Source organism: Chromohalobacter sp. (assembly GCF_039830575.1).
GTDB lineage: Bacteria > Pseudomonadota > Gammaproteobacteria > Pseudomonadales > Halomonadaceae > Chromohalobacter > Chromohalobacter israelensis.
Map to the genome: position 1 here is coordinate 53,772 of NZ_JBDOOX010000013.1, position 55,196 is coordinate 108,967.

54 protein-coding genes and 1 tRNA gene (1 of these 55 only partly in view) are annotated in these 55,196 nt (G+C 64.9%); 31 read left to right on the forward strand and 24 right to left on the reverse strand.

The features are described from left to right. The 5 genes from ABGX75_RS12745 to ABGX75_RS12765 form a co-directional block, all read right to left on the reverse strand. On the reverse strand, positions 1-244 hold the 5' end (the start) of the coding sequence (locus ABGX75_RS12745) for a lysylphosphatidylglycerol synthase transmembrane domain-containing protein (RefSeq protein WP_011506523.1). Its footprint begins 749 nt before the window's first position; the window shows 244 of its 993 coding nt (coding positions 1-244); its start codon is at positions 242-244; its stop codon lies off the left edge, out of view. Next, entirely contained in the window at positions 241-1,017 is a 777-nt protein-coding gene (locus ABGX75_RS12750; RefSeq protein ID WP_347410525.1) for a polysaccharide deacetylase family protein, read from the reverse strand. Before ABGX75_RS12750 ends, ABGX75_RS12745 begins: the two co-directional genes overlap by 4 nt. Next, complete coding sequence (locus tag ABGX75_RS12755) at positions 1,010-2,128, reverse strand: glycosyltransferase family 1 protein (RefSeq protein ID WP_011506525.1); 1,119 nt, start codon at positions 2,126-2,128, stop codon at positions 1,010-1,012. Before ABGX75_RS12755 ends, ABGX75_RS12750 begins: the two co-directional genes overlap by 8 nt. 153 nt (positions 2,129-2,281) lie before the next feature. After that, positions 2,282-4,222 (reverse strand): exoribonuclease II, encoded by a 1,941-nt coding sequence (locus ABGX75_RS12760; protein WP_011506526.1) that lies wholly within the window; start codon positions 4,220-4,222, stop codon positions 2,282-2,284. 105 nt (positions 4,223-4,327) lie between these two features. Continuing rightward, entirely contained in the window at positions 4,328-4,957 is a 630-nt protein-coding gene (locus ABGX75_RS12765; RefSeq protein WP_011506527.1) for an SDR family oxidoreductase, read from the reverse strand. 337 nt (positions 4,958-5,294) lie between these two features. On the opposite strand from ABGX75_RS12765, the gene ABGX75_RS12770 reads away from it, so the two are divergent. Both ABGX75_RS12770 and ABGX75_RS12775 read left to right on the forward strand, forming a co-directional pair. Then, entirely contained in the window at positions 5,295-5,789 is a 495-nt protein-coding gene (locus ABGX75_RS12770) for a chalcone isomerase family protein (RefSeq protein ID WP_347410524.1), read from the forward strand. Positions 5,790-5,913: 124 nt separating this feature from the next. Next, positions 5,914-6,714: an HAD family hydrolase gene (locus tag ABGX75_RS12775; RefSeq protein WP_347410523.1), complete on the forward strand. Its 801-nt coding sequence runs from the start codon at positions 5,914-5,916 to the stop codon at positions 6,712-6,714. 16 nt (positions 6,715-6,730) lie between these two features. On the opposite strand, the gene ABGX75_RS12780 is transcribed toward ABGX75_RS12775, so the two are convergent. The 3 genes from ABGX75_RS12780 to ABGX75_RS12790 all read right to left on the reverse strand — a co-directional run bounded on the left by ABGX75_RS12780 (position 6,731) and on the right by ABGX75_RS12790 (position 9,708). Then, complete coding sequence (locus ABGX75_RS12780) at positions 6,731-7,171, reverse strand: universal stress protein (protein ID WP_035410471.1); 441 nt, start codon at positions 7,169-7,171, stop codon at positions 6,731-6,733. 111 nt (positions 7,172-7,282) lie between these two features. Beyond that, positions 7,283-8,320, reverse strand: a complete 1,038-nt coding sequence (locus tag ABGX75_RS12785; protein ID WP_179152175.1) for a TIGR01620 family protein — start codon at positions 8,318-8,320, stop codon at positions 7,283-7,285. Beyond that, positions 8,317-9,708, reverse strand: a complete 1,392-nt coding sequence (locus tag ABGX75_RS12790; RefSeq protein ID WP_035410465.1) for a YcjX family protein — start codon at positions 9,706-9,708, stop codon at positions 8,317-8,319. The genes ABGX75_RS12785 and ABGX75_RS12790 overlap by 4 nt, the downstream gene beginning before the upstream one ends. Before the next feature lie 220 nt (positions 9,709-9,928). Here ABGX75_RS12790 and ABGX75_RS12795 point away from each other — a divergent pair, with 220 nt between their 5' ends. The 7 genes from ABGX75_RS12795 (at position 9,929) to ABGX75_RS12825 (ending at position 16,661) form a co-directional block, all read left to right on the forward strand. After that, positions 9,929-10,396 (forward strand): SUF system Fe-S cluster assembly regulator, encoded by a 468-nt coding sequence (locus ABGX75_RS12795; protein WP_011506533.1) that lies wholly within the window; start codon positions 9,929-9,931, stop codon positions 10,394-10,396. A 70-nt stretch (positions 10,397-10,466) separates the two neighbouring features. Continuing rightward, on the forward strand, positions 10,467-11,909 hold the full coding sequence (gene sufB / locus ABGX75_RS12800) for a Fe-S cluster assembly protein SufB (protein ID WP_011506534.1): 1,443 nt from the start codon (positions 10,467-10,469) through the stop codon (positions 11,907-11,909). Between the two features lie 77 nt (positions 11,910-11,986). Further along, a complete protein-coding gene (gene sufC / locus ABGX75_RS12805) occupies positions 11,987-12,739 on the forward strand; it encodes a Fe-S cluster assembly ATPase SufC (protein WP_011506535.1) in 753 nt (250 codons plus the stop codon). Then, positions 12,736-14,073 carry a Fe-S cluster assembly protein SufD gene (gene sufD / locus ABGX75_RS12810; RefSeq protein ID WP_110061314.1) on the forward strand — a complete coding sequence of 446 codons (1,338 nt, stop codon included), beginning with the start codon at positions 12,736-12,738 and terminating at the stop codon, positions 14,071-14,073. Before sufC ends, sufD begins: the two co-directional genes overlap by 4 nt. Before the next feature lie 4 nt (positions 14,074-14,077). Continuing rightward, positions 14,078-15,319: a cysteine desulfurase gene (locus ABGX75_RS12815; protein ID WP_011506537.1), complete on the forward strand. Its 1,242-nt coding sequence runs from the start codon at positions 14,078-14,080 to the stop codon at positions 15,317-15,319. Positions 15,320-15,329: 10 nt separating this feature from the next. Beyond that, on the forward strand, positions 15,330-15,893 hold the full coding sequence (sufT, locus tag ABGX75_RS12820) for a putative Fe-S cluster assembly protein SufT (protein WP_011506538.1): 564 nt from the start codon (positions 15,330-15,332) through the stop codon (positions 15,891-15,893). A 54-nt stretch (positions 15,894-15,947) separates the two neighbouring features. Next, positions 15,948-16,661: an ElyC/SanA/YdcF family protein gene (locus ABGX75_RS12825; protein WP_347410522.1), complete on the forward strand. Its 714-nt coding sequence runs from the start codon at positions 15,948-15,950 to the stop codon at positions 16,659-16,661. 9 nt (positions 16,662-16,670) lie between these two features. Here ABGX75_RS12825 and ABGX75_RS12830 read toward each other — a convergent pair whose 3' ends face one another. The 4 genes from ABGX75_RS12830 to ABGX75_RS12845 all read right to left on the reverse strand — a co-directional run bounded on the left by ABGX75_RS12830 (position 16,671) and on the right by ABGX75_RS12845 (position 19,649). After that, positions 16,671-17,105, reverse strand: coding sequence for a hypothetical protein (locus ABGX75_RS12830; protein WP_011506540.1), 435 nt, complete (start codon positions 17,103-17,105; stop codon positions 16,671-16,673). Positions 17,106-17,231: 126 nt separating this feature from the next. Further along, a complete protein-coding gene (rimK, locus tag ABGX75_RS12835) occupies positions 17,232-18,140 on the reverse strand; it encodes a 30S ribosomal protein S6--L-glutamate ligase (protein ID WP_011506541.1) in 909 nt (302 codons plus the stop codon). A gap of 33 nt (positions 18,141-18,173) precedes the next feature. After that, the gene (locus tag ABGX75_RS12840; protein ID WP_011506542.1) at positions 18,174-18,611 is read right to left on the reverse strand and encodes a RimK/LysX family protein; all 438 of its coding nucleotides are present in this window, start codon (positions 18,609-18,611) and stop codon (positions 18,174-18,176) included. Positions 18,612-18,614: 3 nt separating this feature from the next. Continuing rightward, positions 18,615-19,649, reverse strand: a complete 1,035-nt coding sequence (locus ABGX75_RS12845; protein ID WP_347410567.1) for a DUF3549 family protein — start codon at positions 19,647-19,649, stop codon at positions 18,615-18,617. A 281-nt stretch (positions 19,650-19,930) separates the two neighbouring features. Here ABGX75_RS12845 and ABGX75_RS12850 point away from each other — a divergent pair, with 281 nt between their 5' ends. Next, complete coding sequence (locus ABGX75_RS12850; RefSeq protein ID WP_011506544.1) at positions 19,931-20,257, forward strand: YqcC family protein; 327 nt, start codon at positions 19,931-19,933, stop codon at positions 20,255-20,257. Positions 20,258-20,343: 86 nt separating this feature from the next. Here ABGX75_RS12850 and ABGX75_RS12855 read toward each other — a convergent pair whose 3' ends face one another. Beyond that, positions 20,344-20,931 carry an OmpW family outer membrane protein gene (locus ABGX75_RS12855; RefSeq protein ID WP_347410521.1) on the reverse strand — a complete coding sequence of 196 codons (588 nt, stop codon included), beginning with the start codon at positions 20,929-20,931 and terminating at the stop codon, positions 20,344-20,346. 248 nt (positions 20,932-21,179) lie between these two features. Here ABGX75_RS12855 and ABGX75_RS12860 point away from each other — a divergent pair, with 248 nt between their 5' ends. From ABGX75_RS12860 to ABGX75_RS12870, 3 genes are read left to right on the forward strand one after another with little or no spacing between them, the layout of a single operon-like run. After that, positions 21,180-21,464, forward strand: a complete 285-nt coding sequence (locus ABGX75_RS12860; RefSeq protein ID WP_043558071.1) for a hypothetical protein — start codon at positions 21,180-21,182, stop codon at positions 21,462-21,464. Positions 21,465-21,482: 18 nt separating this feature from the next. Next, positions 21,483-22,511: a glycosyltransferase family 2 protein gene (locus ABGX75_RS12865; protein ID WP_347410520.1), complete on the forward strand. Its 1,029-nt coding sequence runs from the start codon at positions 21,483-21,485 to the stop codon at positions 22,509-22,511. Next, positions 22,508-22,894, forward strand: a complete 387-nt coding sequence (locus ABGX75_RS12870; RefSeq protein WP_110061311.1) for a GtrA family protein — start codon at positions 22,508-22,510, stop codon at positions 22,892-22,894. Before ABGX75_RS12865 ends, ABGX75_RS12870 begins: the two co-directional genes overlap by 4 nt. A 59-nt stretch (positions 22,895-22,953) precedes the next feature. On the opposite strand, the gene putP is transcribed toward ABGX75_RS12870, so the two are convergent. From putP to ABGX75_RS12915, 9 genes are all read right to left on the reverse strand, one after another. Then, on the reverse strand, positions 22,954-24,444 hold the full coding sequence (gene putP / locus ABGX75_RS12875; protein WP_110061310.1) for a sodium/proline symporter PutP: 1,491 nt from the start codon (positions 24,442-24,444) through the stop codon (positions 22,954-22,956). A 192-nt stretch (positions 24,445-24,636) separates the two neighbouring features. Further along, on the reverse strand, positions 24,637-27,828 hold the full coding sequence (putA, locus tag ABGX75_RS12880; protein WP_011506550.1) for a bifunctional proline dehydrogenase/L-glutamate gamma-semialdehyde dehydrogenase PutA: 3,192 nt from the start codon (positions 27,826-27,828) through the stop codon (positions 24,637-24,639). A 193-nt stretch (positions 27,829-28,021) separates the two neighbouring features. Next, on the reverse strand, positions 28,022-28,813 hold the full coding sequence (locus ABGX75_RS12885; RefSeq protein ID WP_110061308.1) for an AraC family transcriptional regulator: 792 nt from the start codon (positions 28,811-28,813) through the stop codon (positions 28,022-28,024). An 84-nt stretch (positions 28,814-28,897) separates the two neighbouring features. Continuing rightward, positions 28,898-29,257, reverse strand: a complete 360-nt coding sequence (locus ABGX75_RS12890; protein ID WP_011506552.1) for a hypothetical protein — start codon at positions 29,255-29,257, stop codon at positions 28,898-28,900. A gap of 108 nt (positions 29,258-29,365) precedes the next feature. Then, positions 29,366-30,370 (reverse strand): tripartite tricarboxylate transporter substrate-binding protein, encoded by a 1,005-nt coding sequence (locus ABGX75_RS12895; protein ID WP_110061307.1) that lies wholly within the window; start codon positions 30,368-30,370, stop codon positions 29,366-29,368. A 235-nt stretch (positions 30,371-30,605) separates the two neighbouring features. Next, positions 30,606-30,681: transfer RNA gene (locus ABGX75_RS12900), tRNA-Gly, on the reverse strand. 225 nt (positions 30,682-30,906) lie between these two features. Continuing rightward, positions 30,907-31,317, reverse strand: a complete 411-nt coding sequence (locus ABGX75_RS12905; protein ID WP_011506554.1) for a CBS domain-containing protein — start codon at positions 31,315-31,317, stop codon at positions 30,907-30,909. Between the two features lie 87 nt (positions 31,318-31,404). After that, complete coding sequence (locus tag ABGX75_RS12910) at positions 31,405-32,874, reverse strand: dihydrolipoyl dehydrogenase (RefSeq protein ID WP_347410519.1); 1,470 nt, start codon at positions 32,872-32,874, stop codon at positions 31,405-31,407. Positions 32,875-32,966: 92 nt separating this feature from the next. Beyond that, on the reverse strand, positions 32,967-33,716 hold the full coding sequence (locus ABGX75_RS12915; protein ID WP_347410518.1) for a redoxin family protein: 750 nt from the start codon (positions 33,714-33,716) through the stop codon (positions 32,967-32,969). Between the two features lie 265 nt (positions 33,717-33,981). Here ABGX75_RS12915 and ABGX75_RS12920 point away from each other — a divergent pair, with 265 nt between their 5' ends. The 13 genes from ABGX75_RS12920 (at position 33,982) to ABGX75_RS12980 (ending at position 46,727) form a co-directional block, all read left to right on the forward strand. Then, entirely contained in the window at positions 33,982-34,260 is a 279-nt protein-coding gene (locus ABGX75_RS12920; protein ID WP_035410438.1) for a hypothetical protein, read from the forward strand. A 114-nt stretch (positions 34,261-34,374) separates the two neighbouring features. Further along, positions 34,375-34,533 (forward strand): YqaE/Pmp3 family membrane protein, encoded by a 159-nt coding sequence (locus tag ABGX75_RS12925; protein WP_011506558.1) that lies wholly within the window; start codon positions 34,375-34,377, stop codon positions 34,531-34,533. Between the two features lie 171 nt (positions 34,534-34,704). Next, positions 34,705-36,606, forward strand: a complete 1,902-nt coding sequence (locus ABGX75_RS12930; protein WP_287124098.1) for a hypothetical protein — start codon at positions 34,705-34,707, stop codon at positions 36,604-36,606. Between the two features lie 126 nt (positions 36,607-36,732). After that, the gene (truA, locus tag ABGX75_RS12935) at positions 36,733-37,605 is read left to right on the forward strand and encodes a tRNA pseudouridine(38-40) synthase TruA (RefSeq protein ID WP_347410517.1); all 873 of its coding nucleotides are present in this window, start codon (positions 36,733-36,735) and stop codon (positions 37,603-37,605) included. Continuing rightward, a complete protein-coding gene (locus ABGX75_RS12940) occupies positions 37,602-38,237 on the forward strand; it encodes a phosphoribosylanthranilate isomerase (protein WP_287124096.1) in 636 nt (211 codons plus the stop codon). Before truA ends, ABGX75_RS12940 begins: the two co-directional genes overlap by 4 nt. 38 nt (positions 38,238-38,275) lie before the next feature. Further along, positions 38,276-39,463, forward strand: a complete 1,188-nt coding sequence (trpB, locus tag ABGX75_RS12945; protein ID WP_050934568.1) for a tryptophan synthase subunit beta — start codon at positions 38,276-38,278, stop codon at positions 39,461-39,463. A 20-nt stretch (positions 39,464-39,483) separates the two neighbouring features. After that, positions 39,484-40,299: a tryptophan synthase subunit alpha gene (gene trpA / locus ABGX75_RS12950; RefSeq protein ID WP_347410516.1), complete on the forward strand. Its 816-nt coding sequence runs from the start codon at positions 39,484-39,486 to the stop codon at positions 40,297-40,299. A 93-nt stretch (positions 40,300-40,392) separates the two neighbouring features. Then, entirely contained in the window at positions 40,393-41,325 is a 933-nt protein-coding gene (gene accD, locus ABGX75_RS12955) for an acetyl-CoA carboxylase, carboxyltransferase subunit beta (RefSeq protein ID WP_011506564.1), read from the forward strand. Beyond that, positions 41,326-42,639, forward strand: a complete 1,314-nt coding sequence (gene folC, locus ABGX75_RS12960) for a bifunctional tetrahydrofolate synthase/dihydrofolate synthase (protein ID WP_287124094.1) — start codon at positions 41,326-41,328, stop codon at positions 42,637-42,639. Next, entirely contained in the window at positions 42,636-43,301 is a 666-nt protein-coding gene (locus ABGX75_RS12965) for an SPOR domain-containing protein (protein WP_011506566.1), read from the forward strand. Before folC ends, ABGX75_RS12965 begins: the two co-directional genes overlap by 4 nt. Beyond that, on the forward strand, positions 43,301-43,897 hold the full coding sequence (locus ABGX75_RS12970) for a CvpA family protein (RefSeq protein ID WP_035410416.1): 597 nt from the start codon (positions 43,301-43,303) through the stop codon (positions 43,895-43,897). Before ABGX75_RS12965 ends, ABGX75_RS12970 begins: the two co-directional genes overlap by 1 nt. Before the next feature lie 89 nt (positions 43,898-43,986). Continuing rightward, a complete protein-coding gene (purF, locus tag ABGX75_RS12975) occupies positions 43,987-45,507 on the forward strand; it encodes an amidophosphoribosyltransferase (RefSeq protein ID WP_011506568.1) in 1,521 nt (506 codons plus the stop codon). 11 nt (positions 45,508-45,518) lie between these two features. Continuing rightward, positions 45,519-46,727, forward strand: a complete 1,209-nt coding sequence (locus tag ABGX75_RS12980) for an O-succinylhomoserine sulfhydrylase (RefSeq protein ID WP_110061298.1) — start codon at positions 45,519-45,521, stop codon at positions 46,725-46,727. A gap of 71 nt (positions 46,728-46,798) precedes the next feature. On the opposite strand, the gene rsgA is transcribed toward ABGX75_RS12980, so the two are convergent. Next, complete coding sequence (gene rsgA, locus ABGX75_RS12985) at positions 46,799-47,821, reverse strand: small ribosomal subunit biogenesis GTPase RsgA (protein WP_035410412.1); 1,023 nt, start codon at positions 47,819-47,821, stop codon at positions 46,799-46,801. 90 nt (positions 47,822-47,911) lie between these two features. On the opposite strand from rsgA, the gene orn reads away from it, so the two are divergent. Further along, positions 47,912-48,475, forward strand: a complete 564-nt coding sequence (orn, locus tag ABGX75_RS12990) for an oligoribonuclease (RefSeq protein ID WP_011506571.1) — start codon at positions 47,912-47,914, stop codon at positions 48,473-48,475. Here orn and queG read toward each other — a convergent pair. After that, entirely contained in the window at positions 48,472-49,596 is a 1,125-nt protein-coding gene (queG, locus tag ABGX75_RS12995; RefSeq protein WP_035411527.1) for a tRNA epoxyqueuosine(34) reductase QueG, read from the reverse strand. The two genes, orn and queG, sit on opposite strands and share 4 nt — an antisense overlap. Positions 49,597-49,692: 96 nt before the next feature. On the opposite strand from queG, the gene ABGX75_RS13000 reads away from it, so the two are divergent. The 4 genes from ABGX75_RS13000 to mutL are packed head-to-tail and all read left to right on the forward strand — an operon-like array spanning position 49,693 to position 55,163. Further along, on the forward strand, positions 49,693-51,183 hold the full coding sequence (locus tag ABGX75_RS13000) for a bifunctional ADP-dependent NAD(P)H-hydrate dehydratase/NAD(P)H-hydrate epimerase (RefSeq protein WP_011506573.1): 1,491 nt from the start codon (positions 49,693-49,695) through the stop codon (positions 51,181-51,183). Between the two features lie 31 nt (positions 51,184-51,214). Beyond that, positions 51,215-51,694: a tRNA (adenosine(37)-N6)-threonylcarbamoyltransferase complex ATPase subunit type 1 TsaE gene (gene tsaE, locus ABGX75_RS13005; protein ID WP_011506574.1), complete on the forward strand. Its 480-nt coding sequence runs from the start codon at positions 51,215-51,217 to the stop codon at positions 51,692-51,694. A 29-nt stretch (positions 51,695-51,723) separates the two neighbouring features. Beyond that, entirely contained in the window at positions 51,724-53,184 is a 1,461-nt protein-coding gene (locus ABGX75_RS13010) for an N-acetylmuramoyl-L-alanine amidase (protein WP_347410566.1), read from the forward strand. A 44-nt stretch (positions 53,185-53,228) separates the two neighbouring features. Next, on the forward strand, positions 53,229-55,163 hold the full coding sequence (mutL, locus tag ABGX75_RS13015; RefSeq protein WP_011506576.1) for a DNA mismatch repair endonuclease MutL: 1,935 nt from the start codon (positions 53,229-53,231) through the stop codon (positions 55,161-55,163). Positions 55,164-55,196: the final 33 nt, after the last annotated feature.

Here is a 55,196-nt window from a genome sequence, read left to right on the forward strand (position 1 = left end):
ACTCCGTGGACATCACGATGCCCACCGCGCGTGTCTGACCGAGGCGCCCGGCACGTCCCGCGAGCAGCAGGCGAAGCCGCAGGGCGTTGATGTTCCAGCAGATACCGATCAATGCCAGCATCAAGAGCAGTTGCTGCAGCGGAAAACTTGCCAGTTCGGCAAAGAGGTCGCGGCCGCCGAAGAGCACGGGAATGGTGATGGCCGCCAGTAAACCGAGCGCCAGGAGTAGAACGAGTCGCTTCATGCCGCCTGCGACTCTCGGCGATGTTGTCGGGCGATCCAGTCGTTTTTGGTGATGGGACGACGCCCCGCCACCAGCAGGCGCTCCAGCGTGGTGAGCCAGTATTCCCGCACGCTGGCATGGCGCATGTCCACGGGGTGCAGACCCAGACGCAGCAGTGGCGCCTGGCGGCTACGCCAGCGTTGGGTTTCATTGACCAGGCGTGACATGCCGCGCCGCCATGCGCTGCGGGCGCTCCACACCAGCCCCGGTGCCTCGAGAGGCGTGAAGTCCGGCAAGGTGTAGAGATGCTGAGGATCGCTGGTGTAGACAAAGTCGCGCTTGGCCAGGGCGTGCCGAGTCCCTTCGCTCATCAGCCATGCCGGTGCCACGAACCCGGTGAGTGGCCACGCCTGGGAGCGAAACAGCGCGATGCCCTTGTCCAGGCGGTCGGCGGCCTGATGCTCGTCCAGCGCGTAGAATTCGCCTTCCCAGGTGTAGAAGCGGCGCATGAACCAGTCGCGTGGTGTACGCGGCGGGGGCGCATCATCGCTGTGGTAGCAGCCATGCAGGGCCAGCTCATCGCCTGCGGCAAGACGGCCGTGCATGCGGTCGAGGAAGGTTTCGTCGAGCCGGCAATCGCTGCGGTGGTGAAAATCCGGGACCACCAGCCAGGTGATCGGGATCGGTCCGTGCGTGCGTGCCAGGTCATCGACACGCGCGACGAACTCGGCGTAGTCGGGCCAGGTTTCCGGCGCGACATCGTGCAGAACGAGGGCGAGATGTCGATCAGCCATGCTGTAGGCTCTCCGTGTTGACGCGCTGCCCGGTCAATTCACGATAATGATGCATCAAGCTGGACACCACGATATCCCAGTCATGGTGTCGCTCGACGTGCTGGCGGGCCCGGCGTCCCTGCTCCTCGGGAGCGTCGGCGCAGAGTTCGCGCACCGCGCGCGCCATGTCCTGTGCCGAGTGGGGCTCGCAGAGTCGCCCGCAGCCGAGGGGGACATTCTCGGCCAAGGCACCGGCGCGTGCCGCGACGACCGGAATGCCGCTCGCCATGGCCTCCAGGGCGACCAGGCCGAAGGTCTCCTGAGTGCCGGCATGCAGAAGAATGTCGCTGCTGGCCAGCCAGTCGGCGACATCGGCGGTGGCCGTGTAACGGCCGATGACGCTGACATTGTCGGGGACGCGCTGCGGCATTTGCGGGCCGATCAACACCAGATGATATCCCTTGCCCAGGTGTCGTGCGGTGTCCAGCAGCACCGACAGGTTTTTCTCCCGCGAACCGCGCCCCACGAAGATCAATAGACGCGTGTCGTCATCGAGGCCGAGACGCTGGCGAAAGGCGAATTGCCGGCGCTGTGGCGAAAACGTCGTCAGGTCGACGCCGAGCGGTTGTACGGCGACATTGTCGAGGCCGAGCGTCTGGAGTCGGTCAGCGATGACCCGGCTCGGCGCGAGCACGCGATCGCAATGGCCGTACAGGTTCCGCACGTAGCGGTCGAGGGCGGCGCGCGTCCAGTTGCCGAGACGATTGCCGATGAGGCGCGGCAGATCGGAGTGATAGAAGCCGACCACCGGGACGTCCAGGGCGCGCCCTGCATCGAGCGCCGCCCAGGCGGTGACGTAGGGGTCGCCGGCTTCGATGAGATCCGGTGCCAGCCGGTGAAGTTCGCGTTGCCAGCCACGACGCTTCAAGGGGAAGCGATAGCCCTGACTAAAGGGCAGTGGGGGGGCGGGAACTTCGTGGATGGAGCCGTGGCTACGATGGTAGGCCCCGGGGACGAGCAGGCTGCTCGTGACCCCCGGCAGCTTCGCCAGGCGATTGCGCTTGGCTTCCAGATAGGTGCGTACCCCGCCGCTGGCAGGGGCATAGAACATCGTGATATCGGCGATGTGCAAGGTGCAACTCCCTGAAACCTTCCCGGTTGGTTTACGGAGTGACCGCTGGGGCCCGGGGGCCTGTCGTATGAATGTCACCGCGTTGTCATGAGCTTACGCTGGCACACGCCATGCCCCGCGTCCACTACTCGTGACGCAGGGCATGGCGAAGCGTCAGGCGGCGGGGCGTGCCACCAGCGAGCGTGTCGACTCGACCGCTTCGGCCAGGGCCACCTTGATGGTGTCGCCGAGCTTGTAGCGTGGCTCGCCCTCGATCTGGATGCGACCTTCCTTGTCGTCGATGGCAACCTTGTCGCGATCGCTGTGCATGAACGGCGCCGGCACGAAGGCCGTGGCACCGTTGGCCGTCAGGCGCACTCGCATGCCGCCGCGGTTGATGGCGATGATATCCGCCTCGAAGACCTCGCCGGCTTCGGCGGCGGGGCCGAGGTAGCGCACGTAGAGCCAATCCTTGACGTCGCGCTCCGCCATGCGATTGAGTCGCCGCCGCTCGGTGAGCTGCTCGGTCAGTGCCTGGCTCGCCTCGGCGGGGGCCGCTTCTCCCTTGAGTACACGCTTGATCAGGCGGTGGTTGACCATGTCGCCGTACTTGCGGATCGGTGAGGTCCAGGTGGCGTACGCCGACAGTCCCAGGCCGAAATGCGGGCCCGGCTGCGCGGACATGTTGGTATACCCCTGGAAACGGCGCAGGCGCGCGTCGAGCCAGGCGTCCTCGCGGGCCTCGAGCGCGCGACGCAGTTCGCGATACCGCGAGAGCTCCAGCAGTTGCTCGCGCTCCACGCTAATGTCCTGATTGGCCAGGAACTCGATGGCCTGATCGGCTTTCTCGGGCTCGAAGGCCTGGTGCACATTGAAGATGCCGTGTCCCACGTGAGCCGCGAGCAAGTCGGCGCAGCACGCATTGGCGGCAATCATCGATTCCTCGATCATGCGCTGCGCGACGCGCCGCTCCTCGATGCGAACCGCCAGCACGTTGCCGGCATCGTCGACATCGAAGACGTAGTCGGGGCGATCCTTGAAGACCAGCGTGTGCTGTTCACGCCAAGCGTTGCGGGCCTTGGTCATCTCGGCCAGCGCCTGGAGCTGGGTGGCGATGGTGTCGTCGGCGGGCGCCCAGTCGCCTTGGCCTTCCAGCCAATCGGAGACCTGGTCGTACACCAGGCGTGCCTGCGAGCGAACCTGCGCGGCGAAAAAGCGGTATTCGCCGAGGCTGCCATCGCGATGGACGTCCAGCGTGCAGACGAGGGTCGGCCGCTCTTCACCTTCCTTCAGGGAGCAGAGGTCATCGGCGAGCAGCTCCGGCAACATGGTGACGTTCTGGCCCGGCAGATACACCGTGAAGGCACGGGTCTGCGCCTCGCGATCGACCGCGTCGCCTTCGCGCACGTAAGCCGTGGGGTCGGCGATCGCCACGCTGAGACGCCAGCCGTCCTCGAGTGTCTCGATGTACAGGGCGTCGTCCATGTCGCGCGTCTTTTCACCATCGATGGTGAAAAAGGGCGTCGCGGTGAGGTCTTCGCGTTCGAGCCCTTCATCGTGCAGCGGCCATTGTTCGCCGAATTGCGGTGAGGCTTGCTCCAGCGCATGACGCGCCAGGGTCACGCGCCAGGGGACCGCGGGGTTGTCGGCCTTGACCACCAGCTCGTCGACTTGCGCGAAGAACCCGCGATCGTCGGGCTTGAGAGGATGGCGCACCAGACGAGCCACCACCCAGTCGCCGTCGCCCAGGGTACTTTCATCGAGCGAGTTCTTGAGGCGTGCGCGCAGCTGGTTGTTGATGGACGGATGGTCCGGCACCACGCTGAGACGTCCGTCGCGCTTGACCAGGCGCGCCACGAACCGGTCGAGCCCCGCTTCGATGAGCGTGTCGGGCTCGACGGAGGTCTTGTCCCCCTCCTGCTTGAGCAGGGCATCGACGCGATCGCCATGCAAGACCTGCTTCATGGCGGGGGGCGGAACGAAGTAGGAACTGCCGTCGTCGGCTTCGAGAAAGCCAAAGCCCCGGTCGGTTGCCTTGATGACGCCCTGCACGCGGGGCGTCGTTTCACGAATCTGTTGCTTGAGCTGGGCAAGCGCGGAGTTGTTCTGCAGCATCGAGACACGTTCGGTTGGGGGGAGTAGATCGACACTATACGGGTTCGCGTATTCCCCGCCAACCGGCGCTTGGCGGGGAACTCGACCGAGGGGGCGGGCGTTGGATCAGCGCAGTGCCTCGGCGATGTCGGTATCACCGTCGAGTAGCGAGAACTCGCGTTGGCGCAGGTCGTGGCGGCGCACCACTTCGAGCAGCGCGTGGGCGACATTGGCGCGCGAGATACGGTTGTCGTCGGCGCCGGCCACGTCGGTCGTGACCCGCCGTGTCGCGGCCTCGTCGGTGAGCCGGCCGGGCTTGAGAATCACATGGGGCACACGTGATGCGCGCAGGTGCGCGTCGGCGGCATGCTTGGCGGCCATGTAGGGGCGCAGCTTGGCCGGGGCCTCGAGGACCCGGTCGGCCCGCATGGCGCTGACCATGATGAAACGCCCGATGCCCAGCGTCGCGGCCAGGTCGATCGCACTCAACGCACCATGCAGATCGATCATGAGTGTCTTGTCGGGGCCGGTATGCGGGCCGGAGCCCGCCGCGAACACCACCTGATCGCAGCCGTAGAACGCCTTTCGAAAGTTGCCTTCCAGATCGGCGAGCACCGTCTCGATGCCACGCGCCTGAAACCATGCCTGCTGGGCCGTGTCACGGATCATGGCGCGAATCGGCACACCGGCCTGGTGGGCGAGTTCGCAGAACTGGCGGCCGATCTGACCGTTGGCGCCGATGACGAGCGTCTTCATGGGACTCTCCTGGGGGTGTCTTTGGCGAATGCTTACTGACGGCTTTGAGAAGACGTCATGCGTCATGGGTAAGGTATGAGGTCCCCGGAGGCGATCCTCAAGGTGTCCCCTGATGATGCCTGCCTGATTCGAGTTTCTCTGGTGCTATGCGTCGAGTCGACATGCGGTATGCTACGAATGCCCATGGTGGCCCCTCGGAATAAAGGTGAGGGAGTCGCTCGGCTTGTCGCCATGCTAATCGAGATGGGAGGCACCATGACGATACGTGCTGCGTTAACCGGCTTCGCCCGAGGGCTGTCACTGGCGCTCACCACCACGTGCAGCGTGGGCACTGCGCTTGCCGAGCCGTTTTCGCAGCAAAGCATCGTGGGGGGGGGACGCACTCGTCCTGCAGGGAACGGGAACGGCCAGTTACCTGCTGTGGGATGTCTATGACGCCGCCCTGTATGCACCGGCCGGTGCCAGCCGTGCGGCCATCGTCAATGCCGAAGTGCCGCTGAGTCTGGTGCTCGAGTACCAGCGTGACGTGTCCCGCGAGGATATTCGCAAGGCGACCTGGTCCGTCTTGCGCAAGCAGCATGCGACGACGATGCGTGAGCCGCTGCGCGCCGGGATAGAGGCGCTACAGGATGCCATGGTCGATGTCACCGAAGGCGATCGCTATCGGCTCGAATGGGACCCGCAGACGCCGCGATTGTCTCTAGCCCTGAATGGCAATATTCGCTTCGTATCGGACGATATGCGACTCGCGCGCACCTATCTCGGTATCTGGTTGGCCGAGCCGCCCCTCTCGACGTCACTGCGTGAGGCATTGCTGTCGCGTACGGATTGAGGCGATGTTGAGATGGTTCCGGCGAATGCCTGCCGTGCACGCGGCCAGTATTCGACGGAACGATTCCCGGTGCCGATCCCACATGCGGTACTCTAGTCGCGTCGAGGACCAACCGGGAAGCCGCATGCAACCTCATCTGATCGTCACGGATCTGGACAACACGCTGCTCAATGCCGAGCACGATCTCGATGAATTGACCATCGAGACCTTTCAGGCACTCGCCGCACGTGGACATCACCTGGCGTTGGCGTCTGGACGTCATTTTCACGACATCACGGCGTTCCGCCGACGGTTGGGCGTGTCCGCGTACATCATGAGCACCAACGGGGCGCACCTCTACGGGCCCGACGACAGCCTTATCGCCGAGCAGTGGGTGCCGGCCGAGCTGGTTCGGGCATTGGTCGAGCTGCCGCGCGGTGCCGACATCCGGCTAAATTTGTACACCGGGGACGAGTGGCTGATCGATGCGTCGGCACCCGAGCTGAAGGCCTTGCACGCCCACACCGGATTCCACTATCGGGTGGCCGATCTCGAGGCACATGACGGTCGTGGCGTGGGCAAGGTGCTGTGCATCGGTGACCCCGAGGCCCTGGCAGCGCTCGAACAGAGCATCACCGAAACGCTGGGCACGCGGTTGCACATGACCTATTCGATGGCTCATTCGCTGGAGATCATGGCCGAGGGCGTCAACAAGGGGGCCACGCTGGAACGGTTGCTGGCCCTTCTCGATCTCCCCGCCGCGCGGTGCCTGGCGTTCGGCGACAACCTCAACGATGCCGAGATGCTGGCGCTGGCCGGCCACGGGTTCGTCATGGAGAACGCGCATCCCGACCTGCCACGTCGGGTACCTGACGCCATCCGCATCGGTCACCATCATCCGAATGGCGTGGCCTGGCAGTTGCGCGATTTCTTTTCGCTGGCATGAGGTCTCGCCCGCGGTATCAATGCACGCTGATGACGCGGCAGGGCGCGGTATGCGAAACCTTGTGCGATACGCTGCCGACGACCAGACCGGCGATGTCGCTCAAGCCACGGCTGCCCATGACGATGGCATCGACGTTCAGCGCCCTGGCCTGCTCGATGATCACCCTTGCCGGGTCGCCCTGATGCAATGAACCTTCGACGTCGGTGATGCCACGCTCGCCGGCGGCCTGCTTGGCGGCGTCGAGCAATTGCCGGCCGGCGCGGTCGAGCTCGTCGGAACTGGCCTGCATCGGAACGGCTCCGACGCCCCACACCAGAAGCGTGTCGTGGGCCAGCGATTCGGGGATGTGAAGGATGTGCAGACGTGCCTGATCGGCATGGGCCAGCTTGCAGGCGACATCCAGTGCCACGCTGGCCGCCTGCGAACCGTCGACGGGAACCATGAGGGTCTTGAACATGACGACCTCCGAAACTGACATGAGGGCAATGCTCGCGACGTCTGCCTGAACGCACGCGAGCCTGTCTTCTTCCAGCCTAGTCCCTCGGGGCACTTCGTAGCGTGATCTGGATCAATTTCGTGTGGATGACGCGGCGTCGTCCTGCGTCTCGAGCCGACGCAAGCGTTGCCACAGCTCCCGGCGCAGGTCGGCCAGGCGCGGTGCCTCGCCCTCGGTGAAGGGAATCGGGCGCGTCATGCGCAGGGTCCGCAGCCCGAGGCGGGCGGTGAGCAGTCCCGCGCCGAGCCCCTGGCCGGCGCGGGTGGAAAGCTTGCCGGCCACGTTCATCGACAACAGGTCCATGCTCGCATCCGAGGCGATTTCACTGGCGCCGGCGAACGCCATGTTATAGAGCACCGCGCGGAACAGGCGCAGCCGGCTGGCATACCCCAGTTCCAGGCCATAGAGCGCGGCGAGACGGTCGATCAAGCCGATGTTGCGCCAGGCCATGAGTGCCATGTCGAGAAAGGTGACCGGGCTGACGGCGACCATGACCGCCGTTTCACTGGCCATGCGGGCGACCAGGCGCCGGGCCTGACGGTCCCGGGGCGCCAGCAGATGGTGGGCCAGCAGGGTGCGTGTTTCCTGGGCGTCGTGATGCGGCTGTTGCGCGGCCTGGAAGGCGCGCCAGTGAGGATCGTCGTCATCGAGTCGCATCTGGCGCCGCAAGCGCTCGGCCAGGGCATGAGCCTCGTGCGGCGAGGTGTCTTCCGTGGCGGCGAGCTGGTCGCGGAGTCGGGTATGGCGCTTGAGACGGCGCAGCCGCCAGAGTTCCCGCAACAATGCTGCACCGACCAGGCCCAGCCCCAGCAATCCCAGCACGCTCCAGGCGCCTGCGAGCCAGTCGCCGCCGAGGGTGGCGGTATACAAGTGACGTGCGACTTCCATGCCACCCAACGCCACGCTGCCGCCGAGCAATGTCACCAGTCCCCAGCGCCGCTTGCGCGGCTTGCCCAGACTGGCCTCGAGGGGCACGTCCGGTGCGCTGTCCTGAGCGGCGAGCGGGTGCGAGACACTGTCCAGCCGAAAACGCTCGCCGGGGTCGGGTGCAAAGGAAGACGGGGGCTCGTCGTCGACGCGAAAACGTTGGCCGGGCCGTGGCTCGCTCATGTCAGCTTGTCTCCAATCAACCAGTCGAGGGCGGCATCCATGCGGACATGCGGCAGGGCCGCCGTGTCGCGCTGCGGCGGGCGAAACGCGGTGAACGCGAAGCCCTGCCGGGCCCAGAAGTCGTGCGCGGGCAGCCGCGGCGGCACGTCGCCGGGGAACAGCAGCACGTCCTCGCCTTCCAGTGTGGTGCCACGCAGGGCGGCGCGCCGGCGTCCTTCGTGTTCGACATCGCGCGGTTCGGTGGCGCTCACCGATGCCAGCGAGAGGGCCTTCACCGGCACGTCCGCGTAGCGCAGATCCTTGAGCGGCTCGGCGAGCAAGGCCTCGAGCAGGGCAACGACATTGGGGTGCTGCTCGGGCGTCACGTGATCGGCCTTGGTCGCAGCGATGGCGAGCCGGTCGATGCGCGGCGAGAAGAGGCGATTGAGCAGGCTGCGCTTGCCGTAATCGAAGCTGCGCATCAGCGTGCCGAGCGCACGGGAGAGATCCTCGAAGCGTTCCGGTCCCGCGTTCAGTGCCCCGAGGACATCGACCAGCACGATCTGACGGTCGAAGCGGCGGAAATGGTCGCGATAGAAGGGTTTGACCACATGGCGGCGGTAATGATCGAAACGCCGCGCCAACGTCTTGTAGACGCTGCTGCCGGGCAAGGCCTCGAGCTCGGCGCGCTGGGCCTCGCCGATGTCGGGCAGCGGAAAGAACTGTAGTACCGGCGCGTCCTCCAGGTCCCCCGGCAGCAGGAAACGCCCGGGTTGCAGGTCGGCGAACCCTGCCTCGCGCGAGGCACGCAACGCGGTGGCGTAATGTGCGGCCACCTCGGCGAGATGGTTTTCATCGGCCGTGTCGTCGGGAGAGAGGGCACCGGCGGCCTGCAGCCAGGCCGCGGAGAGGCGCTGACGCTCTGCGCCGAGCGTGGCTTGCTGGGCCTCGCACCAACTGAGGAAATCGTGTTCGAGCAGCGGCAAGTCGAGCAGCCATTCGCCGGGGTAGTCGATCAAGTCGAGGGTCAGGGTCGCCGTGTCGCCCAGCAGGCCACGAGCGCGCCGGGTGCGATGCTTGATGGTCAGGCGCAGTTCGCTGATTCCGCGTGTCGGGGCGGGCCATTGCGGTGGCGTGCCGTCGAGCGCGGCCATGGCGGCATCGTAGGGAAAGCGCGGCACGCCGAGATCCGGCTGGGCGACGCGCTGGGCGCCGAGCAAGCGGCCTTCGCGGGCGGCGCGCAGCAGATCGAGCCGTGCCTCCAGCCCCGCATGTCGCAGTTGATGCACCAGCGAGGTGAGAAACGCAGTCTTCCCGGCGCGGGACAGGCCAGTGACGGCAAGCCGCAGCTGGCGGTCGCGGCCGCGTTCGATGAGGTTGTGCAGTTCTTGGGTCAGATGACGTCGCATGCGGGTGTCCGACGGAAGTTCTGTGTCGAATGTGCGGGCGAATGGGCGCCAAGGCAAGCACGATAGTCTATGCGAATAGGAATAATTGTCATTATTGATGCGATCGGTCGTCATCGTGACGCTATCATCGCGTGGAAAGGCCGGAAGTCGTCGGTTCCCTTCACATCGAATTCATATAGGACTAAAATGGTACCCAATCGATGAATGGTGGAGTGAAGGCATGTTGAAGCTTTCCAAGCTGACCGACTATGCCGCCGTGGTGATGGCGCAGATCGCGCGTCATCCGGAGCAGGCACACGCCGCCACCGAGCTGGCCGATGCCGTGCAATTGCCCCATCCGACCGTCAGCAAGACGCTGAAAATGCTGGTGAAGGCAGGGCTTCTGGAATCGCGTCGCGGCTCGCTCGGCGGTTATCGGTTGGCGCGGCCGGCGGCGGCCATCACCGCTTCCGATATCATCGGCGCCATTGAAGGGCCGGTGGCGATGACGGAATGCAGTCATGCCGATGGCGACTGCGATCTGCTGGCCACCTGCGGCGTCGCCGACAACTGGCAACGTGTCTCGCTGGCGATTCGTACGCTGCTCGACAGCGTGACCCTGGCGCACCTGGCCCAGGAAACGCCGTTGAAGCTGCCCGTGCAGCTGCCCATACAGAGCGTGACCCTGGCGAGTCGCGCCGAAGTTTGATCACACGAACGAAAGTGGCGCGGTGGCCCGGCCACGCGCTGAGAGCATACCGCCCGGGAGGGGAAACACCATGGCAAGTCAGGAAATGGAACAGCTTGTCCGTCGCGAATATACCCAAGGGTTCGTGACCGACATCGAAAGCGATACCGTACCGCCGGGGCTGGACGAGGATACCATCGCCTTCATTTCCAACAAGAAGGGCGAACCCGAGTGGATGCTGGAATGGCGCCTGGATGCCTACCACCAGTGGCTCAAGATGAAGGAGCCCTCCTGGGCGCATCTCGATTATCCGCCCATCGACTATCAGGCGATTTCCTACTACAGCGCGCCGAAAAAGCCCGAGGATCGGCCGCAGAGTCTCGATGAAGTCGACCCCAAGCTGCTGGAAACCTACGAAAAGCTGGGGATTCCGCTGCACGAGCGTGCCGCGCTGGCGGGGGTCGCCGTGGATGCGGTATTCGACTCGGTCTCGGTGACCACGACGTTCAAGGAAAAGCTCGCCGAGGCGGGCGTGATCTTCTGCTCGATCTCGGAGGCGATCCGCGACTACCCGGAGCTGGTCCGCCAGTACCTGGGAAGCGTGGTGCCCAAGGGGGACAACTACTTCGCGGCGCTGAATTCGGCCGTATTCACCGACGGCTCCTTCGTCTACGTTCCCGAAGGCGTCGAGTGCCCGATGGAGCTTTCCACCTATTTCCGCATCAACGCGGCGAATACCGGTCAGTTCGAGCGCACCCTGATCGTCTGCGACAAGCAGGCCCAGGTCTCGTATCTGGAGGGGTGCACCGCACCTCAGCGTGACGAGAACCAGCTCCACGCGGCGGTGGTCGAACTGGTGGCGTTGGAAGACGCCTACATCAAGTATTCCACGGTGCAGAACTGGTATCCCGGCGACGAGGACGGCAAGGGCGGCATCTACAACTTCGTCACCAAGCGCGGCGATTGCCGGGGCGACCGTTCCAAGATCAGCTGGACGCAGGTCGAGACCGGTTCGGCGATCACCTGGAAGTATCCGTCCTGCGTGTTGCGCGGCAAGGACAGTGTCGGCGAGTTCTATTCCGTGGCGGTGACCAATGGCCGTCAGCAGGCCGACACCGGCACCAAGATGATTCACGTCGGCGAGGGGACGCGCTCGACCATCGTGTCCAAGGGCATCGCCGCCGGGAACAGCGACCAAGCCTATCGCGGCCTGGTCAAGGTGGGGCCGCGCGCCAAGGGCGCGCGCAACTTCACCCAGTGCGACTCGCTGTTGATCGGCGATCGCTGTGGCGCCCACACCTTTCCGTATCAGGAAATCGGCAACAGCTCGGCGACCGTGGAACACGAGGCGACCACCTCGAAGATCGGTGAGGACCAGCTGTTCTACTGCCAGGCGCGGGGCATCTCCGAAGAGGATGCCGTCAACATGATCGTCAATGGCTTCTGCAAGGACGTCTTCCAGGAGCTGCCGATGGAATTCGCGGTGGAAGCCGAAGCGCTGTTGAACGTCACTCTCGAAGGCGCCGTCGGGTAAGCATTCCGACGCATCGTCAAGGTCTCAACCCATGTATCGGAGTCGCCGGGCGACTCGAACGCAAGCAAGGTATCAAGATGCTCGAAGTCAAAGATCTGCACGTCACGGTGGAAGGTTCGGAAATCCTCAAGGGGTTGAGTTTGACCATCAATCCCGGTGAGGTGCATGCCCTCATGGGGCCCAACGGGGCGGGCAAGTCGACGCTGTCGGCGGTGATCGCGGGCAAGGACGGCTACGAAGTCACCAGTGGTCAGATCCTGTTCGAAGGCCAGGACCTGCTGGAAATGGAAATCGAGGAGCGTGCCCTGGCCGGTATTCTGCTGGGTTTCCAGTATCCGGTGGAAATCCCCGGGGTGAAAAACATCTACCTGCTCAAGGCCGCGCTCAATGCGCAGCGTGAAGCGCGCGGCGAGAAAGAGCTGCCGGCCCCGGAATTCATGAAACTGGTGCGCGAGAAGCTGAGCTTCATGAAGATGGATGGCAGCTTCCTGCAGCGTGCGGTCAACGAAGGGTTTTCGGGCGGCGAGAAAAAGCGCAACGAGATCCTGCAGATGCTGGTACTGCAACCCAAGCTGGCGATGCTCGACGAGATCGACTCGGGGCTCGACATCGATGCCATGAAGATCGTCGCCGAAGGGGTCAACTCGCTGCGCAGCCAGGATCGCGCCATTCTCATGGTGACCCACTACCAGCGGCTGCTCGAACATATCGTGCCGGATCATGTGCACGTCCTGGTGGACGGGCGCATCGTCAAGTCCGGCGACAAGAACCTCGCCCACGAGCTCGAAACGCGGGGTTATGAATGGGTGCTGGAGGAGTCTGTCGCATGAGTGCAGCACACGCCTTTCTACAACGGCTCGGCGAGCGATTCAGCGACGAGCCGACCTGGGTGACGGCACGTCGTCAGGCCGGTGCAGCGCGCTTCGAGGCTCTGGGATTTCCCACCAAGCGTGATGAAGCCTGGAAATACACCGACGTGCGTCGCATTGCCGAAGGCGAGTTCGCGCTGACCGATGACGCCGAACTGAGCGCGTCGCGCTTCGAAGCGTTGTCCATGCCGCTGGATGCCTATCGTCTGGTATTCGTCGATGGCGTCTTCTCGACCGCGCTTTCCGATGTCGAGGCACTGCCCGAAGGGATCAGCATCGAGCCGTTGACCACGGCGATGCGTACCAACCACGAGGCCATCGGGGGGGCCATCGGTCGCCTGGCCGGTGTCGATTTCTCGCCGTTCACCGCACTCAACGTGGCGCTTTCCGAAGAAGGCGCGGTCGTGCGCATCGGCCAGGGCGTGGTCGTCGACAAGCCGATCTACGTGGTCTTCGCTTCACGGGCCAACGAGGCGCCGCGCATGAGCCATCCGCGCGTGCTGGTCATGGCTGGCGCGCGCAGTCAGGCGACGGTGATCGAGCATTACGCCGGCGAAACGGGGGCGGCCAACTTCACCAACGTGGTCAGCGAGGTCATGCTCGAGCGTGGCGCGATCGTCGATCATTACAAGCTGCAGGAGGCCTCGAGCGAGGACCTGCACGTGGCGAGCATCCATGTGGAGCAGGCGCGCGATTCGCGCTTCACCTCCTTCAACCTCAACCTGGGAGGCGCGCTGGTACGCACCGACCTGGTGACGGATCTCAACGCGCAGGGTGCCGAGGCCAACTACAATGGCCTGTTCTTCGTGCAAGGGCGCCAGCACGTCGACAATCACACCCTGGTCAATCACAACGCGCCGCAAACGTTCTCCAACGAGAATTACAAGGGCATTCTCAACGACCGTGCCCGCGGAGTGTTCAACGGCAAGGTGATCGTCAAGCGCGACAGCCAGCAGATCGAGGCGTATCAGAACAACGCCAACCTGCTGTTGTCCGATCGTGCCGAGATCGATACCAAGCCGGAGCTGGAAATCTACGCCGATGACGTCAAGTGCTCGCACGGCACGACGACGGGCCAGCTCGACGAGGAGGCCGTCTTCGCGTTGCGCACGCGCGGCATCGACGAGCAGATGGCGCGTGGCCTGCTGACGCTGGCCTTCGCCGGCGAGGTCATGGACCAGGTGCGCTTGCCCGCCATCGCCGAGCGCGTCGAGCGCGCCGTGGCCGGGAAGCTGCCCGAGCGTTTCAATCTTGCGGACCTGGTTGAGGTGTCCGACGCCCTGCAGGAGGCCTGACATCATGAACGCCCTTTCCGAGCCGATGCTGGACGTGGCCCGTGTCCGCCGTGACTTTCCGATTCTCGAGCGGGAAGTGCATGGCAAGCCGCTGATCTATCTGGATAATGCTGCGACCACCCAGACGCCGTCAGCGGTCATCGAGACGCTGGATGATTATTACCGGCGTTACAACGCCAATATTCATCGCGGGCTGCATACCCTGGCCGACGAGGCCACGGCAGCCTATGAAGGTACGCGCGACAAGGTTCGCGCGTGGCTGGGGGCGGCATCGAGTCGCGAAATCATCTTCACCCGGGGCACCACCGAGGCCATCAACCTGGTCGCCAATAGCTGGGGGCGGGCCAACCTGCGTCCGGGGGACGAGATCCTGGTCTCCTTGATGGAGCACCACTCCAATATCGTGCCCTGGCAGATGCTGGCCGAGGCACTGGATGTGACGCTCAAGGTGATCCCTGTCGATGAGCGCGGCGTGCTTGACCAGGCGGCCTATCGTGAATTGCTGGGCGAACGTACGCGGCTGGTGTGCGTCAATCACGTCTCCAATGCCCTGGGGACCGTCAATCCAGTGGCCGAGATGGCGCGTGAGGCCCATGCCCACGATGCTCTGATTCTCGTCGACGGTGCCCAGGCGGTACCGCATCAGCGTGTCGACGTGCACGCGCTGGGTGTCGATTTCTACGCGTTCTCGGGGCACAAGATGTACGGGCCCACCGGGGTGGGCGTGCTCTACGGCCGCGAAGCGCTGCTCGAAGCGATGCCGCCCTGGCAGGGGGGCGGCGAGATGATCAGCCGTGTGTCCTTCGATCAGGGCACGGTATACAGCGACATACCGCACAAGTTCGAGGCGGGCACGCCGGCCATCGCCGAAGTGATCGCCCTCGGCGCGGCACTGGACTGGGTCGCCGCCACCGGCATCGACATGATGGCGGCCTGGGAAGGGCAGCTTCTCGAGCGCGCCACGGCCAAGTTGCGCGATGTCGAGGGGCTGCGTCTGATCGGGACGGCGCCCGACAAGGTCAGCGTGCTGTCGTTCGTGGTCGATGGCGTGCACGCCCAGGATATCGGCTTGCTGATCGATCAACTGGGCGTGGCCATACGTACCGGGCATCACTGCGCGCAACCCGTCCTGGCCAGCATGGGGCTCGAGGCAACCTGTCGTGCGTCCCTGGCGGCGTACAATACGCCCGAAGAGGTCGACGCGTTCGTCGAGGCCCTGGAGAAAGTCATCGCCATGGTGCGCTAACGGAGACGGCATGGATCAACTGGATAGCCTCTACAAAGGGCAGGAAATGCCCTTGCAGCGTGACGTCAACGCGATCTCGATCCCCTTCGGCAAGAGCGTGACCTTGACCGAAGACAGCATCGTCTCGGTGATGCAGGCCAAGGGCGGTACGGTCAGTGTGGGGTTCGAGGGTCGCATGTTCCTGATCGAGGGCTACGACCTCGACGCTCTCGGGCTCGAGTCGGTGCCGCGCGCGACCTTGCCCGAGCACGTCGACGATGAACAGCTCGAGGCCTTCATCTGGGAGCAGCTGCGGACGTGCTTCGATCCGGAGATTCCGGTCAACATCGTCGACCTGGGGCTGGTTTACGGGTGTCGTATCGAGCACTTGCTCAACGGCGAGACCATGGTGACCATTCGCATGACATTGACCGCGCCCGGATGCGGGATGGGCGAGGTGATCGCCGAGGATGCCAGGCGCAAGATCATGGGCGCGGCGCAAGTCTCCAAGACGCACATCGAGATCGTTTTCGACCCGCCCTGGAGTCGTGAGATGATGACCGAGGAGGCGAAGCTGGAACTGGGCATGTTCTAGCGTTCGCGAGGCGTTGCCCTGACGGGCCCGTGAGCCCTTTCGTTGGAGACAAGCATGCCGCGAGAAAAGAGCCGCCGTGGACTGAAACGGTGGGGGCGGCGACTGTTCAAGTGGTGTCTTGTCGGCGTGGTGTCCGTGCTTGCGGTGGTCGTGGCGCTCAACCTCTGGGTGTTCGCCAAGACCGCCGGGCGCATTCAGCATGACACGCTGCTTTGCGCCACCGAACCGGTCGGCCTGGTCTTCGGTACCGCCGAAGGCCTGCGCGGCGGAGGCCACAACCCCTATTTCACCGCACGCATGGAAGCGGCGGCGCAATTGCTGCGGCTCGGCCACGTGCGCCATCTCCTGCTTTCCGGCGACAATCGCACCCGTTACTACAATGAGCCGATCGCCATGTGGCGGGCTCTGCGGGCACGCAACGTCGCCAGCGACGACATGACCCTGGATTATGCCGGTTTCAGTACCTTCGACAGTGTGGTGCGTGCGCGTCGCGTCTTCGGTGTCGAGCACGTGTTGCTGGTTTCTCAGGCCTGGCACCTGCCGCGGGCGCTGTTCATCGCCGATGCGGCGGGGCTGAAGGCGCAGGGATGTGCGGTTCCCGGGGGGAAAGTCAGCGGCGAGTGGCAGCTCTGGCTGCGCGAGTGGCTGGCGCGAGCGGCCGCCGTCGGCGATCTCTACCTGTGGGGGCGCGATCCCTATTTTCTGGGGCCCCCGGAGACACTGCCGATTTTCGAGCCGCTCAAGGGCAAGGCGGCCGGGGAGGAGTAAGGTCGCCTGTCAGCGCTTGTGCTGGGCGTTGAGCTCGCGGATCAAGGCGCGGCAGTTCTTCCAGCAGCGTTCCAGCGCCGGCTCCAGCGGGTCCGGTAGCGGATGGGTGAACGCCGTGCCCAGGGCCTGCATCAAGACGCGCTCCTGCTCGAGAAGCTCGCCGATCAGCACTTGACTGTCGTTGCCCACGAAGCTCTTGATACGGCTCCACAGCCAGAGGTAATCGTCACGCTCCACGTCGGCGTCGCGCGGCAGCAGATCGAGATGCGTCTTGGCGAGTTCCTGCAACTCGCGCAGGGCCTTGCCGCGTTCTTCGTAGTGAGGCTTCAAGCTGTCACGCAACGCGGGGCGCAGGCGCTCGAAGTTATCCTGGAAATAATCGAGACTATCGGCCAGCGCTTCCAGCACGCTGTCCATCGCCACCTGGCGATTATCAAGAAACATGGGCGGTCACCTCCTCCGGTGACGCAAATTGTGCGGGTGGAAACAGCGTTTTGCTACCCCGGGGGTAAGAAAAATTCCCCCGGGGTGAAGGCACATCGACAGAGGCATCACCTTCGGGCGCTCGTCCTAGCCTTTGGGCTTGGGGGGCGCCTTGCGGGGCGTGCTGGCGTTCTTCTCGATATACTCGATGATCTGGCCGGCGATGTCCTTGCCCGTGGCGGTCTCGATGCCTTGCAAGCCCGGCGAGGAGTTGACCTCCATGATCACGGGGCCGTGATTGGAGCGTAGTAGATCTACCCCTGCGATGCGCAGCCCCATCGCCTTGGCCGCGCGGATCGCCGTGGAGCGCTCCTCCGGCGTGATGCGGATGACGCTGGCGGTGCCTCCACGATGCAGGTTGGAGCGGAATTCGCCTTCGGCCGCCTGGCGTTTCATCGCGGCGACGACCTTGTCGCCGATGACCAGGCAACGCACATCGGCGCCCTTGGCTTCCTTGATGTACTCCTGAACCATGATATTGGCTTTCATGCCCATGAACGCCTGAATGACCGACTCGGCTGCCTGGTTGGTTTCGGCGAGCACCACCCCGATCCCCTGGGTGCCTTCCAGCAGCTTGATGACCAGTGGCGCGCCCTTGACCATGGTGATCAGGTCGGGAATGTCATCCGGCGAATGAGCGAAGCCGGTCACCGGCAGCCCCAGCCCCTTGCGTGACAGCAGCTGCAGGGAGCGGAGCTTGTCGCGCGAGCGGGTGATCGACACCGAATCGTTGAGGACATAGGTGCTCATCATCTCGAACTGGCGAAGTACCGCACAGCCATAGAAGGTCACGGAAGCACCGATGCGAGGCACGATGGCGTCGAAGGGCTCGATCTCCTCGCCTTTGTAGTGAATCGACGGCCGGTGGGAGGCAATGTTCATGTAGCAGCGCAGGGTATCGACCACGCGCGCGGTATGCCCACGCGCTTCGGCGGCCTCGACCAGGCGCCGTGTGGAATACAGCCTGCGATTGCGGGAAAGAATGCCAATATGCATGGTCGTCTCCACGTGGTGGCGAGGTCGGTGACATCAAGGCTCGCCGTGCAGGAAGGCCGCGCCGGGCGCGACCAGGAGGCGGCGCAGTGCGCGCCGTCCGAGCAGCATGGGGTGGCGCATGCTGCGACGGTCGGTCAGGGTCAGCTCGATGGGATAGTCGAGCCCGCCGAGCTGCATGTGCGTACGAATGACATAGCGCCACTGCTCGATGCCGTTCGAGCTCCTGACCTTGCGGCGATCGTACAGTGGCAACTCGAGCGCGTGCGAGGGCGCTTCCGGTCCGCCGCCGCGCGTGATGAAACGCACCCAGAGATGGCCTTGCCGCTCGAAGGTTTCGATGTCCTCGGCGTGCAGTGCCGACGTGCGGGCACCGGTATCGATTTTAGCGCATAGCGTCAGCCCCAGCTCGGGCAGCGTGACCATCTCGCGCCGGCCGATCACGGCCTTGGCTTGATAGGGCAATGCTTTCATGCATCAGTGTTCCAGTTCGGCCAGACGCCGTCCGATGGCGGAGTCGGCACTGGCTTGGCGAAGCGTCATCAGCACCGGCAGGCGCAGGCGTGGCACCAGGGCCAGGTCGCGCACCAGGGCGGTGAAGTTGGCGTTGGGGTTGTCGGCCAGCCGCGTGAGAAAGCGTGGCAAGCGCTGGGCATCCTCGAGATGCGACCAGCCGCGTGCCGCCATGGCGGCGAGCACATCCGGGCCACAGGCGGCATCATCCTCGAGCAACGCATCGTACCAGTCGCCGACACGCGGGTCGCGTCCAGCACCCAGGGCACGAATGATGGCGCACAGCGTCTCCAGGTCGCCTTCGCGAGCGGCACGTTCGGCGCGTTCACGAAGCGGGACCAGACTTGCGTCGACCACGTCGCAATGTTCCATACAGTAGCAGAGCGGCCGCAAGACCTCGACAGGCAAGTGCGCGATTCGCGTGGCCAGCTTGGCTTCGGCCTCGCGTTGCAGGTGGACCACGACATCCGCGATGCCCTGCAAGCCCAGCATTTGCCAGTTGACGTTGGCATCGGCGTCGATGAGATAGGCCTGTGCCAGGCCGTAATGCTGGCTCGTGGGCTGCGCGAAGGCGTGTGCGGCCTGGGCATGCAGCATGGCTTGCTGGTGGAGGTCGGGCGTGAAGACCAGCGGGTTGTCGCGCATCAGGTTATCGATTTGTGGCGCATCGTCGCGCCCCACGGTTTCCACCGTACGCCCCAGTGTTTCGAGCAGACGCTCGATGAAGGCATCGCGCGGTCCCGGCACCAGCAGCCCCTGTTCATCGAGCGGCAGCGCCAGGAACCAGATCAGTGGCTCGCTGGACGCGTCGTTCCCCAGGCGAAAGGCACAGGCCAGGCGTGCCTGCCCGTTCCAGGGCAGAGGCCAGGGTGCGTCGCCGGCCTCGAATTCGGCAAGCCGTGTGGTATCGAACGGCGCGACACGACGCCCCATGTCGAAAAGGCGTACCTCCGCGCCGGTGCGTTGGAAGAATTCACTGAGTGTGGTGATCGACTGCATGCTGCCTCCGGAATCGAGGGCGGCACTGTAGCGTTCGAGACGCACGCTGACCAGCCCCCGAGGCATCGTGTTGATCAAAAAATGACCATTCATGCGTGAGCGGCGTCAATCTTGGCCAAGCGAAGGTTGTCCCACGTTTATCCACAATCTCGTCCCAGTGAACTGTGGGCAAGCGTGGGGAAAAGGAAGGCCCAACAGGAGCCGGCTAGAAAGGCAAGGTGGTCAACCCCCCGTGCGAAGCGCGACAATGGTGACTGGGATGTTTTACTTCAGGAGATGAGATGACGTCGCATGAAGCCTTGATGGAGGCACTGGAGCGCCTGGTCGCGACCTTGCGCAGCGTCGACATGTGGCGCGTGGAGGAGCCGCCTGCGGCGGCGTTCGACAGCCAGCAGCCGTTCTGCGTGGATACCATGGAACTGCCGCAGTGGTTGCGCTATGTCTTCGTGGCGCGGCTTGAAACGCTGGCCGAGACCGAGGCGCCCTTGCCGGCTACCTGCAGCGTCGCACCGGCGATCGATACCTGGCTGAAGGAGGCCTCGCCCAGTGTGCGGCGGGTGGTCACCGAGGCGGTGGCCGAGGTGGATCGCATCGTGACCGAGGCGTGACGCAGGCTTTCCCTGATGTCTGCCTCTCATACGACAACGCCGGGCCCTGAGGGCCCGGCGTTGTCGCGTTCACGTAGGGTCTTGCCTTAGAAGCGGAAGGTCAGGCCGCCACCCACGGTGACCGGGTCCAGATTCACTTCACCGGCGGAAGCGCCGTTGATGTCGGTATCGGAATCGACATCGGTGTAGCTGGCGAAGCCGTTGAAAGCCAGGTTCTCGGTCACGAACAGATCGACACCCAGCTCGCCGACGGCGCCCCAGGAGTCATCCATGGAGACGCTCTGGCCGTTGCTGGCGTGCTCGCTGGAGAACTCGGTGTAGTTCACGCCAGCGCCGGCGTAAGGCTGTACACGCGAGTTGGTGCCGCCCAGCGGATAATACTGCAGCGTCAGGTTGGTCGGGCGCTGCTCGAAGTCGCCGCTGGTGCCGTTGCTGGAGAAGTCGTGCTCGAAATTCTCGCTCGAGGTCAGCGCGACGCCCAGCTTGTCGTGGAAGAGGTAGCCGACGCTGCCCATGAAGCCGTTGTCATCTTCGACGTTGCTGGCGTCGACGTCGGTCTTGGCGATATCGCCACGCACGATGAAGTCGCCTGCGCTATAGGCGAGAGCGGCCTGCGTACCGAAGGCGCAGGAACCGGCAAGGGCGAGGGCGGAAATCAGCTTGATCTTGGTCATGATGGACTCCTTGAGTTGCTTCGCCGTAATAGAACGGCGTTTCCCAATCGACGTCTGCAGTATAGGAAACAGTGTTTTTTTAGTCCAGAAAAATTTTCAAACACTGTTTTTCTCTGCCTGGGGTGAACTATTCGCCATGATGTGCGTGGCATACGCTTCATCGAACCCGGGGCGTGGAACGGCGTCGAACTCGCCAGATGGCGTAAAAGCCTCTTAACTTGCAAGGTGGGCGATGGGGAGAATGAGTGATGGAGCACGTATGGCGTATCGTCGATAGTCGGCTGGCTCCCTGGGGGTCCTTGCTGGCTGCGGCATTGCTGGCGTTCTGGCTGCTGGCGTATCCCGACACGGTCAGGTCACTGGCCTGGCCGGCGCGAGTGGCAACGGTCGTGCTGGGAAGCTGGAGCCTGGGGGGAGGCTTCGCGCATGGCGTGGGGCTCACCGGGGCGCACAAAGGACCTTCATGGTTGCGGCCGCCCTGGTGCTGGGGAGGCATGGCGGTGTTGGTGGCATGGCTGTTTTGGGTGAGCTAGCACAAGCGGAGGAGTGACATGGAGGGTCCCACGGTAGTGTCTGAACATGAAGGTCATGAGGCGTCCCCGCATCGCGCAGCGGGCGATTGGCTGCTATCCATCGTGGTGCCGGTCATGAACGAGGAGGGCGCCATCGGCGCGTTTCTTGCGGCCGTCGACAAGGCGCTCGATGGGCACGTCGCACGCTGGGAGGTCGTGTTCGTCGACGATGGCTCACGCGATGCGACGCTGGCGACCCTGCGCGACGCCAGCCGAGCGGATGCGCGCGTGCGCTATCTGTCGCTGACGCGCAATTTCGGCAAGGAAGCCGCCCTGACGGCGGGACTGGCGCACGCGCACGGCGACGCCATCGTGCCCATGGACGTCGACCTGCAGGATCCCCCGCACGTGATCCTCGAATTCGTGCGCCTGTGGCGTGAAGAAGGATTCGACATGGTGTACGGCGTTCGTGGCACGCGGGAGGAGGATACGCATACCAAGCGTGCCACCGCCGGATTGTTCTATCGCTTCTTCAACCGCCTGTCGGATACACCGATTCCGCACAATGCCGGGGACTTTCGGCTCATGGACCGGCGAGTGGTGGATGCGCTCAATCGCCTGCCCGAGCGCAGTCGGTTCATGAAGGGATTGTTTTCCTGGCCCGGGTATCGCACCACCGGCGTGCGCTACGCGCGTCCTTCCCGCGAGACGGGCAGCAGCAAGTTCAACTACTGGAAACTTTGGAACTTCGCCCTCGATGGCGTCGTGAGCTTTTCCACCTGGCCACTGCGCATCTGGTCATACTGCGGCGCGGTGATCGCCCTGATTGCCTTCCTGTACATCGTGCTGCTGGTAGGACGCGTGGTGCTGTTCGGCAGCGATGTGCCCGGCTATGCCTCGCTGATGACCGCGATTCTGTTTTTCGGCGGCATGCAACTGCTATCGATCGGCATCCTGGGCGAGTACGTGGGGCGGTTGTTCATCGAGACCAAGCAGCGTCCGTTGTACCTGGTGGCCGAAGACAGCGAGACGCTGCATGCCCCCTGCAGTGAAGGTCCTGCTTCATGAGCCGATTGGCAGGCGAGGCCGGTACCGCGGCCCGTTTCGGGCTGGTGGGCATCGCCGCCACCGGCGTGCACCTGCTGGTGGCCGGCGTGCTGCTCGGGACATGGCCGAGCATGTCCGAATTCCTGGCCAACGTCGTGGCGTTCCTGGCGGCGTTCCAGGTCTCGCTGATGGGACATCGACGCGTCACGTTTCGCCGTCGTGGCCGGGCGAAACGTTTCTTCCTGGTGGCATTGGCGGGGTTCGGTCTCAACAATGGCGTACTGGGCACCTTGCTGGCCACGACGCCGGTGCAGGGGTTCCTCGCCGTGGCCATCGCGACCTTGACGGTGCCAGTGTTGACCTACCTGGCGTCTCGCTTCTGGGCCTTCCGCGAGACGCATTGAAAAAGGGCTCCCGAGGGAGCCCTTGATCGATCGCGCGGCGCATGGAATGCGCATCAGGTTCAGCGGGAGATGTGCTTGTATTCTCCGGCGTCGCTGGTCAGGCTGCTCACCACCAGGATCGCGATGAAGGCAGCGATGAAGCCGGGGATGATCTCGTAAACGCCGGGACCGCCCATGAACGATGCGTTCCAGCCCAGAGAAATCCAGATCATGACCGTAGCGGCACCCACGACCATGCCCGCGATGGCGCCGGCACCGTTCGTGCGCGACCACATCAGCGACAGGATGATCAGCGGACCGAATGCCGCGCCGAAGCCTGCCCAGGCGTTGCTCACCAGTCCCAGGACCTGAGAGCCCGGATCGGACGCAATCACGGCCGCCACCAGGCCGACCAGCACGACACTGACCCGGCCGATGCCGACGGTCTCTTTCTCCGTGGCTTCCTTGCGCAGGAACAGGCGGTAGAAGTCTTCGGTCAGCGACGAGGAGGCCACCAGCAACTGGCTGGACACGGTACTCATGATCGCGGCCAGCAGTGCGGCGTAGAGGAAGCCGGTGATCAGCGGGTGGAACAGCAGGTCCGCCAGGATGATGAAGATCGTTTCCGGATCCTCGACGTCCATGCCATTGCGGATGGCGTAGGCGCGGCCGAAGATCCCGAGCGAGATCGCGCCGATCAGGGAAATGAGCATCCAGCTCATGCCGATGTTGCGGGCGACGGGCACGTCCTTCAGCGACCGGATGGCCATGAAGCGCACGATGATGTGCGGCTGACCGAAATAGCCCAGGCCCCAGGTCACGGCGGACAACCAGCCGATGAAGGTCAGGCCGTCCGTCCATGACAAGAGCGTGGGGTCGACCTCGTTCAGCGTCTGCGAGGCCTGGGAGAAGCCGCCGCCGCCTTCGCCGAAGATCACGACTGCCGGCATGATCACCAGCGCCAGCATCATGATGCAGCCTTGCACGAAGTCCGTCATGCTCACGGCCAGGAAGCCGCCGACGACCGTGTAGACCAGCACCACGCCCAGGGTGATGATGATGCCTACCGCGTAATCGCTGAGGCCGCCGATGTTGATGACCCCGGAAAACGCGCTTTCGAACAGCTTGCCGCCTGCCACCAGGCCGGACGCCGTGTAGACCGCGAAGAAGACGACGATGACGATGGCGGAAACCGTCCTCAACGACATGGCCTGGGTCGGGAACCGGTTGGCCAGGAAGGAGGGGATGGTGATCGCGTTGCCATAGTGAACCGTCTGTTCACGCAGCCGTGGCGCGACCAGGAGCCAGTTGAAGAAAGCCCCCACCAGCAGGCCGATGCCGATCCATGCCGAGCCCAGGCCGGAGACGAACATTGCCCCGGGCAGCCCCAGCAGCAGCCAGCCACTCATGTCCGAAGCGCCGGCCGACAGCGCCGCCACTTTGGGGCTGAGGGTGCGGCCGCCCAGTATGTAGTCTTCGGATGTGGACGTGGACTTGCGCATGGCATAAAGGCCGATGCCGATCATGAGCGCAAAGTAGGCGAAAAGGCTTATCCAGACACCAATAGCCATAAAAACGTCTCCTTTTCTTAGTTATCTTAGTTATTAGACCGGGCGTGGCACCGGCGGTTGTTGGTACGCATACGAGCCAGAACGTCGGTGGCGGGCATCACGAACGGGCCGGGCATGGCGATGAAGTCGATGGTGGCGTTGTTGTGAACATCAGCAGGTTCCCTACGTTTGTTGTTTGATGACGAGTGGCCGTCACTCGTCTCCCAGCGCGAGCAGAGACGCGTTGCCGCCAAGGGCGGCGGTGTTGATGGTACGGGTCTTCTCCGTGGCAAAGCGTTGTAGATAGTGCGGTCCGCCCGCCTTCGGCCCCGTTCCCGAGAGTCCTTGGCCACCGAACGGTTGAACGCCCACGACAGCGCCGATGATATTACGATTGACGTAGACATTGCCCACACGAATTTTTCGCGCTATTTCAGCGGCAAAGGATTCGTTGCGGCTATGCACGCCGAACGTCAGGCCATAGCCCTTGGCGTTGATGGTATCGATGACCTGATCGATATCCGCGCTGCGATACCGGGCAATATGCAATATCGGCCCGAATTGCTCGCGCTCCAGTGCCTCGATGCCTTCGACCTCGAATGCAGTGGGTGCGATGAAGTGACCGTGAGCGATGACATCGGGATCGGGCGTTGCCTCGGCGACCAGGCGGCCTTCCTCCTTGAGGCGTGCGATATAGTCGCTGAGCTGGCGGTGGGCGTCCTCGTCGATTACCGGGCCGACATCCGTGCCCAGCTCGCGTGGGTCGCCGATGTGCAGTTCCGCCATGGCACCCTTGAGGATCTCGATGACCCTGTCGGCGATATCCTCCTGAAGGTACAAGACGCGCAAGGCACTGCAGCGCTGGCCGGCGCTCTGGAACGCCGAGCCCACCACATCGACGACGACCTGTTCGGGAAGCGCGGTGGAGTCGACGATCATGGCGTTCATGCCGCCGGTCTCGGCGATCAGGGTCGGCAACGCGGCGCCTTCGCGATCGGCGAGAGCGCGATTGATGATCTGCGCGGTATCGGTGCCGCCGGTAAAGACCACGCCGGTGATTCGAGCGTCGCCGGTCAGCACGCTGCCCACGGTGGGGCCGTCGCCAGGCAGCAATTGCACCACATCGCGAGGCATGCCGGCTTCATGGAGCAGCTCCACGACGCGATGGGCGATCAACGAGGTCTGCTCGGCGGGCTTGGCCAGCACCGGGTTGCCGGCCACGGCGGCAGCGACCATCTGGCCGCAGAAAATCGCGACCGGGAAATTCCACGGGCTGATGGCGGCGAACACCCCCTTGCCGGAGAGAATCAGCTCGTTGGATTCACCGGTGGGGCCGGGCAGGGGGATCGGTGCGTCGAACATCTCTCGGGCGCGCATGGCGTAATAGCGGCAGAAGTCCACGGCTTCGCGGATTTCGTCGACGCCATCGGTCAGCAGCTTGCCGCCCTCGCGCGAGCACAGTGTCATCAACTCGGCGAGGTGCGTTTCCAGAAGGTCGGCGAAGCGCTCGAGGATCGCCGCGCGCTCCTCGACCGGCGTGTCGGTCCAGCGGGGGAACGCTGCCCAGGCGGCATCCACGGCGCGGCGCGCCTGCTCGCTGGTGGTCCACTGCACGTCACCCACGCGCTGACGCGTGTCGTAGGGGCTGAGCACGTCGTGGCACTGCGCGGCGTCGTCTTCCACCGTGAAGGCGAGCAATGGCTTGGCGTGGTATTCGGTCTCCATGAAGGATGCCATGGCATCGATCAGGGGCTGATACTGACTGTTGATGTTCAAGTTGACACCCTTGGAATTCTTGCGTTTTTCCCCGTAGATGTCGCGCGGCAACGGAATCCGGGAGTTGGCATAGGTTTCGTATTGCGACAGGGTCTCCAGCGGATGGACGCAGAGACTTTCCACCGGCACGCGGGGATCGACCAGCTGGTGGACGAAGGACGAGTTGGCACCGTTTTCCAGCAGGCGCCGGACGAGGTAGGGCAGCAGGTCCTTGTGTGCGCCGACCGGCGCGTAGATACGGCAGTAGGTGCCCTGGGGGGCGCGCTTGAGGGCGACTTCATAGAGCGCCTCGCCCATGCCGTGCAGACGCTGGAACTCGAAATGCCGACCCGCATCGTTGGCGAGCTCCAGGATGGTGCTGATGGTATGGGCGTTGTGCGTGGCGAACTGCGGGAAGATGCGCCCGCGGGTCTCCTCCGAGAGAAGAAAGTGCACGCATGCGAGATAGGCGACATCGGTCCCCGCCTTGCGCGTGAACACCGGATAGCCGTCGAGCCCTTGCTGCTGGGCCTCCTTGATCTCGGTATCCCAGTAGGCGCCCTTGACCAGGCGCAGCGGGATCTCGTCGCCGCATTGATCGGCCAGACGATTGAGGTAATGCAGCACCGGCAGAGCGCGTTTCGAATACGCTTGCACGACCAGGCCGAAGTGGCCCCAGCCGCGACATACATCGCTTTCGAAGACGGCGCGGAATACCTCGAGTGACAACTCGAGGCGATCGGCCTCCTCGGCATCGATGGTAATGGCGACCTCATTCTCGCGGGCCAGGGTGACGAGCTGGCGGACGCTGTCGACGAGCTCGTCGAGCACCTGGCTGCGGCGGCCGAACTCGTAGCGCGGGTGCAGCGCCGAGAGCTTGATCGAGACCGAGGGCGACGGTGTCTTGGCGTCCAGCTTGCGGCTGGTGGCGCCGACCCGCGCGATGGCATTGGCGTAATCGTCGTAATAACGCCCGGCGTCGGGGCGCGTGCGTGCGGCTTCGCCGAGCATGTCGTAGGAGTAGGTGTACCCCTTGTCGAACAGCGGCTGCGAGCGCTTCAGGGCCTCGTCGATGGTACGTCCGAGCACGAACTGCTTGCCCATGATCTTCATCGCCTGGTACATGGCGCGACGAATCACCGGTTCGCCCATGCGGTTGACCATCTTGTTGATGAAGTTGGCGGGCTTGCCCTCGCGCGGATGATCGAGCTGAAGGACGCGGCCGGTCATCAGCAGCCCCCAGGTGGACGCATTGACGAACCAGGACTCGCTCTGTCCGACGTGCGCCTTCCAGTCGGCGGGGCCAAGCTTGTCTTCGATCAAGGCGTCCGCGGTGGCCTTGTCGGGGATGCGCAGCATCGCCTCGGCCAGACACATCAGCATCAAGCCTTCATGGGTATCGAGGCTGTATTCCTGAAGCAGCTCGTCGATGGAGTCGACTGCCGTATCCATGTCGCGGACGTCGCGTACCAGTTCGGCGGTCTGCGCGGCGATGCGTTTGAAATCCTCGTCGTCGCTGCGCAGCACCGCGGCCAGTTCGGCGACATAGGCGTTCTCGTCGACACTGTAATGATCGCTGACACGTGCAAAGAGCGTGTCGAGCTCATCGTTCCAGGTGGCGTTTTCCAGCATGGTATTGGCATTCAGCATGTCATGACCCCGTGATGATCGGCGACGCGATAATGAAGGAGGGCGTGCGGAGTCGGCGCCGGTATGACGGCGTCCTTGGTTGTGTCGGTCATCCTCGACTTTAGAGTGGGTCAGTGCGTCGAGTCTTGCCAATTTCTCGGGTCGACGTGTCAAAAAACCCGCTAGGCGACGCTGAGGGGTTGAATCTTAGACGTTAGTCGATGTTGTGATGAGTAGCCGCCAATGGCGTCGCCCCATTGTGCCGCAATCGAGACGGTGGCTGGCCGTAGTGGCGGCGGAAGGCGTGCGAGAGGGCGCTTTGGCTGGCGAAGCCGGTACGCGCTGCGACGTCGCTTAGCGGGATGGCGGCGCCACGCAGGAGCGCGCTGGCGTGTTCGAGTCGCCGACGCAACAAGTATTGATAGGGCGTCAGCCCCGTGTGCCGGCGGAATCGCTCGCTGAAATGGGCTTCGCTCAGGCACGCCAGGCGGGCCAGGTCGCCGACCGTGATGCGTTCGGCGAGGTGGTTTTCGATATAACGGTCGATGGCATCGAGAGCCAGGGGGCGACCCGACGCGAGAGGGTGAAAGTCCGGAGCCAGGCGAGCGTGAAGACAGCTCAGGAACGTCGTGGCGAGGAGTTCGCCATCGGCGTGACGCGGTTGCGACATTTCCTGCACCACGAAATTGAGGTAGTTGCGCAAGGGATCGTCGAGCGTGAAGTAGCGCGGTGCATCGAACAGTCGGGCCAGTTCGCGGTGGGCGCCCGTCAACGAGGGGGCATCGTCGGGGAGGTCGAGAATCAACTGGCGATTGTCGCCGATGCCCTCGTAGTAGTGCACATGACTGGTAGGCACGATGCATCCGGAAAGCGGCGCAATGGTGCCGCCCAGGCCCTCGATCTCGAACTCGGCATGCCCGGCGAGGCCGATGACGATCTGGTGGAAGGCATGATCGTGATGCTTGACCGCATTGTCGAGCGGTGTCAGACGGATGCTGCTGGTCATGGCGGCCCTCCTGAAGTTCGCAGTGGGCGTGACGTGTGCCCAGTGGGCATGGCGCAACGGCACCCTGAGCCTATCATGGGCAGGTCAGGCCTCGCGCAATGCCATGCGCGCCCGCAGATGATCGCGCAACGCCTCGAGTTCATCGCGTCCGACGCGTGACAGCAGCGACCCGCCTTGTGCCACCTGCCAGGGACGGCCGTGCTCTTCCATCAAGTGCTGGGCGCGACGGCGTATGCTCTCGAGGTACTCGTCGTGGCGGATCGGGTAATCGACGACCGTATGCCACTCGGCCACGCTCACACGCTTGTCCAGTGTCTTGTCGAACACGTCGAGCAAGTGAACGGGCTCGGTGCGGTAACGTGGCGTGCGGCTGAGCATCAGCATCGCCACGGTGCCGACCAGAATCGTCAGGCAGACGACGAAAACCAGCAAGAAAAGAAGCATGATGCGATGAGAGGCCGAAACGTTTGCGAAGCCACGAGTCTAGCATGTCCCCCACGGGTTGGCCGAGACGTGTGCCGATGGCCGTGGAATGCGGCCATCGGCGACAGGTCATGACGCGACCAGGCCCAGCGTTTCCGAGAGTTCGCGAATGTCGTTGACCTGCTTTTCGACGAAGCGCTCCATGTCGTCTCCGGATTTGTGGAATGGCAGCAGGCCGTTGGCCTTCATGATCTGCTTCCACTGTGCGGAGTCGTACAGGGTATCGAGCGTCTCTTTCCAGTCCGCATAAGCGGCATCGGAGACGCCGCCGGGCACGTAGAAGCCCCGCCAATTGGGTGCCACGACGTCGATGCCCTGCTCGCGCGCGGTGGGAACATCGCTCAGTTCACCCGGCAGGCGCTCTTCCGAGAAAACGGCCAGCAGGCGCAGGTCGCCACTTTCGACGAAGCTCATGGCTTCGGAGACGTCGCCGGTAAAGGCGTCGAGGTGGCCTCCCAGCAACTGGGTGATGGCGACGGAGCCGGAGTCGAAGGCCAGATACTTGATATCGCGCAGGTCGTCGATACCGGCTTCCCGGGCGGCCATCAATACCTTCAGGTGATCGAAGCCGCCGACGACATCACCGCCCGAGAAACTGACGCTCTGCGGGTCCTTCTCGAGTGCATCGAGCAACTCGGCCAAGTCGTCGTAGGGGGAGTCTTCGGGCACCGCGACGATGCCATAGTCGGCGCCCATGGCATTGACCCAGCGGACCTGGTCGCGATCGCCACCCGCATAGCGGCGTTGGGCCAGACGCGTGGTGGTGGCAGTGGAGGCTGCGACGATCAGGTCGTCGTCGTCATTGCGCTTGGCGCGCACATGACTGAAGGCCACACCGCCGCTGGCGCCGGGAATGTTGACGGTTTGCATGCCGGCGGGAATCAGGTCGAGTTCCTGCAAGGCGCGCGCCGTGGCCCGGCAGGTGAAATCCCATCCTCCGCCGGGTTTGGCGGGTGCGATGCAGTCGGTCTTGCCCTCGGGGGCCGCGTGAACATCGAAGGCGCTCAGGGCCAAGGGCAAGCTGCAAAGCATGGCGCCCAGCCATGCCCGGGTGTCGCGTGGAAAAGTCGTCATGGTGTTTTCATCTTTAGCGTGAGTGTCCAGCAGCGTGATTCTGCCCAAAAGTCTCCATGCGCGCGACTCGACCATTGGCGAGGCGTGGAGGGCGGACGAACAGGACATGCGATGCCTGACAGTACGGCGAGAAAACAACATGGGGGATCGGGCTAAGAGGGACGATCGGATGGCGATCTACCGGACTGGCGCACAGCTCGCGGTGCTTTGGGCTGCTCGAATATTTCATGGGGGATGGAGCGGGCAACGAGGCTCGAACTCGCGACCCTCAGCTTGGGAAGCTGATGCTCTACCAACTGAGCTATGCCCGCTCGACGGGAAGGGATGTTAATCAAGCGTGACGTGGCTTGGCAAGCCCGATGAGCGCTCCGGCGAGCAAAAAAATTCACGCTGGTGGAACTTTTGCCGTCAGCGGGGTCAGAGTAAGGCAAGAGACGTTATTTCCCGGCAGTCGCTAGGGTATTCGTTTTGAGCTTACTGTTCTCGATTGACCGCCGCGCCCTGCGCGGCGGTTTTTTTATGGCGGGCGGAGGGGCTCAGCAGCGGCTGCGCATCTGCAGCAATGCCGCCAGTATTTCGCGTCGCGTCACCAGGCCCACGACATGCCCCTCGTCGACGACGGGGTAGACCTTGGGGCGTTCGCCACGCATGGATTCGGCCAGGTCGACGATGCTCTTGTCCGGCGTGACGGTCAGCACGACCTCACGCATCAGTTCGCCCACCAGCGACGGCTCGCCGCAATGGTAAGCGCTGTCGAGCAGTTGCCCCAGCACATCCTGTTCCGAGATGAAGCCGATCAAGCGGTCGTTGGCATCGACCACCGGCGCCCCGGGGAGCCGGTGGCGTGCCAGGCCGTCGGCCAGCGTGGAGATCGAGGTGTCGGCGGTGACGCGGTAACCATCGCGTAGCATGATATCGCCGACAACGGCGGGGGATGAGCGCGTCATGGCAGGTCTCCTAAGCATCGGCGGGCATGACGCCGTGGCGGCGTCATGCCGTTGGCGTTGCACCGCGCGGAGCACGGTGCGAGAACGTCAGTCGCCCGGTCCGCACTCCATGCAGCGCTCGACCACCGCCGGCCCCAGCTGGAGCTTGGCGTTGAGATCGCGCAATGCGGTGCGCAAGCCTTCCTCGACGACCGGGTGATAAAACGGCATCTCCAGCATCTCGCTGACGGTCAGGCGTTGCTGGTGCGCCCAGGCCAGCAGGTGTCCGAGGTGCTCGGCGCGCGGTCCGAAGATCTCGGCACCCAGGAACAAGCCGGATCCCTGCTCGGCATAGACGTGCATCAGCCCCTTGTTCATGCGCATGACCCGTGAACGGCCCTGGTTTTCGAAGGATACTTCACCGACCGCGAAGCAGTCACAGTCGCCATAGCGCGTCTCAAGTTGAGGATAGCTCATTCCCACGGTGGCGATTTGCGGATCGCTGAAGACCACGCCCAGCGGCGTACGCCGATGCCCGGCGCGCACATCGGGATAGCGTCCCGCATTGTCGCCGGCGATGCGCCCCTCGTCCGAGGCTTCGTGGAGCAGCGGTAGCTCATGATTGGCATCGCCGGCGATGAATACATGACTCGGAACGCCGTCGTCACCCCGGCATTGCAGTGTATGGCGGTTGTAGACCGGGACGCCGCGTGCATCGAGCTTGAGGTGCGCGGCCTCGATATCGAGCTTGTCGACGTTGGGGCGCCGACCGGTGGCCGCGAGCAGATAGTCGAAGCGTTCGGTCAGGCGCTCGCCGGTGGTACGTTCGATGAAGGTAATGACCACGCTGTCACCGTCACGCTCGATGGACTCGACGGTGGCATCGGGATCGACGTACAGCTCAGCGTTGAATGCACGTTCGGCATAGTCGCGAATCTCGGCGTCCTGCAACGGGCCGAGGGCGCCACCGACACCGAAGATACGCAGGCGCACACCGAGCCGGTGCAAGGCCTGGCCCAGTTCCAGGCCGATGACACCGGGGCCGAACAGAGCCACCGATTCCGGCAGGGTCTCCCATTCGAAGACGTCGTCGTTGATGACCAGGCGGTCGCCCGCGGCCTCGAAGAAGCTGGGGTAGGTCGGGGTGGAGCCGCTGGCGATGACCACCTTCTTCGCCTCGACACGGGTTTCTTCATCGACGATCAGGGTATGGGCATCGGCGAAGCGCGCGTAGCCGCGCAGCTTGTCCGCCTCGGGAATGCCTTCCACCGACTCGATGACGAAGCCGACGAAACGGTCGCGCTCGCGGCGTACGCGGTCCATCACCGCACGGCCATCGACGCTTACTTCGCCGCTGACGTTGATCCCGAAGGGCGCCGTGTCACGAGCGTGGTGCGCGGCCTCGGCGGCGGCGATCAGCAGCTTGGAGGGCATGCAGCCCACCCGAGCGCAGGTCGTGCCATAGGGGCCGCCCTCGATCATGACCACCGAGTCGGTGTGTGCCTTGGCGGCTCGGTAGGCGCCGAGTCCTGCCGTGCCGGCACCGATGATGGCGACATCCACCTTGCGTACTTCCATGCGTATTTCCTTTTATCCTCGTGAGTTTCAAGACGATGATGAAGACCACGGCGATCGTCTTGCCGTGGCATGGACGACAGGCCGCATGAGCGTCAGGTCGTTGCGCGCTCGGCGAAAAAACGCGTGACGTCATCGGCACCGCCGATGTATTCGCCGTCGATCCAGACCTGCGGCACACTGGCACGTCCGGTCATGGCGCGCAGTGAGCGGCTGGTGACGTCGCGCTGACCCACGCCGATTTCCTCGTAGCCGATGCCGTGACGCTGCAACTGTTCCTTGGCGCGCGTGCAATAAGGGCAGCCGGGCTTGGTGAAGAGCGTGGCGAAGCTGGGGCGTCCGGCCTCGGGGTTGAGATAGTCGAGCATGGTGTCGGCATCGGAGACCTCGAAGGGGTCGCCGGGAAGATCGGGCTCGACGAACAGCTTCTCGATCACGCCGTTACGCACCAGCATGGCGTAGCGCCGGGAGCGTTGGCCGAATCCCTGGCCGGACTTGTCCACCAGCATGCCCATTCCGGCGGTGAACTCGCCGTTGCCGTCACCGATCAGCGTGAGATTCTCGGCTTCCTGATGCTGGCCCCAGGCTTCCATCACGAAGGGATCGTTGACCGACAGGCAGACGATGTCGTCGATGCCGCTGGTATAGAAACGGTCGGCAAGTTCGTTGTAGCGCGGCAGATGATTCGACGAGCACGTGGGGGTATAGGCGCCGGGCAGAGCGAACAAGACCACGTTGCGGCCCTTGAACAGCGCTTCGCTGGTCACGTCGATGAGGTGGCCGCCACGACGTACCTTGAAGGTGACATCGGGTACGGATTGGCCTTCACGGGAATCGAGCGTCATGCCCCCTCCTGCTGGAAATGCAAATGTCGGTGCCGACCTCGTCGCTGCGAGACGACTGGGCGCGGCTCAGGAAAAACGCCACTCAGTATGCCGAGAGGGCAAAACATGATGAATTTGATTAAACCGAAAGCTTTGATAGAGAAAAACGATAAATGAGTGGGGCATTGAAAAGGGCAGGCCTCTTGAAAGCAGCGCGTACGCCTTCACCTAAAGGAGTGATACGCTATAGTGAGTCAGCGGTGGTGAATCCATCCCGGGAGGTGGCATGAACGCACGCGATTACCTGGCCAAGCAGGGCATCGGTCTCGACAAGGAGGAGGACAAGCCTCATACGCTCGAGGAGCTCGCCTGGGCGCGCGCCCGCGGCGCCGGAAGCCAGCGGCCCCGCAGTGGTACGCCGCATGACTGGGAGGACTGGGAGCGCCATCATGAAACACTGGCGGCCGGAGCCGAGTCGGTGCGCCAGAAAGTCGATCCCGAGGCGCATTCACAGGCACCTGGCGTCGAGCATTTCGATCCCAAGACGCAAGGCGCGTCGTCATGACGTTTTCATGGCCGGGGGGAGTGCCCGTCTGCCCGGCACGAACGCCACGTTGCGAAACCGGCGGGGAAAACGCCCCGCATTTACTCTGAAAGGACGCATTCAAGGAGAGGATGTATGGATATTATCCGCATTATTCTGGCCATTCTGTTGCCGCCGCTGGGGGTTTTCCTGCAGGTCGGGTTCGGACTGCATTTCTGGCTCAATATCTTGCTGACGTTGCTGGGGTACATTCCCGGGATCATTCACGCCGTCTGGGTCATTGCCACGCGCTGACCGCCACGGGCCGGTCGTGAAGCGGTACCAGGCCAATACCATGAGGCATGAGACGAGCCCGCCCCTGGCGGGCTCGTCTCGTTACAAGGAGGCTGGCATGAGGCGCCATGCTGCGAGGTATGATAAAACTCAGTCCATGATTGTCATCGTCCGCCGCTTTTGAGAGGGCTCATGCTGCGCAAGCTTGTCCTGGCATCTTGTCTCGTCTTGGCCGGTATCGGTGCTGCGGTCCCTTCTGCCTGGGGCGTCGGTGTGGAAGCTCCCCGTGTCACGTCCTTGCTTCACCAGCCGTTGCGCGCCGTACTGCCGTTGTCGGGAGCGGACGGCATCGCGCCTCGTCGCTTCGAGGTGCACCTCGCCGACGCGGCGGCCTTCGAGGCGGCGGGCGTCGACACTTCAGCCCTGGCTCTGCCATTGCGCGTGACGGTGCCCGAAGGGGGAGCGTCGCCGCGCATTCTGATCACCAGCGAAACGCCGGTGACGCAGTCGTACCTCGAGTTGCTGTTGTCGATTTCCTGGCCCGGGGGCCAGCTGCAAGCCCCCGTGACCCTGCTGCTCGATCCGCCCGGTTATGCGCTGACGAGCCATGCGGGGGGCGAGCGAGCATCATCTTCTCAGCGCCAGACCTCGCGTCCGAAGGCCGACGCCCAGGCCGTGAGTGCCTCGTCGCCAGAGCCGGCACCGACAGCAGCGGCCGCGCCAGCCGCGAAGCCGGCGAGCGAGGCGTCGCGTGCCGCCGAGCTGGAAGCGGCGTTGCATGCTCTGCGGGTTCGCTTGGCACGCGTCGAGCACGAGCGCGATGCGCTGGCCGAACGCCGCGCGGCCCGCGAGTCACCGAGGCCCACGACCGTGGCCGATTTGTCTGGCGTGGCGGCATTGTTGGCACAAGCACCCGCTGCGGCACCCTCTTCCGCGCCTGCCGCCGCCACGCCCACGGCGGCATCCGAGGCCGCTTCCTCGGGCGGCGCGGCGGTCGAGCAGGCGCCTCCCGAGGCGACGCCGGGGGAAGACTCCGGGTTTTCCTGGTTGCTGCCGCTGCAACTCGCCTTGCTGGCGGCCCTGGTAACCTTGCTGGGTATCTGGGGATGGCAGCGGTGGCGGCATGGACGCGAGGCCACCTACCAGGACGTCGCGAATCAACTGGGCGCAACGGAGACGGGGGCCAAGGCGCGACCGGGGCTCGGGAAGGACGATGGCCCGGAAACCGCGACCATCGATGAAGCCGATATCTACATGGCCTATGGGCGTTACGATCAGGCAAGAGAGTGGCTGCAGGCGCGCCTGGCGGAACAGGAGAGCACCGAGCTGCGGCTCAAGCTGTTGACGGCGCTGGGAGAGCTGGGCGAGATGACGGCGATGGCTCGGGAAGCCGAGCGTTTCGCACCGTCGGCCGATGCCGAGACGCGGCGCGAGGCCGACGCCTTGCTTGCGCATTATCGGCAACTGGCCAGCACTCGGGCCGATGCCGCGCCGCAGGCGTCGGCGGGAGCCTCGGAAGTGGACCGGCTATTCGAGGGAGCTGCCCCGACGCCCCGAGAGCCGGAGGACGGAGCGTCCGCGACGGCGGCAGAAGCACCCGCCGAGCGCGACGTCTCGCCGTCCGCATCGGCAACGCCCGAGGCTTTCGAGGCACGCCCGCTATCGAGGCGTGTCGAGCATGGCGAGGACGAGGCGCCCGCGAGGTCCCCGATGGACGAAGCGGCAACACCGGCTCCGCGTCCCGATGCCGAGGCGCAGCCTCTCGAGTTCGAGCCGCCCGAGATTCCCGAGGCTCCTTCGCGACTGGACTACCAGTTGCCCGACGTGGAGACGGGGGACGAGGACGACGCCCCGGAACGATTGTCGACCCTGGCGCACGACACGTCCGGCTGGGAAGTCGAGGAAGTGGCATTCGAGCCGCGGGATCTGGATAATGAACGCCCCGCCGAGGCATTGGCGGAAGCGCGTCATCTGTTGGCCGAGGAGGGCGGGGGCGAGCGTGCCAAGGCGCTGCTGGCCGTCGCCGCGCGCGCCGAGGACGAGCAGGTGTCGCATGAGGCCAAGGCGCTGATGCGTAGTCACGATGCCGTGTGAGCGCATCGTTTTGCTGCCGGGCGTCGGGTCGTTCCGTGATCGATATTCGAGGGTTTCGCGTGGCTGATTTCGATGGCATTTTTTGAGTTTCAGGATGATCGCCAGCCGCTACAGGGACGCCTTGCCATGGGCGTCGAGTATGACGGCAGTGCGTATTGTGGCTGGCAGCGGCTCAAGCACGCTGCTTCGGTGCAGGGGACGCTGGAAACCGCGCTGTCGCGGATCGCCAATGCGCCGGTTCAGGTCCTGTGCAGCGGGCGGACCGACAGTGGCGTGCATGCGACGCGCCAGGTGGTGCATTTCGACGCCCCGGTGACGCGCACCCAGAAGGCCTGGCTCTTCGGTGCCAATGCCAATCTGCCGCGCGATGTCGCGGTACGCTGGGTCGTGCCGGTCGCCGACGATTTCCATGCACGCCTCTCCGCACTGGCCCGGCGCTATCGCTACGTGATCCTCAATCAGCCATCGCGGCCGGTGCTGGAGCGCGCCAATGCGACCTGGTGCCGTGAGCCTCTGGATGCCGAGCGCATGCATGCCGCCGCCCAGGCGCTGGTCGGCGAGCATGACTTTTCCAGTTTTCGTGCCGCGGGATGTCAGTCGAAGAGCCGGTGGCGGCATGTGCACTTCATCGAGGTGCGTCGCTATGGCCAGCTGGTGATGATCGACATTCAGGCCAATGCCTTCTTGCATCACATGATTCGCAATATCGCCGGCGCCCTGGTGGCGGTCGGGCGAGGCGAACACTCGACCGGTTACCTCGGCGAGTTGCTGGCGCTTCGCGACCGGACGCAAGGCAATGTCACGGCGCCGGGATGTGGACTGCATTTCGTCGATGCGCTGTACGACGAGCGCTTCGTGTTGCCGAAGGAGCCGCTGGGGCCCAATCTGCTGGCGTTTCTCGGCGAGTGGACCGGGGAGCGCAGCCTGCCCGATAGCGAGTGGGCGCGGGCGCGGCGTCAGCGCCGTGTCCATCCGCCGCGCCGGGAGGTGTCATCATGACGTCGCCGATGCAGCGTACGCGCGTCAAGATCTGCGGCCTGACCCGGGAGGAGGACATCGACGCCGCGGTGGCGGCGGGCGCCGATGCGCTGGGGTTCGTCCTGTGGCCGGGCAGCTCGCGGGCCATCGACGAAGCCCGGCTGGCGCGCCTGGCCGCCCGCGTGCCGGCGTTCGTGACCCGGGTGGGGCTGTTCGTCGACCAGGCAGATGACGAGATTCGGCGCTGCGCACGCCACCTGGATCTCGTGCAGCTCCACGGCAACGAGTCCCCCGACGACTGCGCGCGTCTCGATATTCCCTGGATCAAGGCATTGCGCATGCGCGACGGCATCGACCTGCATGCCGAGGCGACCCGTTACGATGCGGCGCGCGGTCTGCTGCTGGATGCCTATCGTCCCGGCGTTCCCGGAGGCACCGGGGAGACCTTCGACTGGTCGCGAATCCCCGCAAACCTGGCAAAACCTGTTATTCTCGCGGGAGGCTTGACGGCGGACAACGTCGCCGAAGCCATTCACCGGGTCCGGCCCTATGCCGTCGACGTCTCGGGAGGCGTCGAGGCGGCAAAGGGGCTCAAGGATCCTGCGCGCATCCGGGCATTTCTGTCCCAAGTGTCCCATACCCAAGCCCCATAGAGGTGTCATTCGTGACCAAGTTCAGCGACCTGACCCGAATGCCGGACGCCCAAGGCCATTTCGGCCCGCACGGTGGCCGGTTCGTTTCGGAGACTCTGAGCTTCGCCCTGGAGGAGTTGGAGAAGGCCTACATGAGCCTTCGCGACGATGCCGACTTCCAGGCCGAATTCGACCGTGACCTGGCTCATTACGTGGGCCGCCCGTCTCCGCTGTATCACGCACAGCGATGGTCCCAGCAGCTCGGCGGTGCGCAGATCTGGCTCAAGCGCGAGGATCTCAACCACACCGGGGCCCACAAGGTGAATAACACCATCGGCCAGGCGCTGCTCGCCAAGAAGAGCGGCAAGCCTCGGGTCATCGCCGAAACCGGTGCCGGCCAGCATGGCGTGGCCACGGCCACCGTCGCCGCGCGGCTGGGGCTCAAGTGCGAGATCTACATGGGGGCCGAGGACGTCGAGCGCCAGAAGCTCAACGTCTATCGCATGCGCCTGCTGGGGGCCGAAGTGCATCCGGTCGAGTCCGGGTCGCGAACCCTCAAGGACGCCATGAACGAGGCGCTGCGCGACTGGGTGACCAATGTCGACGATACCTTCTACATCATCGGTACCGTGGCCGGCCCGCATCCTTATCCGGCCATGGTGCGCGACTTCACGTCGGTGATCGGTCGCGAAGCCCGCGAGCAGAGCTTTGCTCAGATCGGTCGCCTGCCGGATGCCCTGGTGGCCTGTGTCGGCGGCGGTTCCAATGCCATCGGCCTGTTCTATCCCTTCCTCGAGGACGAGGACGTGGCCATGTACGGTGTCGAAGCTGGCGGCGACGGTGTCGAGACCGGGCGTCACGCCGCGCCGCTGACCGCCAATGCCCCCAGCGGGGTGCTGCATGGCAACCGGACCTACCTGATGTCCGACGAGGGGGGCCAGGTCTCGGATACGCACTCGATCTCTGCCGGGCTCGACTATCCCGGTGTCGGCCCCGAGCATGCGCTGTGGAAGGATGTCGGCCGGGTCCAGTACGTGGCGGCCAACGACGACGCGGTGCTTGCCGCGTTCCGCGAGCTGACGCGCGTCGAGGGCATCATGCCCGCGCTGGAGTCGGCCCATGCCCTGGCGCATGCCAAGGTTCTGGCACCGACCATGCGTCCCGACCAGCACATCATCGTCAATCTCTCCGGGCGTGGCGACAAGGACATCCACACGGTGGCCAAGATCGACGGTCTGGAATTCTAAGCGCTGGCGGAGACATGACTATGAATCGTATCGATAAACGCTTCGCGGCGCTCAAGTCTCAACAGCGCCGCGCGTTGATTCCTTATATCACCGCGGGCGATCCGGCGCCGCAGCATACCGTGGGGTTCATGCACGCCTGCGTCGAGGCTGGCGCCGACGTGCTGGAGCTGGGCGTGCCGTTTTCCGACCCCATGGCCGATGGCCCGGTGATCCAGAAAGCCTGCGAGCGTGCGCTCGCCAAGGGCACGCGGTTGACCGATGTTCTCGACATGGTCGCGACGTTTCGCGCCACCGATGCGGAAACGCCCGTGGTCCTGATGGGGTATCTCAACCCTGTCGAGCGCATGGGATACGAGCATTTCGCGCGGCGAGCACAGGAGGCGGGCGTCGACGGCGTGCTGATGGTCGACATGCCGCCGGAGGAGATGGCTGAGGTCGCACCGCTGTTCTCCGAGCACGGGCTGCAGTCGATCTTTCTGCTTGCCCCTACCACCTCGCCGTCGCGGGCCGCTACAATATGTCGACATGGCGAAGGCTATCTGTACTACGTATCGCTCAAGGGCGTTACCGGTGCCGCCTCGCTGGACGTCGATGCCGTCGAGCGCCAGTTGGCGCCGCTTCGCGAGATGACCGACCTGCCGCTATGCGTCGGGTTCGGGATTCGGGATGGCGACACGGCGGCGGCAGTGGGCCGGGTGGCCGACGGGGTCATCGTCGGCAGTGCTCTGGTATCGCGCATCGCCGAAAACGCCGAGACCCCCGAGGCCATACCGGCGGCGCTCAAGGCGGTGCTCGGCGACATGCGCGATGCGCTGGACCGTTCCGACGGCCGCTGATGCCCTACGGCATTCGCCAACGACTATTCGCTGCATGGGGCCACGGATGTGGCTTCATGCGTCAGACAAGCAACACGGAAGCGTCTCAGAACCATGAGCTGGCTAGACAAAATCGTGCCGTCAATGAGCCGTACCCAGCGAGCCGATCGCCGGAAAAGCGTGCCGGATGGCCTGTGGCGTAAGTGCCCCAATTGCGAGGCGGTGCTCTATCTCCCCGAGCTGGAGCGCCACCAGAGCGTGTGCCCGAAATGCGATCACCATCTGCGTCTGACGGCCCGCAAGCGTCTCAACTGGTTTCTGGATACGGAAGGCCGCGAGGAAATCGCCGCCGACCTGCAGCCGGTCGACCGGCTCAAGTTCCGCGATTCCAAGAAATACAAGGATCGCCTCGCGGCGGCCCAGAAAGAGACCGATGAAAACGACGCCTTGATTGCCATGCGTGGCAAGCTCGATGGTCTGCCTGTCGTGGCGGTGGCCTTCGAGTTCAGTTTCATGGGCGGCTCGATGGGGGCCGTGGTGGGCGAAAAGTTCGTGCGTGCCGCGACCCAGGCCCGTGAAGAGGGCGTTCCGCTGGTATGTTTCGCGGCCTCCGGCGGCGCGCGCATGCAGGAAGCCCTGTTCTCGCTGATGCAGATGGCCAAGACCTCCGCCGCGCTGGAAAAGCTCAAGCAGGAAGGCGTGCCTTATATCTCGGTGCTCACCGATCCAGTGTTCGGTGGGGTGTCCGCCTCGCTGGCCATGCTGGGTGATATCAATGTCGCAGAGCCCAACGCCCTGATCGGTTTCGCCGGGCCGCGCGTCATCGAGCAGACCGTGCGTGAACAGCTGCCGGAAGGCTTCCAGCGCAGCGAGTTCCTGCTCGAGCACGGTACGGTGGACATGATCGTTCATCGCCACGACATGCGCGAGCGCCTGGGTAGCGTCATGCGCAAGTTGACACACCAGCCGCATCAGGATCGTGATGCCGAGCCCGACGACACGGCATCGCAATCGACACTGGACGAGTTCTCCCAGGCCGATCACTGAATGACTGCCGCGACCTCCCTGCAGGCCTGGCTGGCGCGCCTCGAACGCCAGCATCCCGTGGCGATCGACCTGGGCCTGGAACGCGTGGCCGAGGTCGCGCGGCGGCTGGCGCTGCTCGATACGCCCTTGGCCACGCGCGTGATCACCGTGGCCGGGACCAACGGCAAGGGATCGACCGTGGCCATGCTCGAGGCAGTCGCTCGCGAGCATGGCCTGCGGACCGCCGCCTATACCTCCCCCCATCTACTGCGTTACAACGAGCGCCTGCGTCTTGCAGGGTGCGAAGCCGACGATGCCGCCTTGGTGGAGGGCTTCGAAGCCGTCGAGGCAGCGCGCCTCGACGGCGATCCGGTCACGCTCACGTATTTCGAGGCGGGCACGCTGGCGGCGCTCTGGTTGATCGCGCGCTGGCAGCCGGATGTCGCGCTTCTCGAAGTCGGTCTGGGCGGGCGCCTGGATGCGGTCAATGTCATCGACCCGGACGTGGCCGTGGTCACGACGGTGGCTCAGGACCATGCGGCGTTTCTGGGGACCCATCTCGACACGATAGGCCGGGAAAAGGCCGGTATCCTGCGTGCGGGACGGCCCGCGGTGCTGGGCAGCACGACGTTGCCCGCCAGTGTGCGCGAACGTGCCGACGCACTGTCAGCGCCGGTTTTCGCGCTCCAGGAGGCCTTTGCCTGGCGCATGGGTGACCGTGGCCAGGAGGGGAGCGAGTGGCAATGGCAAGGCACCGCGCCCGGTGGCGAGAAGGTGGCGCTGCACGGCCTGCCGGATCCCGGCCTGCCGCTGGACAATGCCGCGGTCGCCCTGCAGGCCCTGGCGCTGGCCGACGTGACGCTCGACGAAACCGCTACCTGCCGCGCCCTGTCGCGGGTGGTGCTGGCCGGTCGTCTGCAATGGCTGGGTCCCTGGTGTCTGGACGTCGGGCACAACCCGCATGCCGCCGCCTATGTGGCCGGGCAGCTCGCGCAGCGCCCACGTCGCGGGCGGCGCTTGTGTCTGCTGGGCATGCTGGCCGACAAGGATGCCGATGGGGTCATCGCGGCGCTGGCGCCGCAGATCGATGCCTGGGTCACCGTCTCTCTGAGCGGGGATCGGGCGCGTGATGCGGCGCAGCTGGCGACGTTTGTGGAAGGGCGGGGCGCCAAGGTCCTGCATCAGGGAGCCTCGCCCGAGGACGGCGTGCGGTGGTTGCATGCGAACATGGACAATGGCGACGACATTCTGGTCTGTGGATCGTTCTGGACCGTTGCCGAGGCGCTTGCCGCACTGGAAACGCTGGGTGCGGCGAGTTCAAGGAGTGCGTCATGAAGTACGGAATGCGTGAGCGCATCAGCGGCGCCATTATCCTGGTGGCGCTGGCGGTGATCTTCTTGCCGATGCTGTTCGATGAGCCGACGCCGCGCAGCGAGCGTCCCGAACCGGTGCTGACCATCGAGCAGCCGATTCCCGTGGATCAACGCGATGTCGAGACGCCCACGCCTCCCGAGGCGCTCGACGGTGCCGTCGATGGCGAACCGCCCGTGCCGGCGACCGAGGCACAGCTCGGTGCGCCCGACGGGGCGGCCTCGGAGGCGTCGCCTCCGGCGTCCGACGAGGCAGAGCCTGCCGAGGATGCCGCCGACCGGAATGCGGACGCTCCCGGTGACGAGGACCCCATCGCTGCCATTGCGCAGCAGTCGACCTCATCCACCGAGGAGCGCGCCTCGAATGATGAACCGTCCGCCACGACCCAGGCCAGTGGCGGCTGGGCGGTACAGGTGGGCAGCTTCGGTCAGCCCGGCAATGCAGAGCGTCTCGTCGAGCAGCTCTCGTCGCAAGGCTTCAATGCCTATCAGCGCCCGCGCGACAACGACTTGACCACGGTTTACGTGGGGCCGTTCGATTCTTCCGATGAAGGCGAGCGTGTGCGTACCCAACTCAAGGAAGACGCCAACATCCAGGGGCTGCTGATCCGCGTGCGGGAGGATTGATGACGCTGACGTGGCTCGACTGGGCGTTTCTGGCGGTATTGACGATCTCCATGCTGGCCGGTTTCATGCGCGGTCTGGTACGTGAGGCACTGGGACTGGCCGCCTGGGTGGCGGCCCTGCTGGGGGCGCGCATGTTCGCCCCGGCGGTGGCCGAGATGCTGGCGCCCTATATCGAGCATCCCGACATACGCCTGGTCCTCGGGTTCGTGCTGGTCATCTTCGTCATCGTCATGCTCTGCGGGTTCTTGATCCGCATGATCAATGCCGCCATCGAATGGGTCGGCATGGGCTTTTTCAATCGCGTGGCAGGGGCGGCGTTCGGTGCCGCGCGTGGCGCGCTGATCCTGGTGCTGGCCACGGTCATTCTGACCCTGACGCCACTGTCGGGACTGGCCGCCTGGCAGAACGCGCAACTGCGCCCGGCGTTCGAGCAGTTGCGGGACTGGTCGGTGAAGCGACTGGAGGCGTGGGAGATCGACACCTCGGAGGCCGAGCGCGCGTTGCGCGATACGGGGCGCGACGCGGCCCAGGACGTGCTCGAGTCGCGCCCGCCCGAGACCGAGGACGGCACGCCGCCGGACACCAGGGCGCCGTGAGACGGCGCGCATGTATCACAGGTTTTTGACGCGAGCGACGCGGTTCGGCGATCGCTCGCCACTCCCAAGGCAAGCGAGGTAAAGGCGCAATGTGCGGTATCGTGGGCCTCATGGCCAATCAGGCGGTCAATCAGTCGCTGTATGACGCGCTGACAGTGCTCCAACACCGTGGCCAGGATGCCGCCGGGATGATGACATGGCATGAGGGACGCTTCCTGTTGCGCAAGAGCAACGGGCTGGTGCGGGATGTCTTCCACACGCGTCACATGACGCGCCTGCGCGGCAACATGGGCATCGGGCATATCCGCTATCCCACCGCGGGCTCGTCGAGCGAAGCGGAGTCGCAGCCGTTCTACGTCAATTCGCCCTACGGGATCTCCCTGGCGCACAACGGCAACCTGACCAACTCCGAACAGCTCAAGCGCGAGCTGTTCTTTTCCGACCTGCGCCACATCAACACCAGCTCCGACTCGGAAGTGCTGCTCAACGTCTTCGCGCACGAGCTCGGCAAGCAGGGGCATCACCTGACACCCGACGATATCTTCGATGCGGTGCGTCGGGTGCACCGCCGTTGCCAGGGAGGCTACGCCGCGGTGGCCTTCATCAACGGTTTCGGCATGGTGGCGTTTCGCGACCCCCATGGCATCCGCCCGGTGGTCTACGGCACGCGCGACACCGAGGAAGGCCAGGAGGTGATGATCGCCTCCGAATCGGTGGCGCTGGACGTGGGGGGCTTCGAGCTGTGCCGCGACCTGGCGCCGGGCGAGGCGATCTTCATCGAAACCGATGGCAACCGCGTGCACACCCAGCAGTGTGCCGATCGCCCCCGCCTGACACCCTGCATCTTCGAACACGTCTACCTGGCGCGTCCCGATTCGATCCTCGACGGCGCCTATGTCTACGGCACGCGCATGGAAATGGGGCGCAAGCTGGGCGATCGCATCCTGCGCGACTGGCCGGAACATGACATCGACGTGGTGATCCCGATCCCCGACACCTCGCGTACCTCGGCGCTGGAACTGGCGCAGCACCTGGGCGTCACCTATCGCGAAGGCTTCATGAAGAACCGCTACATCGGGCGGACCTTCATCATGCCCGGCCAGACCCAGCGCAAGAAATCGGTGCGCCAGAAGCTCAACGCCATCGACGTCGAGTTTCAGGGCAAGAACGTGTTGCTGGTCGACGACTCCATCGTGCGCGGCACGACCTGCAAGCAGATCATCCAGATGGCGCGCGAGGCCGGCGCGCGCAAGGTGTATTTCGCCTCCGCCGCGCCTCCGGTGCGCTATCCCAATGTCTACGGCATCGACATGCCGGTCGCCTCGGAACTGATCGCTCACGGGCGCAGCGACGAGGAAGTCGGCGAGCTGATCGGTGCCGACCGCATCGTCTATCAGGAGCTCGAGGACCTCAAGGCCGCATGCCGCGACGTCAATCCGACCCTCGAGGAATTCGACTGCTCGGTGTTCGACGGCCAGTACGTGACCGGAGACATCGATGCGGCCTACCTGGCCGACCTCGAGGCCGCGCGCAACGATCTGGCCAAGCATCGCGAAAACACGGTCCACGCCGTGGTCGACTTGCATAACGACGTCGAAGAAGACAACTGAGGAGGCGAGGCATGGCGGACGAGATCCACGAGGCGCTCGCGCTCGACACGCTGGCGATCCGCGCCGGCCACGAGCGGACGCACGAACAGGAACACGGCGAGCCGATCTTTCCGACGTCGAGCTTCGTCTACGATAGCGCCGCCGAGGCGGCGCGCAAGTTCTCGGGCGAAGAGCCGGGCAACATCTATTCACGGTTCACCAATCCCACGGTGCGTACCTTCGAGCAGCGTCTGGCGGCGCTGGAAGGCGGCGAGCGCTGCGTGGCCACCAGCTCCGGCATGGCGGCGATTCTGTCCACGGCCCTGGCGTTCCTGCAGGCAGGCGATGAAATCGTCGCTTCGCGCTCGCTGTTCGGCTCGACGGTGAGCCTGTTCGACAAGTATCTCGGCAAGCTGGGGATCGTGACGCACTACGTGGAATTGGGCGATCTGGATGCCTGGGAAGCGGCCATCACCCCCAGCACACGCTTGTTGTTCGCCGAGACGCCCTCCAACCCCTTGTCCGAGGTGGTGGACATCGCCGCGCTGGCCGAGATCGCTCATCGCCACGGGGCCTGGCTGGCCATCGACAACTGCTTTTTGACCCCGGCGCTGCAGCGGCCGCTGGACCTGGGGGCCGATCTGGTGATCCATTCGGCGACCAAGTATCTGGACGGCCAGGGCCGCGCCATCGGCGGTGCCGTGGTGGGCTCCAGCGAGATGCTTCAGGAACTGGTGGGCGTCGTGCGCACCTGCGGGCCGTGCATGAGCCCCTTCAACGCCTGGATCTTCCTCAAGGGGCTGGAAACGCTGAGCTTGCGCATGAAAGCCCATGACGAGAATGCGCAGGCCCTGGCGCGGTGGCTGGAGGTGCAGCCGGAGATTGCGCGCGTGCACTACAGCGGTCTGGAAGGGCATCCCCAGCATGCGCTGGCCAAACGTCAGCAGCGCGGCTTCGGCGCCGTGCTGGGTGTTGAGGTCAAGGGAGGGCGCGACGGGGCCTGGACGCTGATCGACAACTCGCGCTTGATGTCGATCACAGGCAATCTGGGCGATGTGAAAACCACGGTCACGCATCCCGCGACGACGACCCACGCGCGCTTGAGCGACGCGCAGAAAGCCGCTGCGGGCATCAGTGAAGGCCTGATTCGCATCGCCGTGGGGCTGGAAGCGCTGGACGACCTCAAGCGTGATATCCGGCGTGGCCTGGACAGGCTCGCCGACGTGCCGGGCATCCGCTAGTCCGGACGCCCGGCGTCACCCGTGCGCGTGCCCCGAACGCCTCGCCTCATGGCGAGGCGTTTTGCATGGCGTCAACGCGTTGTCAGGCCATCGACGATATGGCGATAACTGTCGAAGCGCGAGGCGAGAATGTCGCCGCGCTCGACGGCGTCGCGGAGGGCGCAGCCCGGCTCCTGGCGGTGGCGACAATCCCGGAATCGGCAATGACCCAGATACGGCTGGAATTCGATGAAGCCCTGCGCCACCTGGTGCTCTTCGAGATGGCCCAGGCCGAATTCGCGAATGCCCGGGGAGTCGATCAGTTCGCCGCCGGCCGGCAGGTGATAGAGCGTTGCCGTGGTCGTGGTGTGCGTGCCCTTGCGCGAGTCCGCCGACAGGGCCCCGACGCGCAGTTGCATGTCGGGCAGCAGACGATCGATCAACGACGACTTGCCGACCCCGCTCTGGCCCACGAAAACCGAGGTGCGCTCGGTGAGGCAGGCATGCAGGGCGTCGAGTCCGCCTTCCTGCTGCGTGGAGGCAGCGACGACGCGGTACCCGATGGCCCGGTAACGTGCCAGCAGAGTGCGCAGGTCGCCGCCCGTCTCGGGCAGCAGGTCGGTCTTGTTGAGCACCAGCACGGGCGTGATGCCGGTCGCCTCGGCGGCGACGAGATAACGGTCGATGAGGTTGGGGTGGGGGGCCGGCTCCACGGCGAAGACGATGAGGATCTGCGCGATGTTGGCCGCCACGGGCTTGAGCTGGCCGCGTGCGTCGGGACGTTCCAGCACGCTTTGGCGTGGCTGACGTGCCACGACCACGCCACTGCCGTCGGCGGCGACGCGCCATACCACATGGTCCCCGGTGACCAGCCCTTCGAGATTGGCCCGGAGATGGCAGCGATGGCGTTGCAGGTCGCCATGTTCGTCCTCGGCCTCCACCTCCAGCGTGCGTCCGAAATGCGCGGTGACGCGCCCCAGGCGTTCGGGGCCGTAATCGCCGGCATCCAGGGAGGTGTCGTCGCGTCGGGCACGTCGTTCGGCACGCTCGGCGCGCTCGGCTTGAATCTTTTCGACCCGCCAGCGTTGCTGGCGGCTCAGTTTGCGTTTGCTCATGCGCTCTCGGGACAGGGTACAATGGCCGCCATTGTAGCCTTCATCGCGCCACGCTGTCCCTAGGCGTGGCGCCTCGGACGGGAGAACGACATGGCGAGCGAACAGCCGCAAGCCCCGCGCAGCGACCTGCTGGTGTGGATCGATCTGGAAATGACCGGCCTCGACCCTCAGCGCGAGCGCATCATCGAGGTGGCCACGCTGATCACCGACAACGATCTGAATCTGGTGGCCGAAGGGCCGGTGTTGGCGGTGCATCAGCCGGATGCCCTGCTGGCGGGCATGGACGAGTGGAATACCCGTACGCACGGTGATTCGGGGCTCACGCAGCGTGTCCGCGAGAGTCGCATCGATACCGCCGAGGCCGAGCGCCAGACCCTGGCGTTCCTCAAGCGCTATGTCACGCCGAACAGCTCACCGATGTGCGGCAACAGCGTGCACCAGGATCGCCGTTTTCTGGTACGCGAGATGCCCGAGCTGGCCGATTTCTTCCATTACCGCAATCTCGACGTGTCGACGCTCAAGGAACTGGCCAAGCGCTGGAATCCTCAGGCACTGGAAGGCTTCGAGAAGCGCAATACGCACCAGGCCATGGACGACATTCGCGAGTCGCTGGCCGAATTGGCGCATTATCGTCAGACGTTCTTGCGGGTCTAGGCGCTGCGTTCGGGCGCTGCCGGGGCATCGACGTCGCTGGCGATGCGCCGCTCGCGCTTGCGGCGCTGCTGTTCGAGTCCCCAGCGCACGTGCTCCCGGACCAGGTCCGAGGGATAGGCCAGGCGTGCACGCAGAGCGCTTTCCACCTGGTCGCTCCAGGGGGCGTTGCCCAGGCCGATGGCCAGGTTGCGCAGCCAGCGTTCATAACCGATGCGGCGGATGGCGCTGCCCTCGGTGCGTGCCAGGAACTCTTCCTCGCTCCAGGCGAACAGCCTCACCAGCGAGGCGCGGTCGAGATCATGGCGCGGGGCGAAGTCGTCCTCTCGCGATACGCGGGTGAAGCGTGTGAACGGGCAGACCAGCTGGCAGTCGTCGCAGCCATAGACACGGTTGCCCATCGCCTCGCGATACTCTTCGGGGATCGAACCGGCCAGTTCGATGGTCAGATACGAAATGCAGCGCCGCGAATCGATGACCTTGTCGTCGACGATGGCGCCGGTGGGGCATGCCGTCTGGCAACGTGAGCACTTGCCGCAATGTTCGCTGTCGAAGGGCGCGTCCACCGGCAGCGGAAGGTCGGTATACAGCTCGCCGAGGAAAAACAGCGAGCCGGCCTGCGGATTGAGCAGCATGGCGTTCTTGCCGAACCAGCCAAGCCCCGCTTTCTGCGCCAGGGCCCGCTCCATGACCGGTGCCGAGTCGACGAAGGCCCGGTAGCCGTAGGCGCCGACCTCGTCCTCGATGCGCTTGGCGAGCGTGGCGAGACGCTTGCGTATCAGCTTGTGATAGTCGCGTCCCAGCGCATAGCGAGAGATGTAGGCACGCTCGGGCTGGCCGAGTACCTTGGTGGTTTCCACTTCCGGCGGCAGGTAGTCCATGCGCACGCTGATGACCCGCAAGGTACCGGGCACGAGTTCCTCGGGACGGGTGCGCTTGCTGCCGTGCTTGGCCATGAAGTGCATTTCGCCATGGTAGCCGGCCGCCAGCCAGCGCTCGAGATAACGCTCGTGCGCGGCGAGATCGGTGTCGGTAATGCCGACCTGCTGAAAGCCGAGTTCGCGCCCCCAGGTGTGGATGCGGTCGGCAAGCGCGGCGTAATCGATAGGCGCGGATGAGGACATGACGAGGACCCCGTGAAGCGTGGGCGCCACCCTAGCGCAATCGTGGCGGGGAATAAACGTTTGTCGCCGGCGAGGCCGGCACGACAGGAGGCGAACATGACGGCGGCATCGCCAGTGACACATGCCCTGTACGGGGCGGAGCAGGTTCGGACCCTGGATCGTCGCATCATCGACGCCGGCGTGGCGGGATTCGACTTGATGCAGCGAGCATCCCAGGCCGCCTATGACGTACTGCGTGCACGATGGCCCGGTGCGCGTCGGCTCACGGTGTTGTGCGGGGGCGGCAACAATGCCGGTGACGGCTACGTGATCGCGGCGTTGGCGGTGTGCGATGGCCTCGATGTACAACTGGTGGCCCTGCGTGATCCGGCATGCCTGACGGGCGACGCGGCACGGGCATGCGCGCTGGCGCGGCGGGCCGGTGTGACGCCGGTTGCCTGGCGGGAAGGCATGACGCTGGATGGCGAGGTGCTGGTCGATGCGTTGCTGGGGACCGGGGCCTCGGGAGAGGTGCGCGATCCCTTGCGGAGCGCGATTCTGGCGATCAATGCCACGCGGCGCCCGGTACTGGCGGTGGACGTGCCCTCCGGGCTGTCGGCACAGACCGGTGGCATCGGAGGCGTCGCGGTACACGCCACGGTGACCGTCACGTTCATTGCCGACAAGTTCGGGCTGCATACCGGCGCCAGCGCGGATCATGTCGGCGAACTGGTCGTCGAGAGCCTGGGCACGGCCCCGGAGACCCATGGCGACCTGGTGCCGCTGGGCGAGTTGCTGGCGGCCGAGCAATTGCAGGCGGCGCTGCCGCCACGTGCCCGAGGCAGCCACAAGGGTGACTTCGGGCATCTGCTGGTGGTGGGGGGCGCCGTGGGGTTCGGCGGCGCGGCGTTGATGGCCTGCGAGGCCGCATTGCGCATGGGGTCGGGCAAGGTCAGCCTGGCCACCGATGCGGCGCATGTCGCCGCGAGCCTGGTGCGCAGCCCCGAGGTAATGGCGCGTGGCGTGCAGGCGGCGGCCGAGGCACAGCCGCTTCTTGCTCAGGCCGACGCCCTGGTCGTCGGTCCCGGTCTGGGGCGTGATGCCTGGGGGAAGGCGTTATGGCGGCTGGCACTCGATGCCGCCGTGCCCAGCGTCCTCGATGCCGATGCTCTCAACCTGCTGGCCGAGGAGGCGCGCGATCGCGACGACTGGGTGCTGACGCCACATCCCGGCGAGGCTGCACGCCTGCTGGGCAGCACCACCGCCGAGGTCCAGGCGGACCGTCGGGCAGCGGTGCTGGCGCTGCGTGAGCGTTATGGCGGCAGCGTGGTACTCAAGGGCGCGGGAACCTTGATTGCCGACGCAGATGGGGTCGCCGTGTGTCCGTATGGCAATCCCGGCATGGCCAGCGGGGGCATGGGGGATGTGCTGTCGGGCGTCATCGGGGCGCTGCTGGGACAGGGCAGAACGCCGGGGGAGGCTGCACGCCTGGGGGTCCTGATCCATGCGCTGGCCGGTGACGCGGCGGCCCGGGCCGGGGGCGAGCGTGGCCTGGTCGCCACGGATCTGGCATCCTATGTGCGCGTGATCGCCAACCCACGATCCTGATGTCATGCGATAACTCGAGATACCACCATCGATGCGACGCTTTTTGCCAAACGAAGCCGCCCACGTCGCCTTCGGCGAAGCACTGGGGCATGCCCTGGGCGGCCACGGACGTGTCCACCTGGAAGGAGAGCTGGGGGCGGGCAAGACCACGCTGACGCGTGGCGTGCTGCGCGCCTACGGCCATGACGGCGCCGTCAAGAGCCCGACGTATACCCTGGTGGAGCCCTATGTGCTGCAAGGCATCGAGGTGTACCACTTCGATCTCTATCGGTTGGGCGATCCCGAGGAGCTCGAGTTCATGGGGGCGCGGGACATGCTCGGCGGCGACGGCCTGAGCCTGATCGAATGGCCTTCGCGTGGGGAGGGCTGGTTGCCGCCGCCGGATCTGGTGGTGCGGCTGGCGCTGGCCGGCGAGGGCCGCGAGGTCTCGCTCGAAGGTCTCACGCCCCGCGGGCAAGCGGTAATCGCCGCCCTACACGACACATGCCGGGACAAGGAAGCCGACTCTTGACGCTGTACCCCGCTATGCCTCGGCGCGCGATGCGCGTCATGCGTATCTTCCGGCGCAGCATGAGCCTGGCGTTGTTGACGCTGCTCACGCTCGCGCAGCTGACGTCCGCGCACGCCGCCGAGGTGGACAACATTCGTACCTGGGCGGCGCCGGACCACGTTCGGGTGGTCTTCGATCTGTCCGACGAGGCAGAGAGTTCCATCTTCATGCTCGACGATCCACGCCGTCTGGTCGTCGATCTGGAAGATACCCGGCTGGCCTTCGATCCCGGTGAGGTCGAGCCCGGCGACAGCGCGATCGAGGCGTTGCGCACCGGGGTCCGCAACGGTGACGATCTGCGCGTGGTGCTGGACCTCGGGCGCGAGGTCGTGCCGCATCACTTCATGCTGCCGCCCACCGACCAGTACGGTCATCGCCTGGTGGTGGATCTCGACTATCCTGGCGAAAGCGCCCTCGACGAACCCATCGACCCGATCGCCGCGATGATCCGCGATCAGGAAATGAGCGCCGAGCGGGCCCTGGTCGAAGCCAAGGCCCAGGGCAAGGATCCCGACGAGGTCCTTGCCCGTCAGGACAGTCAGGCCAAGCCGCATCCCAAGCGCGACATCATCATCGCCGTCGATCCGGGGCACGGGGGGGAGGATCCCGGCGCCATCGGGCCGGATGGCACCTACGAGAAGAACGTGGTGCTGGCCATCGCCCGCAAGCTGAACGCAAAGCTCAACAATACGCCGGGGTTCAAGGCCTTCCTCACCCGGGACGGCGATTATTATGTCGGGCTACGGCAGCGTACCTTGCTGGCGCGAAAGCAGAAGGCCGATTTCTTCGTCTCGGTGCATGCCGATGCGGTCAAGAGCCGGGGGCCGAGCGGCAGTTCGGTGTATGCGCTGTCGAAGCATGGGGCCACTTCCGAGAGCGCGCGCTGGCTGGCGGCGTCGGAAAACCGTGCCGACCTGATCGGCGGCGTCGACGGTAGCCTGGACCTTTCCGACAAGGATGAGGTGCTGCGCGGGGTGCTGCTCGACTTGACCATGACCGCGACGATGAACGAGTCGCTCAGTACCGGGGGGCAGGTGCTCGACCAGCTGGGGCGTGTCAACCGCCTGCATAAGTCCCAGGTCGAACAGGCCGGTTTCGTGGTGCTCAAGTCACCGGATATCCCGTCACTGCTGGTGGAGACGGGCTTCATTTCCAACCCCTCGGAGGAAAGGCGGCTCTTGTCGTCGCCTTTCCAGGCGAAACTCGCGGATGCCATCGGCACCGGCATCATCGCGCATTTCCGTCAGAACCCACCGCCCAGCAGCTTGCTGGCGTGGCAGCGCGATCAGGGCCGTGGCAGCGGGCCGGGCGAGTATCGCGTTCAGGCAGGCGACACGCTGTCGGAGGTCGCCTCGCGCCATGACGTGACGATGCTGGCCCTCAAGGAAGCGAACGACCTCAATGGCGACATTCTGCGCGTGGGCCAGGTCCTGAAGATTCCGCAGTCGTAAGCGCGCGCATGACGCGCGCCGCTTGCGCGAGGCACAATGGTGTTATGACGCATACTCGACGCATTCACATTCTCGACCCTCGACTCGCCAACCAGATCGCGGCCGGCGAGGTCGTCGAACGTCCGGCCTCCGTGGTCAAGGAACTGGTCGAGAACGCCATCGATGCCGGCAGTCAGCGCATCGAGATCGATCTCGAATCCGGGGGCGCGCGGTTGATCCGCGTGCGCGACGATGGCCGGGGCATCGATCAGGAGGATCTGCCGCTGGCACTGTCACGGCATGCCACCAGCAAGATCGCCTCGCTGGACGATCTGGAGGGAGTGGATAGTCTCGGCTTTCGCGGCGAGGCTCTGGCATCGATCAGCTCGGTGTCGCGCCTGGAGTTGATTTCCAACACTCACGACGAGCCGAGCGATGGCTGGCGGGTCGTCGCCGAGGGGCGCCAGATGGAGCCGCGGGTGACGCCGGCACCGCATCCGCGGGGCAGCTCGGTGGTCGTGCGCGATCTGTTCTTCAACACGCCGGCGCGTCGCAAGTTTCTGCGTACCGAAAAGACCGAGTTCGGGCATGTCGAAGAAGCCTTTCGGCGCCTGGCGCTGTCGCGCTACGACATCGGCTGGATTCTGCGGCACAACCAGAAGGTGGTGCATCAACTGCGCGCGGGCGATGCCTCGACATCCATGGAACGCCGGGTCGGTGCGCTGCTGGGCCGCAAGTTTCTGGAAAATGCCCTGCACGTGGATATCGAGGCGACGGGCTTGCGTCTGTGGGGATGGGTGGGATTGCCCACTCACTCCCGCGCCCAGGCGGACCAGCAGTACTTCTTCGTCAATGGGCGTGTCGTGCGGGACCGGCTGGTGGCGCACGCCGTGCGTCAGGCGTATCGCGACGTCATGTTCCATGGCCGCCATCCGGTCTTCGTGCTGTATCTCGAACTCGATCCGCATGTGGTCGATGTCAATGTGCACCCCACCAAGCACGAGGTGCGCTTCCGCGATGGCCGGCTGGTGCACGACTTCCTGTTCTCCAGTCTGCATCGTGCCCTGGCCGATGTGCGGCCCAACGCCACATCGACGGAGGGAGGAGACGAGGCCACGCCGTCGACGGATGCGACGACGGCGACAGCCGCCGAGGCATCGGCGGGCCAGGCCGAGCCGCGCTGGCAGCAGCAGGGCATGGCGTTGGCCGCAGGCCAGGAGCGGGAGCGACCCGCGGCGCATCGCGTGCGTGAGTTCATGGCCGGTTATCGTGCGCTGCACCCCGAGCACGAGGCGTCGTTGCTGACCCCGCAGCCACAGGAAGCGGCGGAAGAAGCGGCGGGGACACCCGCTCCGCCGGCGTCATCGTCGCCCGCAATGGCCGAGACCGACGACACTCAGGCGCCGCCCCTGGGGTACGCCGTGGCGCAACTGCATGGCGTGTACATTCTGTCCCAGACCGAGCGCGGCCTGGTGGTGGTCGACATGCACGCCGCCCACGAGCGCATCACCTACGAGCGCATGAAGCAGCAGGTACACGGCGACGGTCAGGCGCTGGGTCGACTGCAGACGCAGCCGCTGCTGGTGCCGGTGTCGATCGCTGCCAGCGCCCGCGAGGTGGAAACCGCCGAGAACGAGCGCGCCACCTTCGAGCGGCTGGGCGTCGAACTGGATGTCGCCGGACCGGAAACCCTGCTGGTGCGACAGGTGCCGGTACTGCTGGGCAATGCCGATGTCGAGGCCTTGATCCACGACATGCTCGGTGACCTGGAGCGTTTCGGGCGCTCCGATCGCCTGGAGGTCCATATCAACGAGCTGCTTTCCAGCATGGCATGCCACGGCAGCGTGCGCGCCAATCGCCGGCTGACGGTGCCCGAAATGAATGCGCTGCTGCGCGACATGGAGCGCACCGAGCGCAGCGGGCAATGCAACCACGGTCGTCCCACCTGGACCGAAATGTCGATGCATGAGCTGGACAAGTTGTTTCTACGCGGTCAGTGACCCCGCTGACCGGCTACCGTTTCAGGACTTTCG

Bases quoted from the DNA above. Each gene is read 5' to 3' on its own strand.
- ABGX75_RS12750 (WP_347410525.1), bottom strand. From the start codon at position 1,017: ATGGCTGATCGACATCTCGCCCTCGTTCTGCACGATGTCGCGCCGGAA.
- ABGX75_RS12760 (WP_011506526.1), bottom strand. From the start codon at position 4,222: ATGCTGCAGAACAACTCCGCGCTTGCCCAGCTCAAGCAACAGATTCGT.
- ABGX75_RS12765 (WP_011506527.1), bottom strand. From the start codon at position 4,957: ATGAAGACGCTCGTCATCGGCGCCAACGGTCAGATCGGCCGCCAGTTC.
- ABGX75_RS12775 (WP_347410523.1), top strand. From the start codon at position 5,914: ATGCAACCTCATCTGATCGTCACGGATCTGGACAACACGCTGCTCAAT.
- ABGX75_RS12780 (WP_035410471.1), bottom strand. From the start codon at position 7,171: ATGTTCAAGACCCTCATGGTTCCCGTCGACGGTTCGCAGGCGGCCAGC.
- ABGX75_RS12785 (WP_179152175.1), bottom strand. From the start codon at position 8,320: ATGAGCGAGCCACGGCCCGGCCAACGTTTTCGCGTCGACGACGAGCCC.
- ABGX75_RS12790 (WP_035410465.1), bottom strand. From the start codon at position 9,708: ATGCGACGTCATCTGACCCAAGAACTGCACAACCTCATCGAACGCGGC.
- ABGX75_RS12795 (WP_011506533.1), top strand. From the start codon at position 9,929: ATGTTGAAGCTTTCCAAGCTGACCGACTATGCCGCCGTGGTGATGGCG.
- sufB (WP_011506534.1), top strand. From the start codon at position 10,467: ATGGCAAGTCAGGAAATGGAACAGCTTGTCCGTCGCGAATATACCCAA.
- sufC (WP_011506535.1), top strand. From the start codon at position 11,987: ATGCTCGAAGTCAAAGATCTGCACGTCACGGTGGAAGGTTCGGAAATC.
- sufD (WP_110061314.1), top strand. From the start codon at position 12,736: ATGAGTGCAGCACACGCCTTTCTACAACGGCTCGGCGAGCGATTCAGC.
- ABGX75_RS12815 (WP_011506537.1), top strand. From the start codon at position 14,078: ATGAACGCCCTTTCCGAGCCGATGCTGGACGTGGCCCGTGTCCGCCGT.
- sufT (WP_011506538.1), top strand. From the start codon at position 15,330: ATGGATCAACTGGATAGCCTCTACAAAGGGCAGGAAATGCCCTTGCAG.
- ABGX75_RS12825 (WP_347410522.1), top strand. From the start codon at position 15,948: ATGCCGCGAGAAAAGAGCCGCCGTGGACTGAAACGGTGGGGGCGGCGA.
- ABGX75_RS12830 (WP_011506540.1), bottom strand. From the start codon at position 17,105: ATGTTTCTTGATAATCGCCAGGTGGCGATGGACAGCGTGCTGGAAGCG.
- rimK (WP_011506541.1), bottom strand. From the start codon at position 18,140: ATGCATATTGGCATTCTTTCCCGCAATCGCAGGCTGTATTCCACACGG.
- ABGX75_RS12840 (WP_011506542.1), bottom strand. From the start codon at position 18,611: ATGAAAGCATTGCCCTATCAAGCCAAGGCCGTGATCGGCCGGCGCGAG.
- ABGX75_RS12845 (WP_347410567.1), bottom strand. From the start codon at position 19,649: ATGCAGTCGATCACCACACTCAGTGAATTCTTCCAACGCACCGGCGCG.
- ABGX75_RS12850 (WP_011506544.1), top strand. From the start codon at position 19,931: ATGACGTCGCATGAAGCCTTGATGGAGGCACTGGAGCGCCTGGTCGCG.
- ABGX75_RS12855 (WP_347410521.1), bottom strand. From the start codon at position 20,931: ATGACCAAGATCAAGCTGATTTCCGCCCTCGCCCTTGCCGGTTCCTGC.
- ABGX75_RS12860 (WP_043558071.1), top strand. From the start codon at position 21,180: ATGGAGCACGTATGGCGTATCGTCGATAGTCGGCTGGCTCCCTGGGGG.
- ABGX75_RS12865 (WP_347410520.1), top strand. From the start codon at position 21,483: ATGGAGGGTCCCACGGTAGTGTCTGAACATGAAGGTCATGAGGCGTCC.
- ABGX75_RS12870 (WP_110061311.1), top strand. From the start codon at position 22,508: ATGAGCCGATTGGCAGGCGAGGCCGGTACCGCGGCCCGTTTCGGGCTG.
- putP (WP_110061310.1), bottom strand. From the start codon at position 24,444: ATGGCTATTGGTGTCTGGATAAGCCTTTTCGCCTACTTTGCGCTCATG.
- putA (WP_011506550.1), bottom strand. From the start codon at position 27,828: ATGCTGAATGCCAATACCATGCTGGAAAACGCCACCTGGAACGATGAG.
- ABGX75_RS12885 (WP_110061308.1), bottom strand. From the start codon at position 28,813: ATGACCAGCAGCATCCGTCTGACACCGCTCGACAATGCGGTCAAGCAT.
- ABGX75_RS12890 (WP_011506552.1), bottom strand. From the start codon at position 29,257: ATGCTTCTTTTCTTGCTGGTTTTCGTCGTCTGCCTGACGATTCTGGTC.
- ABGX75_RS12895 (WP_110061307.1), bottom strand. From the start codon at position 30,370: ATGACGACTTTTCCACGCGACACCCGGGCATGGCTGGGCGCCATGCTT.
- ABGX75_RS12905 (WP_011506554.1), bottom strand. From the start codon at position 31,317: ATGACGCGCTCATCCCCCGCCGTTGTCGGCGATATCATGCTACGCGAT.
- ABGX75_RS12910 (WP_347410519.1), bottom strand. From the start codon at position 32,874: ATGGAAGTACGCAAGGTGGATGTCGCCATCATCGGTGCCGGCACGGCA.
- ABGX75_RS12915 (WP_347410518.1), bottom strand. From the start codon at position 33,716: ATGACGCTCGATTCCCGTGAAGGCCAATCCGTACCCGATGTCACCTTC.
- ABGX75_RS12920 (WP_035410438.1), top strand. From the start codon at position 33,982: ATGAACGCACGCGATTACCTGGCCAAGCAGGGCATCGGTCTCGACAAG.
- ABGX75_RS12925 (WP_011506558.1), top strand. From the start codon at position 34,375: ATGGATATTATCCGCATTATTCTGGCCATTCTGTTGCCGCCGCTGGGG.
- ABGX75_RS12930 (WP_287124098.1), top strand. From the start codon at position 34,705: ATGCTGCGCAAGCTTGTCCTGGCATCTTGTCTCGTCTTGGCCGGTATC.
- truA (WP_347410517.1), top strand. From the start codon at position 36,733: ATGGGCGTCGAGTATGACGGCAGTGCGTATTGTGGCTGGCAGCGGCTC.
- ABGX75_RS12940 (WP_287124096.1), top strand. From the start codon at position 37,602: ATGACGTCGCCGATGCAGCGTACGCGCGTCAAGATCTGCGGCCTGACC.
- trpB (WP_050934568.1), top strand. From the start codon at position 38,276: ATGCCGGACGCCCAAGGCCATTTCGGCCCGCACGGTGGCCGGTTCGTT.
- trpA (WP_347410516.1), top strand. From the start codon at position 39,484: ATGAATCGTATCGATAAACGCTTCGCGGCGCTCAAGTCTCAACAGCGC.
- accD (WP_011506564.1), top strand. From the start codon at position 40,393: ATGAGCTGGCTAGACAAAATCGTGCCGTCAATGAGCCGTACCCAGCGA.
- folC (WP_287124094.1), top strand. From the start codon at position 41,326: ATGACTGCCGCGACCTCCCTGCAGGCCTGGCTGGCGCGCCTCGAACGC.
- ABGX75_RS12965 (WP_011506566.1), top strand. From the start codon at position 42,636: ATGAAGTACGGAATGCGTGAGCGCATCAGCGGCGCCATTATCCTGGTG.
- ABGX75_RS12970 (WP_035410416.1), top strand. From the start codon at position 43,301: ATGACGCTGACGTGGCTCGACTGGGCGTTTCTGGCGGTATTGACGATC.
- purF (WP_011506568.1), top strand. From the start codon at position 43,987: ATGTGCGGTATCGTGGGCCTCATGGCCAATCAGGCGGTCAATCAGTCG.
- ABGX75_RS12980 (WP_110061298.1), top strand. From the start codon at position 45,519: ATGGCGGACGAGATCCACGAGGCGCTCGCGCTCGACACGCTGGCGATC.
- rsgA (WP_035410412.1), bottom strand. From the start codon at position 47,821: ATGAGCAAACGCAAACTGAGCCGCCAGCAACGCTGGCGGGTCGAAAAG.
- orn (WP_011506571.1), top strand. From the start codon at position 47,912: ATGGCGAGCGAACAGCCGCAAGCCCCGCGCAGCGACCTGCTGGTGTGG.
- queG (WP_035411527.1), bottom strand. From the start codon at position 49,596: ATGTCCTCATCCGCGCCTATCGATTACGCCGCGCTTGCCGACCGCATC.
- ABGX75_RS13000 (WP_011506573.1), top strand. From the start codon at position 49,693: ATGACGGCGGCATCGCCAGTGACACATGCCCTGTACGGGGCGGAGCAG.
- tsaE (WP_011506574.1), top strand. From the start codon at position 51,215: ATGCGACGCTTTTTGCCAAACGAAGCCGCCCACGTCGCCTTCGGCGAA.
- ABGX75_RS13010 (WP_347410566.1), top strand. From the start codon at position 51,724: ATGCGCGTCATGCGTATCTTCCGGCGCAGCATGAGCCTGGCGTTGTTG.
- mutL (WP_011506576.1), top strand. From the start codon at position 53,229: ATGACGCATACTCGACGCATTCACATTCTCGACCCTCGACTCGCCAAC.